Origin of the sequence: Lutispora thermophila DSM 19022 (assembly GCF_900142105.1) — a bacterium.
Classification (GTDB): domain Bacteria; phylum Bacillota; class Clostridia; order Lutisporales; family Lutisporaceae; genus Lutispora; species Lutispora thermophila.
In genome coordinates this window covers 115,343-173,013 of record NZ_FQZS01000007.1, presented here as the reverse complement: position 1 = coordinate 173,013, position 57,671 = coordinate 115,343, and the positions used below count along the sequence as shown (strand labels likewise).

General features: G+C 35.8%; 54 protein-coding genes, 7 tRNA genes and 1 riboswitch (2 of these 62 running past the window's edge). Of the genes, 49 read left to right on the top strand and 12 right to left on the bottom strand.

The genetic code is table 11. The features are described 5' to 3' along the window. Positions 1-182, top strand: the 3' portion of a protein-coding gene (locus BUB48_RS06465; protein ID WP_139249935.1) for a hypothetical protein. The gene continues 2,038 nt to the left of window position 1, outside the view; only the last 182 of its 2,220 coding nucleotides appear in the window; the start codon falls outside the window, past its left edge; the stop codon is at positions 180-182. Positions 183-227: 45 nt separating this feature from the next. Here BUB48_RS06465 and BUB48_RS06460 read toward each other — a convergent pair whose 3' ends face one another. From BUB48_RS06460 to BUB48_RS06450, 3 genes are all read right to left on the bottom strand, one after another. After that, positions 228-1,499 (bottom strand): sensor histidine kinase, encoded by a 1,272-nt coding sequence (locus BUB48_RS06460; protein WP_073025428.1) that lies wholly within the window; start codon positions 1,497-1,499, stop codon positions 228-230. A 267-nt stretch (positions 1,500-1,766) separates the two neighbouring features. Continuing rightward, positions 1,767-3,038, bottom strand: a complete 1,272-nt coding sequence (locus tag BUB48_RS06455) for a sensor histidine kinase (RefSeq protein ID WP_073025427.1) — start codon at positions 3,036-3,038, stop codon at positions 1,767-1,769. 24 nt (positions 3,039-3,062) lie between these two features. Continuing rightward, on the bottom strand, positions 3,063-3,788 hold the full coding sequence (locus BUB48_RS06450) for a LytR/AlgR family response regulator transcription factor (protein WP_073025426.1): 726 nt from the start codon (positions 3,786-3,788) through the stop codon (positions 3,063-3,065). 252 nt (positions 3,789-4,040) lie between these two features. On the opposite strand from BUB48_RS06450, the gene BUB48_RS06445 reads away from it, so the two are divergent. The 11 genes from BUB48_RS06445 (at position 4,041) to BUB48_RS06395 (ending at position 15,339) form a co-directional block, all read left to right on the top strand. Then, positions 4,041-4,889 carry a transporter substrate-binding domain-containing protein gene (locus BUB48_RS06445; RefSeq protein WP_073025425.1) on the top strand — a complete coding sequence of 283 codons (849 nt, stop codon included), beginning with the start codon at positions 4,041-4,043 and terminating at the stop codon, positions 4,887-4,889. Between the two features lie 71 nt (positions 4,890-4,960). After that, complete coding sequence (locus BUB48_RS06440) at positions 4,961-5,626, top strand: amino acid ABC transporter permease (RefSeq protein WP_073025424.1); 666 nt, start codon at positions 4,961-4,963, stop codon at positions 5,624-5,626. A gap of 24 nt (positions 5,627-5,650) precedes the next feature. Beyond that, positions 5,651-6,385: an amino acid ABC transporter ATP-binding protein gene (locus BUB48_RS06435; protein ID WP_073025423.1), complete on the top strand. Its 735-nt coding sequence runs from the start codon at positions 5,651-5,653 to the stop codon at positions 6,383-6,385. A 9-nt stretch (positions 6,386-6,394) separates the two neighbouring features. Continuing rightward, positions 6,395-7,018 (top strand): DUF1847 domain-containing protein, encoded by a 624-nt coding sequence (locus BUB48_RS06430; protein ID WP_073025422.1) that lies wholly within the window; start codon positions 6,395-6,397, stop codon positions 7,016-7,018. A 350-nt stretch (positions 7,019-7,368) separates the two neighbouring features. Continuing rightward, positions 7,369-9,384: a response regulator gene (locus BUB48_RS06425; protein ID WP_073025421.1), complete on the top strand. Its 2,016-nt coding sequence runs from the start codon at positions 7,369-7,371 to the stop codon at positions 9,382-9,384. Between the two features lie 198 nt (positions 9,385-9,582). Further along, positions 9,583-10,182, top strand: a complete 600-nt coding sequence (locus BUB48_RS06420; protein ID WP_073025420.1) for a TetR/AcrR family transcriptional regulator — start codon at positions 9,583-9,585, stop codon at positions 10,180-10,182. A gap of 157 nt (positions 10,183-10,339) precedes the next feature. Further along, positions 10,340-12,328 carry a methyl-accepting chemotaxis protein gene (locus tag BUB48_RS06415; RefSeq protein WP_073025419.1) on the top strand — a complete coding sequence of 663 codons (1,989 nt, stop codon included), beginning with the start codon at positions 10,340-10,342 and terminating at the stop codon, positions 12,326-12,328. Between the two features lie 190 nt (positions 12,329-12,518). Further along, positions 12,519-13,532: a DUF4434 domain-containing protein gene (locus tag BUB48_RS06410; protein ID WP_073025418.1), complete on the top strand. Its 1,014-nt coding sequence runs from the start codon at positions 12,519-12,521 to the stop codon at positions 13,530-13,532. A gap of 107 nt (positions 13,533-13,639) precedes the next feature. Beyond that, the gene (locus BUB48_RS06405; RefSeq protein WP_073025417.1) at positions 13,640-14,239 is read left to right on the top strand and encodes a nitroreductase family protein; all 600 of its coding nucleotides are present in this window, start codon (positions 13,640-13,642) and stop codon (positions 14,237-14,239) included. Between the two features lie 50 nt (positions 14,240-14,289). Further along, positions 14,290-14,607: a MazG-like family protein gene (locus tag BUB48_RS06400; protein WP_073025416.1), complete on the top strand. Its 318-nt coding sequence runs from the start codon at positions 14,290-14,292 to the stop codon at positions 14,605-14,607. A 54-nt stretch (positions 14,608-14,661) separates the two neighbouring features. Then, a riboswitch (THF riboswitch) is annotated at positions 14,662-14,755 on the top strand. A 62-nt stretch (positions 14,756-14,817) separates the two neighbouring features. Beyond that, positions 14,818-15,339 (top strand): folate family ECF transporter S component, encoded by a 522-nt coding sequence (locus tag BUB48_RS06395; RefSeq protein WP_073025415.1) that lies wholly within the window; start codon positions 14,818-14,820, stop codon positions 15,337-15,339. A 68-nt stretch (positions 15,340-15,407) separates the two neighbouring features. Here the strand turns inward: BUB48_RS06395 and BUB48_RS06390 are convergent, their stop codons facing one another. Further along, positions 15,408-16,511 carry an aminopeptidase gene (locus tag BUB48_RS06390; RefSeq protein WP_073025414.1) on the bottom strand — a complete coding sequence of 368 codons (1,104 nt, stop codon included), beginning with the start codon at positions 16,509-16,511 and terminating at the stop codon, positions 15,408-15,410. 147 nt (positions 16,512-16,658) lie between these two features. Between BUB48_RS06390 and cwlD the strand changes: the two genes are divergently transcribed. The 8 genes from cwlD to BUB48_RS18040 all read left to right on the top strand — a co-directional run bounded on the left by cwlD (position 16,659) and on the right by BUB48_RS18040 (position 26,312). Beyond that, complete coding sequence (gene cwlD, locus BUB48_RS06385) at positions 16,659-17,357, top strand: N-acetylmuramoyl-L-alanine amidase CwlD (protein WP_408631042.1); 699 nt, start codon at positions 16,659-16,661, stop codon at positions 17,355-17,357. Between the two features lie 245 nt (positions 17,358-17,602). Further along, positions 17,603-19,045, top strand: a complete 1,443-nt coding sequence (locus BUB48_RS06380; RefSeq protein ID WP_073025413.1) for a TrkH family potassium uptake protein — start codon at positions 17,603-17,605, stop codon at positions 19,043-19,045. A 196-nt stretch (positions 19,046-19,241) separates the two neighbouring features. Next, positions 19,242-20,576 (top strand): Trk system potassium transporter TrkA, encoded by a 1,335-nt coding sequence (gene trkA / locus BUB48_RS06375; protein ID WP_073025412.1) that lies wholly within the window; start codon positions 19,242-19,244, stop codon positions 20,574-20,576. Positions 20,577-20,597: 21 nt separating this feature from the next. Further along, a complete protein-coding gene (locus BUB48_RS06370; RefSeq protein ID WP_073025411.1) occupies positions 20,598-22,052 on the top strand; it encodes a TrkH family potassium uptake protein in 1,455 nt (484 codons plus the stop codon). Between the two features lie 129 nt (positions 22,053-22,181). Continuing rightward, positions 22,182-23,777 (top strand): spore germination protein, encoded by a 1,596-nt coding sequence (locus tag BUB48_RS06365; protein ID WP_073025410.1) that lies wholly within the window; start codon positions 22,182-22,184, stop codon positions 23,775-23,777. Between the two features lie 21 nt (positions 23,778-23,798). Further along, positions 23,799-24,902, top strand: a complete 1,104-nt coding sequence (locus tag BUB48_RS06360; protein ID WP_073025409.1) for a GerAB/ArcD/ProY family transporter — start codon at positions 23,799-23,801, stop codon at positions 24,900-24,902. After that, positions 24,886-26,148 (top strand): Ger(x)C family spore germination protein, encoded by a 1,263-nt coding sequence (locus tag BUB48_RS06355; RefSeq protein WP_084524401.1) that lies wholly within the window; start codon positions 24,886-24,888, stop codon positions 26,146-26,148. The genes BUB48_RS06360 and BUB48_RS06355 overlap by 17 nt, the downstream gene beginning before the upstream one ends. Next, positions 26,148-26,312: a hypothetical protein gene (locus BUB48_RS18040; RefSeq protein ID WP_175548375.1), complete on the top strand. Its 165-nt coding sequence runs from the start codon at positions 26,148-26,150 to the stop codon at positions 26,310-26,312. Before BUB48_RS06355 ends, BUB48_RS18040 begins: the two co-directional genes overlap by 1 nt. A 68-nt stretch (positions 26,313-26,380) precedes the next feature. Here the strand turns inward: BUB48_RS18040 and BUB48_RS06350 are convergent, their stop codons facing one another. Further along, on the bottom strand, positions 26,381-27,496 hold the full coding sequence (locus BUB48_RS06350; RefSeq protein ID WP_073025408.1) for a DUF362 domain-containing protein: 1,116 nt from the start codon (positions 27,494-27,496) through the stop codon (positions 26,381-26,383). Between the two features lie 219 nt (positions 27,497-27,715). On the opposite strand from BUB48_RS06350, the gene BUB48_RS06345 reads away from it, so the two are divergent. The 13 genes from BUB48_RS06345 (at position 27,716) to BUB48_RS06285 (ending at position 34,115) form a co-directional block, all read left to right on the top strand. Further along, the gene (locus tag BUB48_RS06345; RefSeq protein WP_073025407.1) at positions 27,716-28,888 is read left to right on the top strand and encodes a M20 metallopeptidase family protein; all 1,173 of its coding nucleotides are present in this window, start codon (positions 27,716-27,718) and stop codon (positions 28,886-28,888) included. A 154-nt stretch (positions 28,889-29,042) separates the two neighbouring features. Next, a complete protein-coding gene (locus BUB48_RS06340; RefSeq protein ID WP_073025406.1) occupies positions 29,043-29,993 on the top strand; it encodes a metal ABC transporter substrate-binding protein in 951 nt (316 codons plus the stop codon). A gap of 149 nt (positions 29,994-30,142) precedes the next feature. After that, the gene (locus tag BUB48_RS06335) at positions 30,143-30,640 is read left to right on the top strand and encodes a metallophosphoesterase family protein (protein ID WP_333782565.1); all 498 of its coding nucleotides are present in this window, start codon (positions 30,143-30,145) and stop codon (positions 30,638-30,640) included. Positions 30,641-30,700: 60 nt separating this feature from the next. Next, entirely contained in the window at positions 30,701-31,747 is a 1,047-nt protein-coding gene (locus BUB48_RS06330; RefSeq protein WP_073025405.1) for a GerMN domain-containing protein, read from the top strand. 80 nt (positions 31,748-31,827) lie between these two features. Then, positions 31,828-32,598, top strand: a complete 771-nt coding sequence (gene rph / locus BUB48_RS18500; protein WP_073025404.1) for a ribonuclease PH — start codon at positions 31,828-31,830, stop codon at positions 32,596-32,598. Then, positions 32,573-33,163, top strand: a complete 591-nt coding sequence (locus BUB48_RS18495; protein ID WP_073025403.1) for an XTP/dITP diphosphatase — start codon at positions 32,573-32,575, stop codon at positions 33,161-33,163. The genes rph and BUB48_RS18495 overlap by 26 nt, the downstream gene beginning before the upstream one ends. Positions 33,164-33,414: 251 nt before the next feature. Then, a tRNA-Gly gene (locus BUB48_RS06315) sits at positions 33,415-33,488 on the top strand. 5 nt (positions 33,489-33,493) lie between these two features. After that, positions 33,494-33,570 (top strand) — tRNA-Arg (locus BUB48_RS06310). 9 nt (positions 33,571-33,579) lie between these two features. Continuing rightward, positions 33,580-33,656, top strand: a tRNA-His gene (locus BUB48_RS06305). 12 nt (positions 33,657-33,668) lie between these two features. Next, a tRNA-Gln gene (locus BUB48_RS06300) sits at positions 33,669-33,744 on the top strand. A 61-nt stretch (positions 33,745-33,805) separates the two neighbouring features. After that, a tRNA-Leu gene (locus BUB48_RS06295) sits at positions 33,806-33,889 on the top strand. A 24-nt stretch (positions 33,890-33,913) separates the two neighbouring features. After that, a tRNA-Gly gene (locus tag BUB48_RS06290) sits at positions 33,914-33,988 on the top strand. 50 nt (positions 33,989-34,038) lie between these two features. Next, a tRNA-Arg gene (locus tag BUB48_RS06285) sits at positions 34,039-34,115 on the top strand. 213 nt (positions 34,116-34,328) lie between these two features. Here BUB48_RS06285 and BUB48_RS19085 read toward each other — a convergent pair. Further along, positions 34,329-34,466, bottom strand: coding sequence for a DDE-type integrase/transposase/recombinase (locus tag BUB48_RS19085; protein ID WP_408631041.1), 138 nt, complete (start codon positions 34,464-34,466; stop codon positions 34,329-34,331). Positions 34,467-34,870: 404 nt separating this feature from the next. Next, positions 34,871-35,044 (bottom strand): transposase, encoded by a 174-nt coding sequence (locus BUB48_RS17765; RefSeq protein ID WP_139249932.1) that lies wholly within the window; start codon positions 35,042-35,044, stop codon positions 34,871-34,873. A gap of 244 nt (positions 35,045-35,288) precedes the next feature. On the opposite strand from BUB48_RS17765, the gene argS reads away from it, so the two are divergent. From argS to mntA, 7 genes are all read left to right on the top strand, one after another. Continuing rightward, the gene (gene argS, locus BUB48_RS06280; RefSeq protein ID WP_073025402.1) at positions 35,289-36,989 is read left to right on the top strand and encodes an arginine--tRNA ligase; all 1,701 of its coding nucleotides are present in this window, start codon (positions 35,289-35,291) and stop codon (positions 36,987-36,989) included. A 925-nt stretch (positions 36,990-37,914) separates the two neighbouring features. After that, on the top strand, positions 37,915-38,712 hold the full coding sequence (locus BUB48_RS06270) for a peptidoglycan-binding protein (protein WP_073025400.1): 798 nt from the start codon (positions 37,915-37,917) through the stop codon (positions 38,710-38,712). A gap of 427 nt (positions 38,713-39,139) precedes the next feature. Then, the gene (locus BUB48_RS06265) at positions 39,140-40,357 is read left to right on the top strand and encodes a TerB family tellurite resistance protein (protein ID WP_073025399.1); all 1,218 of its coding nucleotides are present in this window, start codon (positions 39,140-39,142) and stop codon (positions 40,355-40,357) included. A 556-nt stretch (positions 40,358-40,913) separates the two neighbouring features. Beyond that, positions 40,914-41,651, top strand: a complete 738-nt coding sequence (locus BUB48_RS06260) for an SIR2 family NAD-dependent protein deacylase (protein WP_207648321.1) — start codon at positions 40,914-40,916, stop codon at positions 41,649-41,651. A 102-nt stretch (positions 41,652-41,753) separates the two neighbouring features. Continuing rightward, positions 41,754-42,272 carry a 3'-5' exonuclease gene (locus BUB48_RS06255; RefSeq protein ID WP_073025398.1) on the top strand — a complete coding sequence of 173 codons (519 nt, stop codon included), beginning with the start codon at positions 41,754-41,756 and terminating at the stop codon, positions 42,270-42,272. 94 nt (positions 42,273-42,366) lie between these two features. After that, positions 42,367-42,816 carry a type VII toxin-antitoxin system HepT family RNase toxin gene (gene hepT, locus BUB48_RS06250; RefSeq protein WP_073025397.1) on the top strand — a complete coding sequence of 150 codons (450 nt, stop codon included), beginning with the start codon at positions 42,367-42,369 and terminating at the stop codon, positions 42,814-42,816. Between the two features lie 3 nt (positions 42,817-42,819). After that, positions 42,820-43,272 carry a type VII toxin-antitoxin system MntA family adenylyltransferase antitoxin gene (gene mntA, locus BUB48_RS06245; RefSeq protein ID WP_073025396.1) on the top strand — a complete coding sequence of 151 codons (453 nt, stop codon included), beginning with the start codon at positions 42,820-42,822 and terminating at the stop codon, positions 43,270-43,272. A 10-nt stretch (positions 43,273-43,282) separates the two neighbouring features. On the opposite strand, the gene BUB48_RS06240 is transcribed toward mntA, so the two are convergent. Further along, positions 43,283-43,696, bottom strand: a complete 414-nt coding sequence (locus BUB48_RS06240; RefSeq protein ID WP_073025395.1) for a hemerythrin domain-containing protein — start codon at positions 43,694-43,696, stop codon at positions 43,283-43,285. A gap of 333 nt (positions 43,697-44,029) precedes the next feature. On the opposite strand from BUB48_RS06240, the gene BUB48_RS06235 reads away from it, so the two are divergent. From BUB48_RS06235 to BUB48_RS06225, 3 genes are all read left to right on the top strand, one after another. Then, positions 44,030-44,284 carry a hypothetical protein gene (locus BUB48_RS06235; protein WP_073025394.1) on the top strand — a complete coding sequence of 85 codons (255 nt, stop codon included), beginning with the start codon at positions 44,030-44,032 and terminating at the stop codon, positions 44,282-44,284. Between the two features lie 21 nt (positions 44,285-44,305). Next, a complete protein-coding gene (locus BUB48_RS06230) occupies positions 44,306-46,708 on the top strand; it encodes a stalk domain-containing protein (protein ID WP_073025393.1) in 2,403 nt (800 codons plus the stop codon). Positions 46,709-47,160: 452 nt separating this feature from the next. Continuing rightward, positions 47,161-47,628 (top strand): ASCH domain-containing protein, encoded by a 468-nt coding sequence (locus tag BUB48_RS06225; protein ID WP_073025392.1) that lies wholly within the window; start codon positions 47,161-47,163, stop codon positions 47,626-47,628. Positions 47,629-47,684: 56 nt separating this feature from the next. Here BUB48_RS06225 and BUB48_RS06220 read toward each other — a convergent pair whose 3' ends face one another. Continuing rightward, complete coding sequence (locus BUB48_RS06220; protein WP_073025391.1) at positions 47,685-48,971, bottom strand: glycoside hydrolase family 18 protein; 1,287 nt, start codon at positions 48,969-48,971, stop codon at positions 47,685-47,687. Between the two features lie 242 nt (positions 48,972-49,213). On the opposite strand from BUB48_RS06220, the gene BUB48_RS06215 reads away from it, so the two are divergent. Continuing rightward, entirely contained in the window at positions 49,214-50,401 is a 1,188-nt protein-coding gene (locus BUB48_RS06215; protein ID WP_073025390.1) for an NAD(P)/FAD-dependent oxidoreductase, read from the top strand. 138 nt (positions 50,402-50,539) lie between these two features. Here the strand turns inward: BUB48_RS06215 and BUB48_RS06210 are convergent, their stop codons facing one another. From BUB48_RS06210 to BUB48_RS06200, 3 genes are all read right to left on the bottom strand, one after another. Next, positions 50,540-52,024 (bottom strand): TraB/GumN family protein, encoded by a 1,485-nt coding sequence (locus BUB48_RS06210; RefSeq protein WP_073025389.1) that lies wholly within the window; start codon positions 52,022-52,024, stop codon positions 50,540-50,542. 250 nt (positions 52,025-52,274) lie between these two features. Beyond that, positions 52,275-52,676, bottom strand: coding sequence for a GerW family sporulation protein (locus BUB48_RS06205; protein ID WP_073025388.1), 402 nt, complete (start codon positions 52,674-52,676; stop codon positions 52,275-52,277). 35 nt (positions 52,677-52,711) lie between these two features. Further along, positions 52,712-53,191 (bottom strand): hypothetical protein, encoded by a 480-nt coding sequence (locus BUB48_RS06200; RefSeq protein WP_073025387.1) that lies wholly within the window; start codon positions 53,189-53,191, stop codon positions 52,712-52,714. Positions 53,192-53,446: 255 nt separating this feature from the next. Between BUB48_RS06200 and BUB48_RS06190 the strand changes: the two genes are divergently transcribed. The 5 genes from BUB48_RS06190 to BUB48_RS06170 form a co-directional block, all read left to right on the top strand. Then, on the top strand, positions 53,447-54,475 hold the full coding sequence (locus BUB48_RS06190; protein WP_073025385.1) for an SPFH domain-containing protein: 1,029 nt from the start codon (positions 53,447-53,449) through the stop codon (positions 54,473-54,475). 25 nt (positions 54,476-54,500) lie between these two features. Then, positions 54,501-54,695, top strand: a complete 195-nt coding sequence (locus BUB48_RS06185) for a hypothetical protein (protein WP_073025384.1) — start codon at positions 54,501-54,503, stop codon at positions 54,693-54,695. Positions 54,696-54,761: 66 nt separating this feature from the next. Then, positions 54,762-55,913: an AI-2E family transporter gene (locus BUB48_RS06180; RefSeq protein ID WP_073025383.1), complete on the top strand. Its 1,152-nt coding sequence runs from the start codon at positions 54,762-54,764 to the stop codon at positions 55,911-55,913. Positions 55,914-55,958: 45 nt separating this feature from the next. Further along, the gene (locus tag BUB48_RS06175; protein ID WP_073025382.1) at positions 55,959-56,351 is read left to right on the top strand and encodes a hypothetical protein; all 393 of its coding nucleotides are present in this window, start codon (positions 55,959-55,961) and stop codon (positions 56,349-56,351) included. A 210-nt stretch (positions 56,352-56,561) separates the two neighbouring features. After that, positions 56,562-57,671, top strand: the start of a protein-coding gene (locus BUB48_RS06170) for a bifunctional diguanylate cyclase/phosphodiesterase (RefSeq protein WP_073025381.1). It continues 1,551 nt past the right edge of the window; the window shows 1,110 of its 2,661 coding nt (coding positions 1-1,110); the start codon lies at positions 56,562-56,564; its stop codon lies beyond the right edge, outside the window.

Sequence of the window (57,671 nt, the reverse complement as noted above, 5' to 3'; positions counted from 1 at the left end):
ATTCCCTTAATGGCGGAACTAATGTCAGATACGAAGATGATGACTGGGACGAAGATGGTCCGGAATGCTACCAGGTTCAATATATTGATGAGAATGGGAACAAGTTAGGCAATGCTATACGATATGAAAAGGTGAAAGACTTCTACGCCACATATCTAAAGGAAGTGGACAGTGTGAAATAGTGTGGTAAAAAATCCCCCATACATATGTGTTTGGGGGACTTTATATTATGCGGTGGCCTGAAATATAAAGCAGCCATCCTTGACGGAAAACTGGAACACACCTCCATGCTTTTCCACAATATGAGCCATGCTTTTGGTGCCGTAACCATGACCCTGTTCTGTTGATACAGGAAGACCTTCATGGAATATAGGCTCTGTCTCATAGCTGTTGCGTATATCTATGCAGAGCTTATTATTTTTGTAAAATAAACGAAGATTGATAAAACGTTTGCTTTTATCGGCTATGTTTTGGCAGGCATGTATGGCGTTTTCCAAAGCATTTGACAATAGGGAGCATATTTCTGTATCACTCAATTTCAGCAATTCAGTAAGATTTGCATTTACCGTCAGCATGATTTGTGATTGTTTCGCCTTGGCAGCGAAAGAGGATATGATCAGATTTACAGTTTCGTTTTCGCAATAGCGTATGGGAGTGATGGCGTCTATATCAGACTGAACAGTCTTCAGATATTCATTGATCTCATTTATGAGACCTTTGGATGCCAGCCCCTGCAATAGAGCAAGATTGTGTCGCATATCGTGTCTATAGGCAGCAGCATTCTCCTGAATCTGACGTAAGGATTCAAGTTCTATCTGTGCCTGTCTAAACTGAGTAACCAGCATGTCCCGTTCTCTTTCCACTTTTGTCTGTTTCTGTATTTCACCATAGTAAGAAATTACAAAAATAAAATAAAAGGCAGATATAATAAAAGGCATAAACTGAACTGCCACCCGAGTTCCGCTGTATAGAAAATCCGTATAAACAGTAGTGGAATAGTCCACTAAATAGTAAAAAGCAGGAACAGCACCAAATATGAGACAGGATTTAGTGGAGCGTTCCATAAGATGCTGTACGGATTTTGCCACATATTTTCGAAGGATATGGTACATGAAAATTACAGATATGATATAGCCCAAATGGTTCAGGGACACGTTGCCGGTGACAGCACTTGCTAAACTGCCAATCCAACGGGGCGGTTGACAGCACAAAAAAGCAGCGAACATAGTAGTTATGGAAATGAGCAATGAACGCTTTAGATATATGGCGATAAAAGCGGCTATGGGAACATGAGCGATAAGAGGGTATATCTTCCATGTAATGTCCATGCCAAAACTGAACAAGCATGTTACCTGAATAATAAATACAAGGATTATATAGCTCCACATTACCAGACGGTTTTTTCGCGTAAAAGGCATTCCTACGAAGCTGGCTGCAACCGACATGGCGAACAACATAGCGGCAAAATAACGGGAGAACTCAATTATAGTTTCTATCATTTGAATATTCCTCCTGATGATTTATGAAAAATAACATATTTGCATTTAGAAATTTTCGATGTTTTATAATGGTCCATTAGCTGTACTATGATGTACAGCTTGTCAATATTGTTGTCACAGACTACAGTCCGTAACATAAGCATTCCAATGTTTCTTTCACCTTATTTTAGCATAATAATTTAGCATTCTGCACCACATTTCATTATAAAAGTATTTTTCATGCAAAATATGAAATCCCACAAACATATATGTTTGTGGGATTTTGAATTATGCGGTGGCTTGAAATATGAACCACCCATCCTTCACCATAAACTGGAATACTCCGCCATGCTTTTCCACAATATGAGCCATACTTTTGGTGCCGTAGCCATGCCCTTTTTCTTTTGATACAGGAAGGCCCTGGTGAAATGTGGGTTCTGTTTCACAACTATTGCGTATGTCAATGCAAAGCTTGTTATTTTTTGAGTACATACGTAGATTGATATAACGTTTATTGATGTTGGATATTTTTCGGCAGCTATGTATGGCATTTTCCAAAGCGTTTGACAGCAGTGAGCAAAGTTCGGTATCACTGAAAGTCAGCAAATCAGGCAGCTTCACATCTATGGTAAATGTGATTTTCTCCTGTTCTGATTTGGTGGCGAAGGAGGATATAATCAGATTTACGGTTTCGTTTTCACAATAGCGTACAGGTGTGATAGCATCTATGTCAGATTGAACAGTTTTCAGATAATGACTGATTTCATTTATAAGTCCCTTGGATGTTAAACCTTGTATAAGGGCAAAATGGTGGCGCATATCATGTCTATAGGCGGCTGCATTTTCTTGAATTTTCCGCAATGATTCAAGCTCTGTTTGTGCCTGTCTAAGTTGTATGTCTAGCATACCTCTTTCTCTTTGATAGTTTGCCTGTTTTTCAGTCTCTATGTAATATAAAATGACAAATATGAAATAGAAGACAGATATTGTTGAAGGCATGAATTGTACCGCCCATCTTGCTCCGCTGTATAGCACATCGGTATAAATAGTGGTCACATAATCAAAAATATAATAAAAAAGTGGGACACCGCCTAATAACAGGCAGGATTTTGGAGATTTAAGCATAAGTTGCCGTATTGATGATACCACGTACCTTTTGAAGAGATAAAAGGACACGAAGACAGCAACTATATAGAAAATATGATCTGCAATTTTGCTCCTTAAGGCTGCTCCCGCAAGGAAGCCGATCCAGCGAGGTACTTGGCAGCATAGATAAGCGGTAAGTATGCTGATGACGGATATGTGCCATGGAAACTTATAATATAAGGATAAAATCATTATCATGGGGACATGAACTATAATGGGATACAGTTTTGATGTTAAATCCAAGCCAAGAGTCCACCAGCTAATTAACTGAATAAAAAGAAAAAATAAGCATATGGAGGCAATTATGAACCTATTTTTTCGTGTGGATTCTATACCTGCTAAGAGAACTGATACCATTACGCCAAAGACCAGAGAAAATCCAAATCTTACTAGTCCAATTACAGTTTCAATCATTTATAAACATCTCCATTCATTCGCCTATTCTTCCTCCATCTGATAAGCCAAATACTGTTGCTTAATTTCTCGACATTTTACATGAGCAACAGGAACTGTTTCTCCATTCTGTAAGGTTATCCGATGGTTTTCAATGATATCTACGTACTGCATATTAACAATGTAGGAACGGTGGGTTTTGATAAAATGGCCAAATTTCATGAGATTGTCCCAGACAGAGGAGAAGTTTTCTGTACATTCCACTATCCTGCCGGAAATCATGTGATACAAGACATTTCTGCCCATAGCTTCTACAAAGACCAGATTGGAGAGCAGTATTCTTTGAATTCCCTCATTACTCTTTGCTATAATGGAATCATTATTCTTTTCTACTTCTATACGTTCTAAAATATCATCAAAGGTGATAAACAATTTTTCCTTCGATATAGGTTTTAGCACATAGTTAATAGCTTTTACTGAATAGCTTTCCAAAGCAAACTCAGGCGATGAGGTAAAGAACAGAATCGGAGCAGTTTTGTCATAGGTACGTATTTCCTTTGCAACATCGATACCTGTAAAACCAGGCATAATAATATCAAGGCAATATATATCAAAATGTTTCCCTTTTTCCAGTGTGGAAACTAAATCAAACCCGTTTTGAAAAATAGCATATTCGCAATCCAAGTTTTTTGATGTTCTGTATTGATTTATGAGCTGCACTATATTGGACAGCTCGTCTATATTGTCATCGCAGAATGCAATTTGTAACATAAGCATTCACCCCTATTTCTTTTTTTCTATTTTAACATAATAATTGGATGTTCAGTACTATATAATGTCAAAAAAACATGTTTTGTGTAGAAATATGGTTTTATGGGTCATGGGACTTATAGAGTTTGTCTATAATACATATTGGACAAATTTAAAATAACTATTTCAACATTTTTTTTGTTGTATATATAATATTACTTAGTGCCCAGAACACTGGAAAAATATAAAAGATAATGAAATGGAGGCATTATTATGAAAAAGGTTATTGCAATATTTCTCTGTGCTGTAATCATTTCATCAGTATTAACTGGATGCGGTAAAACAGGAGAAAAAGGCACAATATCACAAAGCTCAAATGAGGACAAGACTATTATAGTTGCCACTTCTGGAGATTATCTTGGATTTACAGTGTATGATGAATCAACAAAGACTTGGTCAGGTTTTGAGATAGATATGTGGAATGAAATTGCTAAACGCATAGGCTACAATGTAAAATTCGTACAGGAGGATGTGGCTACCGCCTTTGGAGATTTGGAAACAGGACGTGTGGATACGGTAGCAAAACAGATAAGTATAACACCTGCCCGTAAGGAGAAATATGATTTCACTGACCCATATTTCTTCAGTCCCTACTGTTTGATGGTTAGAGGAGATAACAACGAAATAACATGTTGGGATGATATGGAAGGAAAGACTATAGGTCTTGCTGATGGAAGTGCAATGAATGAGTTTGTGGCTGCGCTAGATCCTGATAACAAGGTAAAGAAAACTACATATGAATCCTTTGCCTCAATTCCACAAGAGATTGTACTTGGCCGTGTAGATGCAATGCCTTATGCATATCTGCTTATACCTTACCTGCTGGAAAAGAATCCTGACTGGGATTTGAAGGCTGTTGATACTGAACATCCTATTTATACTGAGGTAAACGGTTACCCCTTTGCACGTACAGAACGTGGTGCTGAGCTGCTAAAGCTGGTAAACGGAGCCTTAAATGAAATGATTAAAGATGGAACTCATAAAAAACTTAGTGAAAAGTGGTTCGACTATGATGTTATGGAAACCGATGCGGCAAAGGAATACTTTAGTAAGAATAAATAAGCGTTTTTAGCAAGTGCCCTCTTTGGAGAGGCACTTTGCTCTAATATAACTTATTATTAAGGGGATATGCCATGAATTTTGATATTGAATACTTCTTTTCCATGTTTCCTATTATTCTAAGCGGATTTCCTACAACTGTGGAGGTGGCAGGAGTATCTTTGGTGTTTTCGGTTATTATAGGCTTTATAATTGCTGCCTTCCGCTATTATAATATACCGGTGCTTAAGCAACTTTCCATTGTGTTCGTATCATTTTTTAGGAGCACTCCATTCATTGCACAGTTGTTTGTTTTTTATTATGGCATTGCTCAGGTATCAAGAATAGTAAGGAATATGTCAAGCTTTTGGGCCACAATAATAGTACTTTCTTTGAGCTTTGCAGCTTATATGAGTGAGGATATAAGAGGAGCCATAATGTCTGTTGATAAAGGTCAGTTTGAAGCAGGATTATCTATAGGACTTAGCACTTGGCAGACTATATATCGTATTATTATTCCACAAGCTGTAAGAGTAGCTATACCGGGCATGATGAACAGCTTTGCAAATTTGTTCAAATCGACTTCTCTATGCTTTATTGTGGGCCTGAAGGATATGATAGCTTATTGCAAGAATGAGACTAATGTATCTTTCCGTTATCTGGAGGGATATATGGCAGTGTTGATTATATATTGGATAATACTTTCTTTAATTTCCTATTTACAGTCCAGATTGGAGAAGTATATGAACAAAGCCTATTGAAGGATAGAATAAAGAGGTAGTGTTATGTTGAAGATAGAAGGTTTAAAGAAAAGCTTTGATTCTCTACAGGTATTGAAGGGAATTGATTTAACTGTTGAAAAAGGACAGGTAGTATCTATAATTGGTCCTTCCGGAGCAGGAAAATCCACGCTGCTGAGATGCATCAACTATCTTGAAAAACCTACAGAAGGTACAATTACTATAGGAGATGTAATCCTTAAGAGTGGCCATAACAGATATAAAAAGGTTTCTGCATTAAGAAGAAAGACTGCAATGGTATTTCAAAATTATAATCTGTTTAAGAATAAAACAGCTCTTCAGAATATTATGGAGCCGATGATTATGTGCCAGGGCATGAACCTTAAAGAGGCAGAGGATAAAGCTATGGAGATTTTGACATCAATAGGACTTAAAGATAAAAGGGATGTATACCCAGCACATATGTCAGGAGGGCAGCAACAGCGTGTAGGGATAGGACGTGCTATGGCAGTAAATCCTGAAGTTATGCTGTTTGATGAGCCTACGTCATCTCTTGATCCAGAGCTGGTAAATGAAGTGTTGGAGGTTATAAGAGCCTTGGCTTCTAAGCATACAATGACGCTTTTGATTGTAACCCATGAGATGAGGTTTGCCAAAGAGGTGTCAGACCGTATAGTTTTTATGGAAGATGGACTTATTGTTCAAGAAGGAACCCCAGAAGAAATATTTAATAGCATGAACCCAAGAATACAGCGGTTTGTTGGATCTGTTTCAGTATAGGAGGATATTATGTATAGATGTGCAGAATGTACTTTGCATGGATGTAAAATTCATGACTTGACGAAGACTATGAAGGATTGTCCAAGTAAAAATGAAGATATTCAAAGAAAGGCAATGGAGCTCTATAAAGATGAAGAGAATCACAAGATTGCCTATAATGCGGCACTTGTTGAGGCAGAAGGTTATGGCCGTCTAACCCGTATGGAAGAGATATTGCTGTTCATGGACAAGGCTGGTTACAAAAAAATTGGACTTATATTTTGCCTTGGCCTTTTCAACGAAGCCAAGGTAGTTGACAAGATATTGACACATAACGGCTTTGAGGTGATTTCGGCGATATGTAAGAATGGAGATGTTCCAAAGAGCTATATGGGAGTAAAGGATGAAGATACAGTATCAGGTTGTGCAAAAGAAACCATGTGCAATCCTATAGGACAGGCACTTCTTATGAATGAGCAGAAAACTGATTTTAATATATTGCTAGGGCTTTGTGTAGGACACGATAGCCTGGTGCTCAAATACCTAGAAAGGCCTACAACCATCCTTGCAGTTAAAGATCGAGTAACTGGACACAACCCTCTTGCACCTATATATACAGCTGATGGATACTACAAGAAGAAGCTTTTTAAATAGCAATATTGTGGAAGAGATATTGGAATAATTTAGTTCAATATCTCTTTTGCTTATATAGGTTTTTAATGACTATAGAGTATTATGGAGCCTGATATGAGGACGGGCAAGAATATGTAGCTAATTGATTTTTGATATGCAGTTATTCCAACTGATATGTTGAATTACTGCATTATGAGTCTTATAATGTAAATGGGAATATGCGGTATCAGCCTGTCACAATGACAGGCTGATACCGCATATTGGCAGGATTTGTTTTGAAGAACTGTTAACAAAAGATAGATATAGACAGACTACATAAAGATAAGTTGTTTGACAAGTAGGATAGTAATATACGAAAGGGAGGGAGATATATGAATCATGATGATAAAGATAGTTCTGTTTGGAAACTAAAGAATTTTTCAAGTAAAGAAAAGATAAATAAGCATGATAAAATGCCATCCATATCCCTAGATGTTTTTGATGATGCAATTGTAGGCTTGACGAAGAATTTTGAAATATATTTATGGAGCAAAGGGGCACAAGAAAAATTCGGATATACTGAAGAGGAAATAATTGGAGAAAACATAAGTATACTTATACCTGAGAATAGGAAGAATGAAATGCTAGCTCAAATAGATGTGGTGAAAAAAGGTGCTGTTGTTAAAGACTTTGAAACTGTAAGAGTTTCTAAAGAAGGCAGGAGCATCCAAGTTGCCATATCCGTATCTCCTGTATATGATTCGGACGAAAAATTCATTGGTGCCATAGTAATTTATAAGGATATATCAAAGAAAATAGAATTGTGCAAAAAACTTGCTGAATATGAGAAAATAGCAAGAATTGCTCTCGAAAGCGGGCAATTTGGGATATGGGAATTCAACATTATAACGAATGAAATTAAGCATCATAATGATTGGATAAAGATTCTTGGATATGAAGAATGTGACATAGATAACTCATGTGAATCGTGGATGGAGTTGCTTCACCATGAGGATTTGCCTCATGTCACGAAAAAATGCCATATGATATATGAAAACAAAGACTTTATAGCAGAATATCGTATAAAATGCAAAAACGGCGAATACAAATGGATGAGGACAAAAGGAAGAGTTGTACAGTGGTCAGATGATGGTAAGCCCATTAGAATGATAGGGACGAATGAAGATATTACAGATAGGAAACTTATAGAGGAAAAGTGTAAAGAAAAATGCAAGCAATTAGAGCAATTAAAGAAGGAAGCAGATTACGCAAATCAAGCAAAATCAATATTTTTGGCAAACATGAGTCATGAGATAAGAACGCCTATAAATGGTATCATAGGTATGATGCAATTACTTGAACTGACATCACTTAACGAAGAGCAAAAAAGATACATCAATAGAATGAAAGAATCTGCTGATTTATTGGTAGCCATAATAAACGACATATTGGATATTTCAAAAATTGAAGCCGGTAAGATTCAACTGGACAATAAACCCTTTGATTTGTTTAAGACTACTAAAAATATTTATAATAACCTTTTATTGCAAGGAAGCTCAAAGGGACTGGAAGTAGGTTTCTACTTTGATCCGAGGATTAACACTAAGGTTATTGGTGATGAGCTGAGGTTGAAGCAGGTCCTCACAAATCTGACTAACAATGCTGTAAAATATACAGACAAGGGGTATATCATTTTGAGAGTAGAGTTAATATCCCATGATGATGCATATCAGAAAGTCAAATTCATAGTTAAAGATTCGGGGATTGGCATAAATGATGAGTTGAAAGACAAGATTTTTGAAAAGTTTTTCCAAGGAGATTTATCTACTGAAAAGAAGTATATAGGTGTTGGTTTAGGTTTGTCAATAGCAAAAAAGCTGGCTTTAGAAATGGGTGGAGACATAGATTATGAAAGCAAGGAAGGAGAAGGAAGTTCTTTTTACTTTGAATGCAATATGAAAACCTATGTTGATACGCCATCTAATGCATCAAATCATTCTCGTTGTACCTGTATGCATAATAAGGAAGATAATGCTGGCAATGTAAAAACCATATTGTATGTTGATGATAATATTGTTGATCAGGAAGTAATGCAAGGAGTATTGAGTCGGAAGGGATACAGATTAATCTCATCATATAGTGGAAAAGAAGCAATAGAAGTATTGAGAAGCAATAATATAGATCTGATTCTCATGGATATACAGATGCATGGAATGAATGGATATAAGGTTACGGACATGATTAGGCAAGAGTTTAAAAATAGGCATATTCCCATTATAGCTGTTACTGCCTATGCAATGCGGGAAGATAGAGATAAATGTATTGAAGCAGGAATGGATGATTATATATCCAAGCCCTTTGATATTAACCAGCTTTACAGTATATTGGAAAAATGGTTAGGAATGTGATAAAGGCTTTCAGGAAAGCCTTTTATTTTTTGACAAAGTATAACCACTGGACATTTGGGTAAGAATAGAAGGAATGGTGAAATAGCATAAAAAATGGTAATTAATTGTATAACAAAGGCTATTGTGTCAAATAAAGGGTAGTAGTATAATTAACCTAACGAACATTCGGTAGTCAATGTTCCTTTGGAGGGAAATAATATGTCAAATAAAACAAATGATATGATACGTTATACAGCTTTTAAAATGTTTGTAGAAGTTGGTTATGAAGCAACAAATATAAGAAGCATTTGTGAGGAAGTGAAAATTAAACCATCTTCTTTATATTTTTACTATAAATCCAAACAGGAGTTATTCTTTAGTATTTATGATGAAGTCTGGGAAGAAAAACTAAATATATCAAAAAACATTGATGAATTAGGATCTGATATACCTCCAAATATGAAGCTGTATTTTCTTTACAAGGGCTTTATGGATTATTATTGTCAGAACATTATAAAGATGAAATTTTTATTTAGATATCATTTGTTTCCTCCGGAAGATATTGCAGATATTATAAGGGAAAAGTACAGAGAATGGACAAGCAAAGAAGATGAATTGATACAGGACATGATTAAACAATGCGTGGAAGGAGGAGTTTTATCAGATGAGAGAAGCTTAAGTGATTATGTATATGAGTATAAAAAATTTGAAAGATCCCAATTATTTGAGTTAATAATCAGCAATACCAGAAAGAATGATATGGAAATTTACAATTGTTGGTTAAAATTTTGGAATTGTAGTATGTTGAGTTCTAATTAAGTTTTCCGTAGAAACTCCCATGAGCAACTTTATATTAAGAGTTTACACTGAAAAGATATTCTGTCCGGTGGAAGCAATAATTTAGGTGGATTAACAGTTGATTAAAGGCTGAGAGATGCAGAATTGAAGATAATATTATGTTATGGGGGGTACAGAAATGAAAAGCATTAAGACAAAATTGATATTGTATTTTTCTACTTTAATGATGTTATCTTTAACGGTATTAGGTGTTATCAATAGCAATAGAGCCAGTGAATCCCTAACCAATGAGGCAGAAAAAGCGCTTAAATCTCTTTCCTTTGAAGCTGCTAAGTTAGTTGAGACCAGAGTTGAAACGCAAATGAAAACTCTTAATATGATATCTATGAGAGAAGATATTAAAACAATGGATTGGACAGCACAGAAGGCTGTGATAGAAAATCAAGTGAAAGCGACTAATTTTATTGATATTGGAGTGGTTCAACCTGATGGAAAAGCCTATTATGCAGATGGCTCAACCATTGATTTAAGCGATAAAGATTATGTATCAAAAGCTTTAAAGGGAGAAGCAAATGTATCAGATTTGTTTATTAGCAATATTACGAATGATATTGTTTTTATGTATGCAACTCCAATAGAAAGAGATGGAAAAGTAGTTGGAGCATTAATAGGTAGCCGTTCATGGAAAGCATTATCAGATATTATACAAGATTTGGGCTACGGTGATAGCGGTTATGCTTATATGATTAACAATTCAGGGACAGTAGTAGCACATCCAGATAATCAAAAAGTTCTAGACCAACGCAATGCCATTGTTGAAGCTAAAAACGATCCTTCACAGGCTTCTGTAGCTCAATTATTCGAGAAGATACTAAAAGAGAAAGAGGGAATAAGTAGCTATAGTTATCAAGACAAGGATTTATATGCTGGATATGCACCTGTTAGGGGAACCAATTGGATTATGATAATTACTGCTGATAAAAGTGAAGTGCTGTATGAGGCAGTTCAACTTCAGAAGTTTACTATAGTGTTTGTTACCATAGTTATAATAATAGCCATAGTTCTTGTTTATATTATAGGAAGTTCAATAACAAAACCCATTATTTTTGCAGCCAAGCATTCGGAGAAAATTGCTGCTTTGGATATTACACAAGATGTTCCTCAATTTTATATAAATAAAAAGGATGAGATTGGTGCTTTGTCAAAGGCCATACAGACCATAACTTACAGCCTAAGGGATATAATAGGACAAATAAGTGATTCATCTCAACAAGTATCAACGGCTTCAGAAGAGTTGACAGCTACTTCTCAACAATCGGCAAAAGTAGCTGAAGAGATTTCTAAGACTATAGAGGAAATATCCAGGAGCGCTACAGACCAGGCAAAGAACACGGAAGAAGGAGCAAATAAAGCATTTTTGCTGGGAAAGAGCATTGAAAAGGATCAAGAACATATGAATGATCTCAATGAAGCTGTTAAAAGAGTAGAGGAAGTAGTTGAAAAAGGCTTGGAAGAAGTCGATAACTTATATAGGATAACTGAAGAAAGCAGTGAAGCTATAAGGGAAATCTATGATATCATATTGAAAACCAATGATAGCTCCAATAAAATCGGAGAGGCAAGCGGTGTAATATCAAGAATAGCAGAACAGACAAATTTACTGGCATTGAATGCAGCTATAGAAGCTGCAAGAGCAGGGGAAGCAGGTCGTGGTTTTTCAGTAGTTGCTGAAGAGATTAGAAAGTTGGCAGAACAATCATCGGCCTCAACGAAAATGATTGATGGAATGGTGAATGAACTTCAAAGCAATTCAAAATCTGCGGTACTGACAATGGAAAAGGTATCTGACATATCAAGGCAGCAGAGAAGCAGCGTAATAAACTCCAGAGAAAAATATATGTCTATATCACAAGCCATGAGTGAAGCTATGAGCGCTCTTGATAAACTAATTATTTCCGGTCAGGATATGCAGAACATGAAAAATGAAATTTTATGCACACTCGAGAGTTTGTCTTCTATTGCAGAAGAGAATTCTGCTTCAACTGAAGAAATGACTGCAACATTAGAGGAGCAAACTGCATCTATCGAAGAAATTGCCTATGCCAGTGAGAGCCTTTCAAACCTTGCCCAAAGTCTTCAATCTATAATTATGCGATTTAAGGTATGATATGGATATTATAAACATCAATAAAGCAAACATACTTTTGTTTTGCTAGTATACATAATGTGATATAATGGTTTAAAGATGAATTATCTGCTCTAAAGTTCGGTTTATATATGGACAGGCTGTCAAATCAGTTGTTGTGAGTTTTTGTTAGTTTTAGCAAGGTTCTTGTGGCCATGATGAGGTAAAACATATGAGAAGATGGAAGAAGGTTTATGTTATAATACTGTTATTAGTTAGTGCTATTGCATTTTCATATTCAGAGCAAGAAGTTTCAAAAACATTAGCCAAACCTAGTGGAGTATTTAGCGCTTCTTTCATTCAATACTGGCACTCCAAGGACTGGGACAAGGCTAGGTGGGTTAAAGAATTGCTTATGCTTAAAGAAGCCAGTGTAGAGGAATTGATAGTCCAGTATATAGCCGATACTAGAGACAGATATGCGGTTTACCCCACAAGTATAGAGAATTATGAACATAATCAGGTGGACATGCTTGATAATCTTCTTAGTGCAGCAGATTTTGTAGAGATGAAAGTGAGAATTGGTTTAGGCTTTAACAATGATTGGTGGATTAAAAATGCAATGGATCTGGAATGGTTGATGAATGAAGCGGAAATTAATAAGAGAATATTTAATGAAGTAATAGATAATTATGGTCATCATCCTTCCATTGAGGGTTGGTATATACCCTATGAGTTCTATCAGTTTACTGCCGTGACTAAGAACTATCAGAAGAATTTAAATAAATTTCTTAAGGAAATAGCTTGGGAAATTAAGTCAAAAAGTGATAAGGAAATAATGATATCTCCATTTTATAATTCAAACTATAGATGGATTATGCCTCTTGCCAATTGGAGAATGTTGGTGGAGAATGCTATGAGAAATACAAAGATAGATATTCTTGCACTTCAGGATGGTGTAGGAGTAAATAATGTAGATATAAAGCAACTTAGCAGTTTGTTTGCATACACAAAGAAAAGCACAGATAAGCTGGGAATAAAGCTTTATGGAAATGTTGAGACCTTCGAAACAACATCTGATGGAAATAAACCGGCGGCTAAAGAAAGAATATCCATTCAGATGCTTTTAGAAAAACCTTATGTTGAGAAATTTGTAGCATTTAGCCTAAACCACTATCAAAATTATGATGATAAGGAAGATATAAAGAGTTTTATCAACTATCTCAACCAATATTTATATCATTGAAAAGGCTTCATTGACTTATGAAACACATTGATTTTTTAAATATATGAAATTAGTAAATACTATCAATGTTATGAAAGGTATATTAAATAAAAAGGAGATGAAGTTTAATGGCAAGCGATTTTTATACAGCGGTGAAAGAAAGAAGATCCATATATGGAATAAGTAAAGAAACCACTATTTCCGATGAAAGACTGGAAGAAGTTATAAGAGAAGCGGTGCTGCATGTACCGTCTGCATTTAACTCCCAGAGTGGAAGAGTGATTCTACTGCTAGGTAGGAGTCATGATGCATTATGGGATATTACAATGGAAGCACTGCGAAAAGTTGTTCCGGCAGATAAATTTGCTCCAACTGAGGAGAAAATAAACTCTTTTAAGATGGGATACGGGACAATATTGTATTTCGAAGATATGAGCATAGTCCAATCGTTGCAGCAACAGTTCCCTAGATACAAAGACAACTTTCCTATATGGTCACAGCAATCATCGGGTATGATTCAATATGTTATTTGGACAGCTTTGGAGGCAGAAGGTTTGGGAGCGTCGCTGCAGCATTACAATGAGTTGATAGAAGAGGATGTAAGGAAGCATTGGAGCATTCCTGACAACTGGAAGCTTATTGCCCAGATGCCCTTTGGAAAGCCAACAGTTCCAGCAGGAGAAAAGGAGTTTATGCCTTTAGAAGATAGATTTAAGATATTCAAATAGTTAATTTCAGCTAGTTATGAACCCAGTATATTGATGACGGGGGTATTGTGATGAGGTCAACGGAGTATAAAAGCGTAAGCTTGCCAAGGCTTAACAATCTTAAGCCAAACATTGAATCTACAGCCCTTAAGCTTATGGAAGAAGCGGGGGAACTGGCCCAACTTATAGGCAAATATAGAGGGCTAAACGGAGAAGAATGCACAATGGAAGAAGCTGTGGTTATTGACAAGATAGCTGAAGAACTTCTTGATGTGGCGCAAGTTGCTGTTTCAATGATGTATGTGCTGGAAGAAAATTATAATATATCCATAGATGAAAAACTGAAACAGCATATTGATAAATTAATAAAAAAAGGTTATATAAAATAGTTGTAAATTATGTAAAAAAATATTATCATTATAAATATTGATAATTAAATAGCTGACAGAGTAGATGCCTGCGCGTTAAGTGTTAGTGGATGGGAAGTTGCCACTAAACGAAAGGGTTATCCTGCGATGCAGCATCGCATCCGCTGTCACATGGAGAAGCCAACTCTTCTTTAGTGTGACCTGTCAGGTTAAACAAGGAGGAGGTTTTTTTTGTTTAATGAATCCAGAAGAGTAAGTACATTTTCCATTGTGGTTGGAGGATTGCTAGCAGCCATGAGCATTATACTAGCCAGATTTTTCGGTTTGTACCTGTTTGGCAATTCGGTGAGGCTTAGTTTTGGTGATATTCCTATTCTGTTATCCGGTGTCATGCTTGGACCTGTTGTGGGAGGGCTGACAGGAGCTATAGCAGATATTGGAGGGGTTCTTATGACGGGAGGAGCTGCAGGACCATACTTTCCGGGATTTACAGTGAGTTCTTTTCTTACTGGTTTCATACCTGGATTGGTATTTCTTAGGTCCAAAGATGAGCACAAATTGATTAAAATAATAATTTCAGTTGTAATTGTCACAGTGCTAGTATCATTTGGATTGAATACTTTATGGCTTAGTATACTTCTTAAAAAGGGATTTTGGCTGCTTTTGCCTGCTAGAGCAACTACAGCTTTAATAATGGCACCTATTGAGGTTGCTATACTTTATCTATTGTTGTCAAGAATAAGGATTGGGTAATGAAAAAAGGGGGAGTGGCCCCCTTTTTTCATAATAACGATGTTTCTCAGGATGATTAGCAACTGGTGTTATATTATAAGCTTTCCGTCTTTGTATATCAGTTCTCCATCGGCGTATATTTCTCCACCGTTCTTCATATCGCATATCATATCCCAGTGGAGGCTGGATACATTTTTACCTCCGCATTCAGGCATGCCTGCCCCTACAGCTATATGAATTGTTCCTCCTATTTTTTCATCAAATAGTATGTTTTTAGTGAATTTCTTAATGCCATAATTAGTTCCTATTGCAAACTCACCTACATATCTGGAACCTTTGTCAATATCCAGCATCTGAAGAAGGTAATCTTCACCTTTGGCTGCTTTTGCATCAACAACTTTACCATCTTTGAATGTCAGGATAATGTCTTCCACTTCTCTTCCATTGTATATTGCAGGATATGTATATCTAATATGTCCGTTTATTGATTCTTCCACAGGAGAAGTAAATATTTCACCGTCGGGGAAGTTTACTTTGCCGTCGCAGTTTTCCCACGTTCTTCCTTTAGCACTAAGCTTTAAGTGAGTGTCCTTTGCAATTATTTCAAACTCTGATTTGGTATTGAGTATTTTCACCAATCGCTCCTGTTCTTCATGAACCTTCATCCAGTGAGCCACAGGATCTTCGGAATCAATATGTCCTGCACCATAAACAAAATCTTCATATTCGGACAATGACATTTCTGCATCCATAGCACTTCCGTTTGTAGGGAACTGTGTTCCGCACCATCTTAATGAGCCATTACCCATTCTCTCCATATAAATTTTGCTGTATTCTGCCATAGCCTGGGATCGCAATTTCATTCTGGTAGGGTCTATATTGCTAAAGGATTTTGTATTGTGTTCGCCACATATAGTGAGATAGGCATCTACAGTCTTAATCAGGTCCAGAGAATAAGGTGGTACATAGGATAACTGCTCATCACTTCCATATTTAAGGAAGATTTCATTTAGCTCTTCGGGATTGTTGAATACGATTGGATGTGCACCGGCCAAAATAGCTTCTTTATAGACTTCTTTAAGTAAAGGCTCACATGCAGTTTTGCAATTGATCATAAAAGTGTCACCTTTTTTCAACCTTAAGCTATAATTTACCAACAGCTTTGCAAGTTTGCTGACTCTTATATCTGCCAATTTAACCCCTCCTTATTATATATATAATAATAATTATATCATATTGTCACTTTTATGAATATTACATACTTAACATCTATATTTTATAATATAAGATTTTTTGGGGGTGCTACATTGAGGGTCATAGTTATTGGTAGAAAACAGTTGATGAAAATAACGGCTATGATTATGGGGTTAATTTTCTTATTGTTTTCTGCAATTTTCATTGATACAGACGCAATGATTATAAGCAGATTTCCAATGAAAAATAAAATAATCATCATTGATCCGGGTCATGGAGGTATAGATCCCGGAGCAATAGGTGTAACGGGTGTGTTGGAAGATGAGATAAACCTCCAAATAGCTCTTAAGCTTAGAAAATTAATAGAGCAATCCGGCGGAATTGCATTAATGATCAGAGAGGATGATAGCGGGTTGTATAGTGGAGGCAGCTCGAGGATAAGAGAAAAAAAGAATGAGGACTTGAGAGAAAGGCGCAAGATGGTTAACGAATCAAGTGCAGATATCTTTATAAGCATTCATCTTAATTTCTTTCCGCAATCCCAATATTATGGAGCCCAATGTTTCTATAATGAAGGGGATGAAGAGGGGAAAAAGCTTGCTGAGCTTATTCAGGCTGAGCTAATAGATGTCATAAGGAATAATAATACAAGAAAGGCAAAAAGCATTGATACTGTATATATACTGAAAAACAATAAAATGCCCAGTGTTCTAGTGGAGTGTGGATTCATATCAAACTATGAAGAAGAAAGGCTCCTCAAAGATGAGAAATATCAGGAAAAACTGGCCTGGGCCATATTTATGGGTATAATGAAATATTTGGAAGGGGAAAGTTTGAAAATTTAAGACATAGGACTATGATATAAGAAGAATAGAGTAGAAGAAAAGGCTTCCTTAAGTGCTATAAATCCTTCAATAGGAAGTCTTTCTTTTTAGTTGCAGAAAAGATGATGACAATGTATAATTGTAAAATGTTGTAGTATTAGAAAAGCTATAGTAGAATGAGTAGTACAAGCACTTTAAGGTAAGTTATATATATTCAGCACGTGTATGTGAAATGTATTAGGACAAGCTTTATAGGAGGACATGATATGAATTTGAAAATGGTATTAAAGGGTTTGGGCACTCTATTGTTATGTGAGGCCATAGCTTTATTGCCCTCAATACTTGTTTCAAGCATTTATAAAGATGGAGCCGTGATGGCATTTATCTATACATTATTCTTATTGATAATTGCTGGGTTACCTTTAGCAAAATTAAAACCAAAAGCAAACAGCATATATGCAAGAGATGGATTTGCTATTGTTGCTGCTGGATGGATAATCATATCATTGTTTGGTGCACTTCCATATTACTTCAGTGGCTCAATATTAAGTTTTGGAGATAGTCTATTTGAAGCAGTATCCGGTTTTACTACAACTGGAGCAACCATACTGGATAATGTTGAAGTATTACCTGCCAGTATATTGTTCTGGAGAAGCTTTACAAATTGGTTAGGAGGCATGGGAGTTCTTGTTCTTACTCTTGCAATATTGCCATCAGTTGGAGCAGGAACCTTACAGATTATGAAAGCAGAAGTGCCCGGGCCCAACCCGGGTAAAATTGTTCCAAGAATAAGCAATACAGTTAGAATACTGTATAAAATATACCTTTCCATAACAATAATAGAGATAGTATTGCTTCTTGCATCAGGTCTACCTCTATATGATTCCTTTATTCATGCTTTTGGTACCACAGGGACAGCGGGAGTTTCCAATAAAAATCTTAGTATTGCAGCTTATGATAATGTAGCAACAGAAATTATTATTACAATATTCATGCTAGCTTGTGGTGTTAATTTTACATTGTATTATCAAGTTATAAAAGGAAATGTAATGGCATTATTAAAAGATGAGGAGTTTAGATTCTATATAGGAGTAGTGATTGGTTCTATAATACTAATATCAGTTAATCTATATGGAAATGTATATCAATCCATAGGGGAGTCATTGAGGCATTCTTCATTCCAGGTGGCTTCCATGATAACTACCACCGGATATAGTTCATCAAATTTTGATACATGGCCATTATTTAGTAAAATGATATTATTATTACTGATGTTTATAGGAGGAAGTTCTGGGTCTACAGTTGGAGCTATAAAAAGCATCAGAATACTTCTTTTGCTAAAATCAACTAAGATAGAGATGAAATCTATAATACATCCTAAAGCAGTGTATTCTGTCAGATTGGGTAATAAAATAATTGATGAAAAGACTTTGAGTGGGGTAAAGAATTTCTTTTTTGCCTATATATTGATTTTTGTCGTTGCAGTAGTTGTAGTATCATTGGATGGATTCGATTTTTCTACAACTTTATCTGCAGCAGCAGCTTCCTTGGGAAATACAGGAGTAGGTTTTGGAGATGTTGGACCTTTGGGAAATTACTCTAATATGTCAGGGCTAAGCAAAGCTGTGCTTTCAATTTGCATGCTTATGGGCAGGCTTGAAATATATCCTATTTTGGTCTTGACTATGCCTAGTTTGTGGAAGAAATAGATAAATGAAGTATAGGAATATAGCTAAATATTGAAACAACAATAATTTTCACATAATAGCTATGCATTTTAGCATAATTAGTAAAATTTGCGTTTTATGCAATAATGTTTCTGTTTTCTCGTGTTGTAATAAAGTTATTAATAAGTTAAAATGTAATTTTAGGATTATGCCAGATGTATCATATGGAGGGAATTTAATGAAAATTATTATTATAGGGGCAGGGAAAGTAGGGTATAATCTCGCTTTGGAACTATCAAAAGGGAATCATGATGTAACAATAATTGATAACTATTCTGAAGCCTTAGCAAAAGCTGAAGAGAACCTGGATGTATTATGCATTAAAGGAAACGGTGTCAGTACCAATATTTTGTTAGAAGCAGGTATTAAGGATGCAGATCTTTTGATAGCAGTAACTGACAGCGATGAAGTAAATATGGTCTGCTGCTTGACGGGCAAGAAGCTGGGTGCAGTTAAAACTGTTGCAAGGATAAGAGATCCTGAATATGCTATGGAACTTGCCATGCTGAAAGAGGAAATTGGATTAGATATGGTTATCAATCCAGAGCATGCGGCTGCCGAAGAAATAGCTCTTAGTCTTTCTTTTCCTGCTGCAATTGATGTGGAAAATTTTGCAAAAGGTAGAGTTAAGATGATAGAGCTGAAAATAAACGATGAAATGCCTGTAGCAGGGGTAAGACTTAAAGATCTGCCTAATAAGAACCTTCAATCTGCGTTGATTGGAGCTGTGTTAAGAGATGATAAAGTCATAATACCTAAAGGTGATTTTCAGATAAAGAATGACGATATCGTATATGTGTTAGGAAACACCTCTGGTTTGATTAACTTTCTTAAATTATGTGATGTTGCTCAAGTAAAAATAAGAAATGTAATGGTAGTAGGAGCTGGAAGAATAGCCTATTATCTATCACAGATGCTCAATGACATGGGCATAAGGTCAAAATTGATTGAAATAGACAGAGAAAAATGTGAAGATTTTGTCTCTTATCTTCCAGATGCTCTCATCATAAATGGTGATGGTACCGATGAAGAAGTGCTGAAATCAGAGAATATTGGGGAAATGGATGCCTTTGTAGCGCTGACTGGCATGGATGAGGAAAACCTTATTGCTGCGTTGGTAGCCAAACAGAACGGGGCAAAAAAGGTTATAGCTAAAATAAGCAGAACGAACTATATGGGAGTCATTCATAAATTAGGTATAGATAATGTAATATGTCCAAAGTTAATTACTACAAGGCACATATTGAAATTTATAAGAGGTAATTCTGTAGAAACATTATATAGGATAGTAGAAGGACAGGCAGAAATTTTAGAACTAATTGCTACCAGGGGAAGCAGAATTATTAATACACCTCTTAAAAAATTAAGATTAAACAAGGATGCTATAGTAGCTACTATTGTCAGAAAGAATCATGTTGTAATACCACATGGTAATGATGTAATTCAAGAAGATGATAGAGTTATAATAATAACAAAGGATAAAAATATAAGTGAATTGGATGATTTGCTGTAAGCTCCGCAGGAGGTAATAAGTTTGAATATAAAAATGGTGTTAAGAAGCCTAGGGATGATCTTGATTTGCGAGGCTATTGCCATGATGCCATCTCTTATGGTCTCATTCATTTATAAAGATGGAACCGGGGTTGCATTTTTCTATACTATATTTATTTTATTGGTTGTTGGAATATTATGTGTAATAGCTGTAAAGCCAGAAAACAAAACCATATATACAAGAGATGGATTTGCTATAGTAGCTTTTGGATGGATAATGATATCTCTGTTTGGAGCATTGCCCTTTTATCTTAGCGGATCTATACCTTCCTTTATAGACTGTATTTTTGAAACAGTTTCAGGATTTACCACTACTGGTTCAAGCATTCTAAAGGAAGTTGAGACTTTACCCAAGGCTATCTTATTTTGGAGAAGTTTTACCCATTGGATAGGCGGAATGGGAGTTCTGGTATTAACTATGGCTTTGTTTCCTATAACAGGTACGGGAGCCTTTCAAGTTATGGTGGCAGAAAGTCCAGGACCTATACCGGGGAAACTAGTTCCCAAGGTGGCCAATACTGCTAAAATATTATATGCCATATATGTTTTATTCACTTTTGCTGAAATAGTATTGCTGGTTATGGCCGGTCTACCTCTTTTTGATGCTTGCATACATACCTTTGGAAGTGTGGGAACAGGTGGTTTCTCAAGCAGGAATACAAGTATCAGTTCATTCAATAATGTGCTTGTTGAAATTATTATAACCATGTTTACATTTATGTGTGGTGTTAACTTTTCATTGTACTATCAAGCTATAAAGGGAAACTTTAAAGCTTTTTTAAAAGATGAGGAGTTCAGATTCTATTTGGCAATTGTCTTAGGCGCCATTTTGCTTATTAGCATAGATTTATGCGGAAATGTGTTTGAAACCATAGGAGAATCCATAAGGCATTCTTCATTTCAGGTTGTGACCATAATAACTACAACAGGCTATAGTTCTACTGATTTTAACAATTGGCCCATATTTTCAAAGGTGATATTATTCTTTTTAATGTTCATAGGGGGATGCGCAGGATCAACAGGAGGAGGCATGAAAGTCATAAGGATACTGTTACTTATGAAATCTACGAAGACAGAACTTTTGAGGATAATTCATCCTAGAGGTGTATATCCTGTAAGGATAGGTAATAAAGTAGTTGAAGAAAAATATGTTGGGGAAATAAAAAACTATTTTTTTATGTATATGTTGATATTTGTAATAGCAGTGTTGGTAGTTTCTTTAGATGGTTTCGACATGTTGACCACATTGTCTTCTGTGGCAGCTACATTGGGCAACATTGGACCTGGTTTTTCTGTAGTAGGACCTTTGGGAAATTATTCGGAAATGTCTGTTTTAAGCAAATTGGTGCTATCCTGTGCAATGCTTATTGGAAGGTTAGAGATATATCCAATATTGCTTCTAAGTATACCTGCTTTTTGGAAAAAAGTTAATATATAGAATTTGCTTACTGGCCTCTGGATTAAAATTCAGAGGCTTTTTGCATAGTTATTAGGAAGTTTATAGATACTAATTATTGCAATTATAGCTATTCTCTGTATACATAAATTTCGAGGATGGTGACCAAAGATGCAAAAAAAGTCCTGGTGGGACATCTTTATATATAAAGAAAAAACTCAAAATCAACAGTTTGAGCTTTTGGAGTCTAAGGAAGATGACAGCAATGTAAGTAGTTGGGGAAAACACAGAGCTGGCAAAGAAGCCTATATTTATGTGGATATAAAAAGAAATTTAAGGAGAATTAAAGAGGATTTCAATATTCCTAAAAATGCAGATATAACAATAAGAAAACTAAAAATATGCGGGCATATAGATGCATTTTTGGTTTTTATTGATGGATTGATAGATAAGAAGATGATGAATAAAGTAGTACTGAAAAACCTTATGCTGGAAACCACGGGATTGGATTATGAAGAAGAAAATTTCATAGATGCTTTGGTTGATAAAGTACTAAATGTTGGCACCATAGGAAAATCTAACTTGTTTGATAAAATTGAAAATCAGATCACAAATGGATTTTGTGCCCTTTTCATAGATGGATATAACAAGTGTCTCTTATTAGAAATCAAAGACTATCCAAAAAGAAACATAGAAAAGGCCGAAAACGAAAAGACTATAAGGGGTTCTAAAGAAAGCTTTGTTGAGGATTTACCCACTAATATCTCCATATTGAGAAGACTATGCAAAAATAAGAATCTCATAGTGGAGTACATGAACATAGGAGCAGATAACAATATAGGATGTGCTCTAGTCTATATAGATGGAATAATTAATCCGGAGATACCAAAAGAATTGAAGAAAAGAATAAACAAAGTAAAATCTGAGAGCATCTTGAGTAGTGGGATGCTGGAACAGTGGATAGAAGATAGCAAGTGGCAGCTTTTTCCTCAGGTGCTGAATACGGAAAGACCGGACAGAGCTGTGTCATTTTTGATAGAAGGTAAAGCACTAATAATAGTAGAAGGTTCACCCTCTGCAAATGTAGTGCCAATAACGTTTTTTAATCTTTACCATACTTCTGAAGATACGGATTTGAGATGGCAATATGGTACCTTCATAAGTATTGTAAGATTGATAGGGACGATTATGGCAGTATTCTTGCCGGGATTTTACATGGCATTGGTATTGTACAGCCAGGAGATGATTTCTTCTGAATTGCTGGCATCAATAGCAAGCGCACGAGAGGGAGTACCATTTCCGACAATAATAGAGCTTATGGTTATGGAAGTGGCTTTTGAGCTCATAAGAGAAGCTTCATCGAGGGTACCTGGAGCTATAGGAGAGACATTGGGTATAGTTGGAGCTTTGATACTGGGTCAGGCAGCGGTTCAGGCAGGTCTGGTAAGCCCCATACTTATAATAATAGTTGCTGCTTCAGGTATTGCAAGCTATGTAATACCTGACTATTCTTTGTCGTTGGCTGTGAGAGTTTCCAGGTTCTTTTTTATAATAATGGGATATATGGCGGGGTTCTATGGAATATCAATAGGAATGTTCGTATATTTTGCCATCATGTGCAGCATAAAATCTTTTGGAGTGCCTTTTATGGCACCTGTTGCTCCTAAGCTAAGAACCAGTCACGATATAATTGCAGTTAGACCTATAGATGGAATGAAATATAGACCTGATAAGATGAATACTCTAAAAAAGCAAAAAAGCAAATGATCTATTGGAGGATAGGAGCTTATGGATGAAGGCAAAATAGGCAATGTGGAGATGATTTGCTTGCTGGTAAATGCCATTGCATGCAAGGCTTTCTTTACAAGCGTAGCAGCGGTTGTGGAGAAAGTGGGAACTGCAGGATGGTATATGGTTCTCATATCAGATATTGTGGCGATTGGTGTTTTCAGCCAGATGTATGCATTGTCAAAAGCATACCCTGGGAAAAACCTTCTTGAAATATATGATGATATAGTTGGAAAGAAGGTTGGAAAAGTACTCTCCTTCATTTCCTGCATAATGCTGTTTGTTACAGTCAGTATCACACTCAGGGAGTTCACAGATGCAACTAATGTATATCTTCTCCATGAGTCACCTCCGGGTTTTATTGTAGGTATGTTTATCATAGCCATGGTAACTGTATGTTTTTTGGGCATTGAAGGATTGGGAAGAGTGGCCAAATTTCTATCTTTTATATTGCTATTTAATTTTTTGATTGTAATGGTGTTATCATACAGAACATTCCAGGGCTATAAGCTTTTTCCTATATTGGGTTATGGCTTGGGTAATACTGTAAGACATGGAATAATGAGAAGCTCTGCCTTTGGAGAATTTATACTCCTTGGTGTTTTTGCAAAAGCTTTGAACAATACTAAAGATTTAGGCAAAATAGGGTATAAAAGTCTGATTATCGGAGGATTAATTATTTCAATTGTATTATTTTCGGTAATCATATCATTCCCTTATTATGTTACCACTGAGCTTGCAGATCCTCTATATATAATGGTATCCCTCATTCAATACGGAAGATTTTTTCAACGCATAGAAGTCGTATTCATATTTACATGGAACTTGAGCACATTGATAGGTCTTACTGCCATATTTTATGGATCAATCATTTGTTATTGTCATGTGTTTAATATTAAAGACAAGAAGCCTATAATAATTTCCTTTGGAATTTCAACATACATATCAACTTTAATAGTTCCTTCTATCTCAATAATTCTTGATTATATAGTCCCAATTTTCAGGGGATATGGATGGATAGGCTTTTATACTCCCATATTCATATCCTGGGCTATATGGCTTCTATTCAGAAGGGGGAAACAGACCAATGTTGAGAAGAGTTAGGCTGATATTGTTACTGTTTTTCATAGTTTTCCTATCGATATCATGCTACGATGCCCATGAAGTTGATGATTATGCATACGTGACTACTATAGGAGTGGATAATGGAACTGCAGATAAATGGCGTTTCAGTTTTCAGATAACCAACATGAGAAGCAGTGGATCCAAGGAAACATTTGATGGAAAAGAAACCTCTGAGTATTTAACCATTACCATAGATGCGCCGGATTTTTTTCATGCGGCCAATATACTGGATACATCCATAGCTAGAACTATTAATTTCAGGCATACCAAGTACATTGTCTTATCAAGGGACATTGCAGAAAAGGGAGAATTCAATGAGACTCTGGGTCCTATAATAAGATTTAGGGAAATAAGGAGGACTACAGGAGTAGTGGTTTCCACAGGCACTGCCCAATCATTTATAGAGGAGTTTAATCCCAGGATAGGAATATCCATGGCCAGAATGCAGGAAGGACTTATGGAGCAGTCAAAGCAGACAGGGTTCTTTCCTGAGATACAGCTGAAGGATTTCTACAGCGGAACAAAATCAAGCTACAGACAGTCTGTGGCTATTCTGGCTGCTGTAAATGATTTTAGCATCTTACAACAAAATGCAGAGGATGATGAGAACAAAATAGAATTAGGAGAAAGAAAGGCAGGGGAGTTGCCCAGAAAGGGAGGTAATACGGTTGAATTCTTCGGCGCTGCCGTATTTGATGGTGATAAGATGGTGGCTGAATTTAATGGATATGAAACCAGGATTATGCTTGCATTGAGAGGAGAATTCAAACAAGGGGTTTTTACCTTTCATGATCCATTGAAACCTGAACTCTATGTATCCATAAATCTGAAACAGCAAAAAAAACCAAAAGTAAAAGTTGAGTTTGATGGGGATAAACCTGTAATACATGTTAAGTTGTTGATGGAAGGAGAAATATTATCAGTTCAGAGCAGAATAGATTATGAAGAAGCAAATAAGATAGGTTATCTGGAAGGCGCCGCAGAAGATATCATAAAGCAACAGGCAGAAGCATTGATAGATAAGGCTAAGGAGCTTAATGTGGATTTCTTGAATTTTGGCAGCTATTTTGTAAAGAGCTTTCTTACTATACAGGAATGGGAAAAATATAATTGGATAGAGCGAATGAAAGATGTAAAAGCAACGGTGGATGTGGAGGTAAAAATCAGGAGGACAGGAACCATGATAAAAAGTTCTCCAATTAAAGGTACGGAGGAAGAGGAATAATGAAGAATTATTTATTGCTTATTTTTATACCTCCTATCATATATATTGGAAGTTATGGCTGTTATTGCTGGAAAAAGGGAAATAAACCAGAGGGATTAGGAGCTTTTATTGCTGCAGCCATTCCCTTTATATTGACCATTATGATGTTTATCACCAGCTCATAGGCAGCATTTCTTATGAATAAGTTTAATATTTGAATCATGCAAAAAGATAGAGCAAGGTTTTCCTTGCTCTATAGTTCTATCAACTCATAATCTCTGTTGCCCATGCCCAGCTCTTCACCATAGGACAATTGCATTTCTCCTTTTGTATCCGGATGTATTGCCTTAAACTTATCTTCACCGCTCTTTAGGCCGCAACCACATTCGCCTATTTCGCTGAAAGCATTTCCCAATTGCTTGTTTACAAGGTCATAACTGGCCTGATCTATAGCTATTGGGTCAAAGGAGGACAGTATACCGATATCCGGAACGATAGGAGCATCACTCCAAGGTACGCAGTCACATAGGGGAGTAACATTCATCACAAAGTTTATGAAGGCGATTTTGCCTTTCTTTGTTGACCAGGCACCATAAGCATATTCAGTCATTCTCTCGATAAATGCATCCATTGCAGTGCCCCATTGAGGCTTTATAACATTATAGATGCACATGGAAACACATTCACCGCATCCTATGCATTTTTCATCTTGGATAAATGCGGAGCCATCCACCATTATGATGGCATCTGCGGGACAGTTTTTGAGACACATCTGACATGCTTTGCACATGTCTCCTACCTTTGGCTTTGCTGTTGAGTGCTGTTGCTGCTTGCCTGCTGCCGGAGCACAACCCATAGCCATATTTTTTATGGCTCCTCCGAAGCCTGCGGTTTCATGTCCTTTGAAGTGAGACATTACCAGCATAGAGTCTGCATAATATACGTTTGACGCTATTTTTACATCTTTGAAATGTTTCTTTTCAATATGTACATCCACTGAATCCTTGCTGTATATTCCATCGGATATGACCAAAGGTGCATTTACAACAGCATAGGCAAAGCCGTTTTCTATGGCGGTCACAAGATGATCCACTCCGTTGGATCTGCTGCCTTTATATAAAGTATTGGAATCCGTTAAAAATGGTTTGCCTCCATATTGCTTTATTTTATCAACGACTTGTCTCACATAAATAGGATTAATGAATCCATTATTACCTTTCTCTCCAAAATGTATCTTTATGGCTGTGAGCTTATCCTGTTCTATTATATCTTTGAATCCTGCTTTATCAAACAGCTTTGAAACTTTTTGGGATATACTCTCTGAACGCCTTCCTGCCCTCATGTTATAAAAATAGACTTTTGATTTCAAACTCATCCCTCCAACATATTTTGGTAGTTTTTATCTATAGTATGGTAACATTCTGAGGGAAAAAATACCTGTAAAGTAGGGGTATTTCCTCGTACCTAATTATACTATTTCTTGAGGCAATATGAAATATACAGTTTAACTGTATTGAAGATCATGTTTCCCATTGCTATAATTTATCTCAAATAATCAATACATCAAAAACAGAAAGGAGAGTATATGATGGACTTTCTTAAAAAAGCTATGGAGCATAAGAAAAAGTTGATAGATATTAGAAGAGATTTTCATAAAGAACCGGAGTTAGGTCTTGAAGAGTACAAGACTTCCCAAAAGATTAAAGGATATCTTGAAAGTATGGGAATTGAATATAGGAGTGTGGCAAAGACCGGTATAAAGGCAGTGATAAGAGGTAAAGGAAGCAAAACCATAGCTTTGAGGGCTGATATGGATGCTCTGCCTATTGAGGAGAAGGCTCAGCATGAGTATAAGTCTCAGATTCCAGGAAAAATGCATGCCTGCGGTCATGACGCCCATATGGCTGTACTGCTGGGAGCGGCTATGATATTAAAGGACATGGAAAATGAGCTGAATGGGAATGTGGTATTGCTCTTTGAACCTGCAGAGGAAACGGTTGGGGGTGCAAAGCTAATGATAGAAGAAGGAGTTTTGGAAGATCCCCATGTGGACGCAGTAATAGGTCTTCATGTTGGAGAAAATCTCCAATGCGGCACCATTGGGTTGAAATCAGGAGCGGTTAATGCGGCTTCAAATCCCTTCAGCGTGAAGATTAGAGGGAAAGGTGCTCACGGAGCTCATCCAGATATGGGAATAGATCCTATAACAATAACCTGTAATATCATAAATGCACTGCAAACGATGATAAGCAGGGAGACATCTCCTACAGAGCCTGCAGTCTTGACTATAGGTGCTATACACGCTGGTACTGCTGAAAATGTTATTCCGGACGAAGTAGAATTTAAAGGCACCATCAGGACATTGAGCATGGAACATAGACAATTCATGAAATCCAGATTCAGGGAAATAGTGGAAGGAGTATCTGCATCCATGAGAGGAAGTGCAGAAATTAACATTATTGATGGATATCCCTGCACATATAACGATGATATGATGTTGAAGCTTGCATGGGAAACTGCTCCAGAGCTGATTCATAGCGATAAAATCATAGAATTGAAGGAACCCAGCATGGGTGTGGAAAGCTTCGCATATTTCTCCATGGAAAGACCTTCATTATATTATGTGTTGGGTTGCGGTAACAAGGAAAAAGGCATAATTTATCCAGGACATAACAGCAGGTTCGATATTGACGAAGACTGTCTCCCGTTAGGTTCTGCATTACAGGCATTGTTGGCATATAATTTTTTAAATAAGAAGTAGCATTAAGGCGTTAATAGCCTTTAGATATGGAATTGTTAGATACATTGCGCCAGCAGCATGTTTCTATGCTTTGATAAGTTGAAGCTATATATTTACAATCACATGGGAATACTATACAATATAAATGCAAATAATTTGCAAATGGAGGTATAGTATGAGAAAAAATGCAACAGTATTAGCACTTATAATTGCAATAGTTCTTGCGATAACAGGCTGCAATAGGGGTGTGACCAATAATGAAATGAACCATGAAGAGAAGGAAAAATTAAAAATATTTACCAGCTTTTATCCCATGTATTTTATAGCGAAAGAAATTGCACAGGATAAAGCTGAAATCATCAATATGATACCTGCAGGTGTAGAACCTCATGATTGGGAACCTACTTTAAAGACTATGGCACAACTTCAGGAAAGCGATATCTTCATATACAATGGTGCCGGTATGGAGCGTTGGGTTGACAGGGTTATAGAAAATATGGATACTGAAAGATCAAAAATCGTTGAAGCAAGCAAAGGCATAGAACTCATAAGTGGAGAAGAAGACCATGAAGATGAAGATCACGAAGATGAACATGATCACGGAAATTATGATCCCCATGTCTGGGTAAGTCCTATGAATTTGAAAAAACAAGCATTGAATGTGCTGAACGCTTTAATAGAAAAGGATGGCTCCAACGAAGATTATTATAGAGCTAACTATAATAATCTGATATCCCGTCTTGATGCTTTGGACAATGATATAAGAGAAGCTTCAAAAAGCTTTAAAACTAACATCATAGTTACATCACACGAGGCTTTTGGTTACTTTGCCAAAGAATACAATTTGAAGCAGATCCCCATAAGAGGCATCTCTCCACAGCAGGAACCAAGCCCTGCCAAGATCGCTGAGATTGTTAAGCTCTGCAGGGAAAATAATATAAAATATATCTTTGTTGAGAAATTTGTAAATCCTAAATACTCTGAAACCATTGCCAATGAAATAGACGGAGAAGTTTTGACCCTTAATGCAGTCCATGGCTTAACACAAGAAGAGATGGATAAAGGCATGGACTATATAACTATAATGTATGAAAATCTGGAAAATCTAAAAAAGGCGTTACAATAGAACATGTTATAATTTGTGTTTCTTAACATCAAAGAGGAATCTGAATTAGGATATGGTGCAGTGAAGATATCGCATAAGTTCATTTAAATCCGGAACATCACTTTGTAGAGAAGAGGCATGATCAATTCAGCACCAGAAATGGAGGAAAAATGATAAAAATAGGAGTAATATCGGATACACATATACCAATGAGAGCAAGGGTGTTACCTGATTTTGTATTTGAATCTTTCAAAGGAGTGGATTTGATACTTCATGCTGGGGACTTGCTGTCTGAGGATATAATAACAGACTTGGAAATCATAGCTCCTGTATATGCAGTAGCTGGAAATAATGATAGCTTTCGTATTTATGAAAAATATGGAGAAAGAAGAATTGTTGAAGTTGGAAATAAGAGAATAGGCTTAACCCATGGATATGGACGTGATAAGACACATTTAAACGCTTATAGGGAGTTTATGAATGATAAAGTTGACTGTGTAGTATTTGGCCATAGCCATATACCCTTCAATGAGATAATAGATGGAGTTCTGCTTTTTAATCCTGGATCTCCGACAGATAGAAGATTTCAGCCAAGGTTTTCTTTGGGTCTCCTATATGTCTATGCATCCATAAAGGGTGAGATACTCTACTTTGACCCAATGAAATAAATGAATATACCTTGTAGCCCTCTAATATATATAATATAGAACTTTTGGGGGGTGAAAAGGTTGAGAAAAAAGCTATTGGTCGTAGCAGTTATCCTATTATGTATAACTCTTACCGGATGCACCAATCCGCTGGCTTCTCTACGGGATTTTTTCAACAAGAAAACAACAGTGGAAGTAGAGCCGGAGAAGGTTGAGGAGAAGGAAACAGAGGATCTTAGTGAGGTGTCAGTAAAACAGCCAGAAGACACAAGAGCAACCGTATTATATTATAAAGATCATGATAATTTATTGGTGCCAGTGATGAGATACATACCTAAAGGAGATTTAGGATTGGCTAAGGCTGCAATAAAGGGTATCATATATAGTCCTGAGCTGATTGAGGATTTGAAACCTACAGGATTGCTTCCTACTTTACCTCAGGGCACTAAGATAAACGGTGCGGTAATAAAGGATGATGGGTTAGCTGTTATAGACTTATCACAGGAATTCTTGAATTTCAATACTGCAGAAGGGGAAGCTTTAGGAGTTAAGGCGTTGGTATATACTTTAACTGAGTTTCCTAATATAAAGTCAGTACAAATACGAATTGATGGAAAAACAATAGATGAAATGCCTTATGGTACAAAAATTGGAGAACCTTTAAAAAGGACTGAAATTAATCTAGTAAAACCAGAAAAATTAAGTGATAAATTATCTAAGGTTATGGTATACTATCAAAAGAAGGGAAAAGGAAATTATACGTATTTTGCACCTTTGACAAAACTGGTATCAGGATATACAAACAGCGCCAAGGCAGCTTTGGATGTGCTTCTTGAAGGCCCGGCCCAGGGCACAGGACTTGAAAATCCTTTCCCTGCAGGCACACGGTTATTGGATGTGGAAGTCAATGATGGCGTAGCATATGTGAATTTCTCGGAGGAAATACTCAATGTAGATTCTGCTGCAGAAGAAAGAACAATAATTAAGTCTGTGACATTAACTCTAAAAGAGTTTCCAGCTATAAAAAAGGTTAGACTGTTTGTAAACGGACAGACTCTTGAGAATAGAGAGGGTATTGGTTCAAAGGAGTATTTAGATGTACCAGTATTTGTGAATTTTTATGAATAGTAGCTGATATCCACTTGGGTTAACTCAAGTGGGTTTTATTTAAATACATAATGCTATGGCAGTATGAAAGGATGAATAAAATGGACAGAATTGATGGAAGACAAGTGAACCAACTAAGACCTGTGAAGATTACCCGGAATTATATAAAACATGCTGAAGGTTCAGTATTGATAGAAATGGGAGATACAAAAGTAATTTGCACAGCCAGTGTGGAAGAAAGAGTGCCACCTTTCCTTAAGGGACAAGGAAGAGGTTGGGTTACAGGAGAATATGGAATGCTTCCTCGCTCTACAGAAGTTAGGAAAGTAAGGGATTCAAGCAAAGGTAAAGTAGATGGAAGAACCATGGAGATACAAAGGCTTATTGGAAGAGCATTAAGATCTGTAGTAGATTTGGAAGCACTCGGTGAAATAACGATATTTATTGATTGTGATGTAATACAGGCGGATGGAGGTACCAGGACGGCTTCAATAACAGGAGCTTACGTAGCTTTAGTGGATGCATTAACTAAGCTTTTAGAACAGGGCAAAATCTCAAGAATCCCGTTAAATAGCTTTGTAGCAGCTGTGAGCGTTGGAATAAAGGATAACACTGTAATATTAGACTTGAATTATGCCGAAGATTCCACGTGTCAGGTAGACATGAACATTGTCATGACAGAAAAAGGACAGCTGGTAGAAATACAGGGAACAGGTGAGGAAAAACCTTTTACAAAACAAGAGATGGAGCAAATGCTTGCATATGGAGAAAAGGGCATAATGGAACTTATAAAGATACAAAAGGAAAGCCTAGGTGAATTGGCTAATTTGATAGGAGTTGAAGGTAATGGAAGTGGTTGCAGCAACCAATAATCAGCATAAGCTGGATGAAATAAGGGATATACTAAAGGATATGGGGTACAAGGTTCTCTCTTTGAAGGATGTAGGAATTAAAATTGATATAGAAGAGAATGGAACCACATTTAGGGAGAATGCATTGATAAAGGCTAGAGAGATATGGAGGCTGACGGGTAAAGCAAGTATAGCAGATGATTCAGGCTTAGAGGTTTTTGTATTAAATGGAGAACCAGGAGTGTATTCAGCAAGATATGCAGGAGTTCCAGGCGATGAAAAGGATAGAGCTAACAATAAAAAGCTGCTGGAAAATATGAAGGATATTCCGGAAAACAAACGGCAAGCCAGATTTGTCAGTTCCATCGCCTTTATTTTTCCTGACGGTAAAGAAATAGTTACAGAAGGATATGTTTATGGAACCATCGGATTTAAGGAAAAAGGAGAAAACGGGTTTGGATATGATCCTCTTTTTATAGTTGATGGGTTGGACAAGACTATGGCTGAATTAACTTCGGAAGAGAAAAACAAAATAAGTCACAGAGCGAATGCATTGAAAGAGTTAAAAAAGATGTTGAATCAATAATTTTAAAGTATGAATAAATATAAAGAACAATGCAGAAATTAATAGATAGAATAATCCAATGCTTTTAAATTGAACTTTTTTGGGTATTGACTGAATGGCAATATTCTTATATACTAAAAAAGGTCTCTGAGTTAGCTTTAACAACTGTATATGTTTCAGCTATAACCCTTTAAAAAAGATAAAAAATTGTTATTGACAGATGATAAAATAAGTGATATAATTTATAAATGTCGGTAGCAATTAAATAACAAGCGGGTGTAGTTCAATGGTAGAACGTCAGCCTTCCAAGCTGAACGCGAGGGTTCGATTCCCTTCACCCGCTCCAATTATGCGCCTGTAGCTCAGTTGGATAGAGCAACGGACTTCTAATCCGTGTGCCAGGGGTTCGACTCCCTTCAGGCGCACCATTAATTATGGTGGGTATAGCTCAGTTGGTTAGAGCGCCAGATTGTGGCTCTGGAGGCCGTCGGTTCGACTCCGACTATCCACCCCATAACTGACATCCTGGGGTGTAGCCAAGGGGTAAGGCACCAGACTTTGACTCTGGCATTCCGTTGGTTCGAATCCAGCCACCCCAGCCAATTTTTTCTTGACTGGTTGGCTGTAATATATGGCTAACAAGTAAAACAATAGAATAGACATGCGGGATTGGCGGAATTGGCAGACGCGCTAGACTTAGGATCTAGTGTCAACGACGTGGGGGTTCAAGTCCCTTATCCCGCACCAATAAGTTAGTTGTCAATGGAGTATGCGGGTGTAACTCAGTGGTAGAGTGTCACCTTGCCAAGGTGAAAGTCGCGAGTTCGAATCTCGTCACCCGCTCCATTTATTTTTTATTTTTGATAAATTGAAACAACATGGAATCACATAAAAATGCGCCCATAGCTCAGTTGGATAGAGTCGCTGACTTCGAATCAGTTGGCCGGGGGTTCGAGTCCCTCTGGGCGCGCCATAAATATCAATGGTTGTAGAGTTTTTAATTCTGCAGCTTTTTTTATAACCCATAGACCAGCTAATTAAAATCAAGCATATTTTAGAAAGTATAATTCTATCTTAATTTATACTTTCTGTTAAAAGCATTTCAAGAAAGGCTTCTTTGATTGTTATAAATGTTTCAAAGGGAAGCCTTTCTTATTTTATTCCTAATAATAAGATGTGTTTTATGCTATAAATTGAATGCCGTTTCACTATATTCATAGCTTGTATATTGAGTACCTTGATCAGAATGATGGATTATTCCTTTAGTAGGGTTATATCTTCCGATAGCCTGGTTTAAAGCATTTATTACAAGGTCTTTATTCATTGTGCTATCCTATAGCCCAGCCATTTATGTTATATCTGATACCCAAGCGTGGTTCAGGCTGTAGGATTAAAGTTTCTATTTAAAGTGTTATCAGCAACTGGATAATTATGCTTTGAGTTAGTAGTGGTTTTGAATTTTTTCTTGGCCCTCGGAACTGTACTATTCTCTTTCATCAAACGGGTTACGTGGTTCTTACTGTAAGCCATGCATTATTGTTGCTCTTTGAAACTTCAAGCATTTGGCACATCTTCTCCAACCGAAACATGGAGCAGTATTTGTAGATGAAGTAATAGGCTATGCTTCTGGTGTCTTGCGAAGATGGTCGTGGTTTTGTATAATGCCATTTTCCTCCTCAAGGTTAGCAATGCGTTTTTTAGTTGTCTTATTTCCTCATCTTGGGGATTTTAGTTACCATCGCCAGGGAAGGCATCGTCACTATATATTCCGTATTCTTTTATGTACTTTTGAACTGTAATCTCATGAATATCAAACTCTTTTTCTACACTTGAAGCACTGTATCCTTGTTCTATAACTAGAAGGACAGCTTCAATATTAAAGTTTTTATCAAAGCGTTTCATCGATGGACAGGTCCATATATTATGGTTTTATTATATCAACCATTCTCTGTGTCTCTCAAATCGGTGTAATTTCATATCTATTAGGATATAGAACAGAGAATGTTAAGCTGGGACTAAAGAAAAATAAAGATTCACAGTGGATTTACACATATATAAATATGTGATAGAATATGGAGTAAATATCATACATTATTGGTTTTAAGTCCCATAAAAGAAGTGAATAAAGCTCAGTAGGAGGATATATATGGTTGATTTTAAAAAAATGATATCAAATATATTAGCACAAGAAATAGGGGTTATAGGAGAGGAAGAAATATACAATATAATTGAGATTCCGAAGCACACGGAAATGGGCGATTTTGCATTTCCATGTTTCAAGTTATCTAGACTATTAAGAAAATCACCGAATATGATAGCAGAAGAACTTAAAGAAAAAATAAAATGTAATGAATTATTTGAAGCAGTTAGTGCTGTTTCAGGCTATTTGAATTTTACTATAAATAAACAATTTTATGCTAAAACTGTAATAAATGAAGTGCTTGAAAAAAAAGAATTATTTGGGGCTACAGATATTGGAAAAGGAAGAACTGTGATTATTGAATACTCATCTGTAAATATTGCGAGAGCATTTCATATGGGTCATATACGAAGTACTATGATAGGTAATTCCCTCTATAAAATATATAAATTCCTTAACTATAATGTTATTGGTATTAATCATTTAGGTGACTATGGAACCCAGTTTGGAAAGTTAATTACAGCATATAAATTATGGGGAAATAAAAAAGATATTGAAGAGCGGGGGGTTGATGAATTGCTTCGCCTATATGTAAAGTATCACGATGAAGCAGAAAAAAACCCTTTGCTTGATGATGAAGCGAGAAGTTGGTTTACAAAACTAGAGAATGGAAATGAAGAAGCATATGAAATATGGAAATGGTTTAGGGAAATTAGTTTGATAGAATTTGAAAGAGTTTATAGACTCTTAGGAGTTAGTTTTGATTCATATGCTGGAGAAAGTTTCTATTCGGATAAAATGCCCGCAGTACTTAAGGAATTAAGGGAAAAAAACATATTGACGAAATCAGATGGGGCTGAAATAGTTGACTTAAGTGAATATGGAATGCCTCCAGCTATAGTTACCAAGAGAGATGGGTCTACCTTATATGTAACAAGAGATATAGCTGCGGCTAAATATAGAAAAGATACATATTCATTTTATAAGAATATTTATGTAGTAGGATCACCCCAAAAACTCCACTTCCAACAATTGTTTAAGATATTAGAAATAATGGGGTATGATTGGGCAAATGATTTAGTTCATGTAGATTTTGGAACTGTTAGTTTAGAAGAGGGGTCATTGTCTACAAGGAAAGGTCGAGTTGTTTTTCTTGAAGATGTATTGTTAAAGGCTATAGAAATGGCAAAGAACATAATTGAAGAAAAAAATCCAACATTAGAAAATAAAGAATTGGTGGCAAAGCAAGTAGGGGTAGGTGCGGTGGTGTTCCAGGAACTCTTTAATAACAGGATTAAGGATTATACTTTTTCCTGGAGTAAATCACTTGCATTCGATGGTGAAACAGGTCCATATGTACAATATGCACATGCGCGTTGCTGTAGTATTATAGAAAAAGCTGGAGATATTGATATATATGATGTTGACTATTCTCTTTTGACTGACTCGTCATCTATGGAGATTATTAAAAAGTTATATCAATTTGCTGATATAGTTATTGATGCGCACGATAAATATGAACCTTCTCTTATTACACGATATGTAACACAATTGGCACATTGTTTCAATAAATTTTATCATGATAACCCAATCCTTACAAATGATTTATCATTAACCAAGGCGAGATTAGCGTTAGTATATGCTGTTAAGTATACACTTAAGAATGGGTTAAACCTAATTGGCATTGAAGCTCCTGAAAGAATGTAATTTATATATAGATGTCAAAAGCATAAAAAATAAGTGTTATTCTTAGACGATGAAATTAATAATGAAGCAACCATAAAGAATTATATACGAAAATAAGAAAAACATGACATGATAGATAAATTAAGTGTTAAGGAATATGAAGACCTCTGCAAACTACCTGTTTTACGGATAGTTATGATTTTGTCCATAGACGTTCATATGTTGATACTTGAAGCTTGATCATATTCTTTTTGCTCCTATTTTACTCCTAATACATCATAAAATGATAGAATCGTTAGCATGTATCAGACCCATTGTAGCTTTAAAAGGCTTGAAAATGGATATTTTAAAACTTAATAGACAAGCTGTAATTGCATTTTATTACTTCAAGTCAGTTGGCTGGGTGGTAGAAGTCCCTCTGGGCGCACCAAAAAAAATAAAAGCACTACAATAGCAATGTAGTGTTTTTTGATATCAAAAGTAAGCAAAAGAAGCCGAATAAAAACATGACCTTCAAGAGAGTTTTTTCACCTAGCAGTGATAGGGAGCAGGATGATAGTTAGTGGAATATCATTGAGTACTTTTGTGATGTATGGAGCTTAGAAGAGGTTCTTTTTATAATTGACACTAATATAGCAATAGCATTATGAGGGTGGGGTGTGGTTCTTTAAGTATTGTCTTCCTTATTGTGCTATACTATGTATCAGAATGTAATTATTGAACTTGAAGCGAAGATAGTAATTAAGGAAAGAAAAGATAAGTAGTGAGCCTAATGAATAAGTTTCGTGTTCATGTTGCTCCAAGCAATTTTATGAGTGCATTGTGGATATGAGACAACGCAACATTGATAGCTGAAGCATGCGATAAAGGCTTTTAAAACATGTTGATGTGGAATTTAAAAGACTACTTACAAACAATAAATGAAGGACATAAGGAGGATCTTAGAATGTTAGATTATCCTATCCTCAAAATGTGCAGCAAAGGTGACTTTGTAAAGGAACTTCAAAAATTACTATTCATAAAAGCTGATGGTATCTTTGGAATACTAACATACTTGGCTGTCCGATCCTTTCAGAGCAATAATGGGCTAAAGATTGATGGAATAGTAGGACAAAAAACATGGGAAGCACTACTAGGACACACTATATATTTAACTCCAAGTAGGGGGTTATACTTGATAAAAACAAAACCTCAAAAGATAAAGATAGTTATTTTAGGTGATACATTACACAATGCAAAAGTTAATGGCGTTAATGGTACTTTTTTTGACACGCCTAATCCAAAGCTAGCCAGTTCATGCTGGGGTTTAGCTGTTGACGAAGGCAGGCCTCTGGGGAGCAATTCCCATCTAACAGATTGGAAAGGCAGAAAAAGGGGGACCATTGCATGGAACGGTAAAGAGTTGATATGTAAACGGATAAACAAATATACTGAGATACCAGACATGATATGGGGTGTAAGTGGCATAATGCTATTGCCTAGCTATGACAGGTATGCTGAAGAATATTTTTCAGATGTATATAGAAAAACAAACCATACAGTAATAGGTTTCGATGCAAATAATAATGTGTATTTGCTTGTGAAAACAAATGTGGATATGAAAAAACTTGTTAAGATATGCAATGAGCTAAGACTTGTTGGTGCAGTATCTCTCGATGGTGGTGGCAGCAGTCAACTTAATTTTAATGGGAGAGGTTACAAAAGTAACAGAAAGATAAATAGTGCAGTATTGGTTACAGGGTAGTGGAAAGGATACTATAGGATAATTGGTCTGGGGAACGAGTTTCTCTGGGTGCAATATATAAATGAAAGCACTACAATAACAATGTAGTGTTTTTTTTATAATGCTAAGAAAGTATAAATTTTTCTATAAAAGCATTTCAAGAAAAGCTTCCTTTATTGTTTTAGACACTTCTAAAGGAAGCCTTTCTTATTGCCTATATAGGTAAAAGGATTCTAATATACAAGTTGATCTCCACAGGCATGATATGGCAATGATTGTATGATTTCTAGATATTTAATATGCTATAATGAAATCAGCTTTTGGAAAATTTGACTTAATCTAAGAAGGTTAACATATAATTGTGTTGAAATAAGATATATATAATGAGTAATTATTGGCTTTTTAAGATCTGATTGGAATTGCTATATATATGAGGGGGTTAATGCTGATGGAAAACCCAAATGAGAGTTTTAAGGAGTCATTTACATCAGATAATATTACTAAAGACATAATAAAAAATGTCCCTCAGATATACGAAAAAATTGCTAAGGAAGCCCCTGATTTAATCAAAGAAGTTAAAGGCATAAAAGAAGAGCTATTAAGAGATATAGATAAAAAGGAAAAAAATAACGGAGACTGGTTTGCAAAGCTTGTTCAGAAGGTAATAGAGGCACATTCAGAAAATGCAAATTATGAATACTTTAAGAATAAGTACAGTTCTGAAGATAGAGATATAATTGCAAGAAAAATAATTGAATCTTATCTAAACATTTCAATTATAATCGGAATGACGTCTGGGGCAACTGGAGGAATATTAGGGCTTTTATCTCTTATTTCGGTTACATTTGGTGAAATAATTACTATTATATATTATCAGCTCAAAATGATATATGATTTATCTATTGTTTATGGTAAGCCACTTAACATGGAAGACCCTGAAGAAACTTACAAGATATTAGGAGTTGCTTTGGGATTAAAAACTAATCATGTTGGTAATGAAACCATAAAGCAAGGTGTAAACAGAACTGGCAAAATCATAGCAAATAGATTTGGTAGAAAAGAAGTATTAAAGCCGATACAAAGCAAATTAGGGATGGAATTAAAACAGAAATCTATAAAAGATATTGCATCAAGAGCAATACCTATTATAGGTGTTGCTACAGGAGTGGTTTTGCGTTCTTGCTTGGATTATACTAATACTCATAATGTAGCAATAAATACTTTGGCTATTTATCGATTGCCTGAATTAATTATTGAATACTTTGAATCAGTAAATAAGATCAGCAGAGATAATGGGAAGAGCAACAAAGTATTAGCAAAAGGTTGCTTAATAATGGCTTACTCTGATGAAGTAGTAGATATCAATAAAACGGTTCTGCTTGACTATATAAAGAAAAATTATCTGGTGGAAGATAAGTTTTGGAATGAAATAAAAAATGGAAGAACAATTAAGGAAAAAGATTTTTTCAATGATCTAGAACATATTACAGAAAGAGAAGAACTTGAATCAATCTATAATGCGCTGATGCTTACAGCACTTGCTGATAAAAAGGTAAGCAAAAATGAGAAACGTATTCTGCAGGAGTTTATAAACAAGATGGATGTATCACTAAAGGAATTAGATGAAGACTTAAGAAGACTAAGAAAGTGTTTGTATATTCTTTAATTATTGAGTTTAGTACTTAACTTAAAATAACTTAGATTAAGGATGGTGATAATTATATTATACAAGGCAAGAAAAAGTACCTATTTGACAGAGTGCCAATTTGGCATATTTCTTCGAGAAATAGATAAAGGGCATGGGGGACAAGAGCGCAGGGTAATTTTCTTGTTAAATGCTGCCACCAAGCTACATTCACGTTCTAAATGGGTCATTGAGTAAAAAGCATTTTTCCCATAGAAACACCAAGCATATGAGAAAATTCTCTGATTTGTCCATTAATGCTTTGACAACAACAAACTGACAAGTTATAAATTTCAATCAGATTAATATGAGAGTGAGTTTTAGAAGGAAGCAATGTTTTTGTAATTAAATATGAGAAGATAAAAGCCACTTGCCTATTTGTGTTATCACTTCATAACTTGTACCTATGAAGTTTCTAAAATATGCCTTTGTTTATTATATTTATTCCACATAATCAAACCGAATGCAGATATTTTGCAATAATTATATCATCATGTAAAAATTATGTCATATGAAAGTTTAGGTAGGTGAGAAAAGTTTGAGTCTTAATGATGAAAAGAAACTGACTTTGCTGGCATCCTGGATAAAAGAATCAAGACATACTGTTGTTTTGACAGGAGCGGGCATGTCTACCGAAAGCGGCATACCTGATTTTCGTTCTTCCAAGGGTTTATGGAGAAACATAGATCCCAGGACAGTTGCTTCAAAAGATGCGTTGGATAACAATTATGAATTATTCAGAGATTTTTATACCATGAGAATAGAAAACTTAAGAGATTGCAAACCGCATGAAGGACATAAGATACTGGCTGATTGGGAGAGAAGAGGTTTCATAAGTTGCATTGCTACTCAGAATGTCGATGGATTGCATCATATGGCAGGAAGTGAAAAGATATATGAGTTGCATGGCAATATCAGAACTATAAGGTGTGAAGACTGTGATGCTCCAGCAGAAATGACAGAGTTTTTAGAACGAAAGCCATGTCCAAATTGTGGTGGAAAGCTTAGACCAAATGTGGTGTTGTTCGGAGAATCACTGCCATATACGGAACTGTATAATGCAACACAAGAGATAAGCAAAGCTGAATTGGTTATAGTTATCGGTACCAGTCTGCAAGTGTATCCAGTAAGTCAATTGCCAGATCTTTGCAAAGGCAAGAAGGTTTATATAAATTTGGATGTAGATATTCATAGCCATCAATTTGATTTGGTGATAAAGGGTAGTGCCAGAGATGTTTTAACAAGGACAAATACACTACTACAGGAGGTTGGGTAGTTTACGGAAATCATGCTGCAAAGAACAAAAACATAAATGGTTTTAGAATAGAATCTATGGTAGAATTTGAATAACTACTATAGAAATGAGAGGTATATATATATGAAGATACCGAGAGATTTTGTTGCATTTGATCTTGAGACCACCGGCTTGGCTCCACCGTGCAAAATATTAGAAATAGGAGCTGTGAGAGTGATAAACAATAAAATCGTTGATGAGTTTCAGACTTTTGTTGATCCGTGCTGTACTATTCCAAAACACATAACGGAGATAAATGGTATTAATCAGCAAATGGTTCGTAATGCTCCAAAAATAGAAGATGCTTTGCCTTTATTCTTAAAGTTTATCGAAGACTTACCTATTGCTGCACATAATGTTTCCTTTGATATGAAATTCATAAACTATGAAGGTGTGAGACTAGGGTATCACGTAACCAACAAGGTAATAGATACTTTAGCATTATCCCGAAGACATTATCCTGGATTGGAGAATCATAAGCTTAATACGGTTGCACACCATTTAGGTATCATAAATAAGCTTGCTCATAGAGGACTTTATGATGCTTTGGTAGTAGCTGAGATACTGATAAAGATGTCTCAGGAGGATAAACAAGTTGGGTAGAATTATGAGTTATTCTTTCAATGAATAGTTTTGGTTGAGGGATATAACCATTATATGGTAATATGGGTATAGAAACACATATGGAGGATATCATATGACCAAAGATGTTTATGATGTTATTATTAAAAAGATGAAAGACTTGGAAGGAAATTTAGTTTTTCTTAAGAAAGCATCTTTTGATATTAGCAAAGACAACATTAAGAAAGATATGATAAGGTATTGGGGCATTGAGAGAGGAATACAGATATGTATTGAATGTGTTATTGATATAGCAAATATTATTATTTCAACTACTGAAAATGTTAAGCCTAATACCTATAAAGAGACTATAGTTTCTATGGCTGAAATAGGTGTTATACCAAAAAGTTTTTCTGATAAGCTAACCAAAATGATTGGTTTTAGAAATATACTTGTACATGATTATGTAAAGGTTGACGAAAATATGATCTTACGTATATTAAAGTATGAATTAGATGATTTTATTGACTATATGAATTATGTTAGAAAGTGGATAGAAGAAAACTATCACTACAAGGATGAATAGAATATGGAAAAGAATATAAATGAAATACAAGAGATTATGGCACCATATGTAGAAGAGTTGATTAACAAATATAAAATTAAACTTATATATATTTTTGGATCATATGCCAAAGGCAACAATAATGAATCCAGTGATTTAGATATAGCAGTATATCTTGAGAATGAAGCATATGGATTTGTAAGATTATCTATTCTGGACGAACTTGTAGGAATATTTAACAGAGAAGACATTGATTTAGTAATTCTGAATAATGCAGATGAAGTAGTAAAATTCCAGGTTATAAAGTATGGAAAAATTTTATATATGAAAGACCTATTAACGAAGGTTATGTTTGAAACTCGAGTAATGAGCGAATATATGGATATGGAGCATTTCAGAAATATCAGGAATGAATACTCTCATAAAAGGTTTCTTGAAGTAATGAAGAATATAGAAGGGAACCATAAGGTTCCCTAGTAAGACTGCATTAATATTCAAGCAAAGGATACAATTTTTTGTCTTCTTTGTTTATTCTATTTTGTATTAAGTTAAGTACTTTTCTACTTTCTGTTATAAAGTCTTCTTTACTCTGTAGAATTTTGCCAGGGACATTATACTTTTTAACAAAAGAAGTTAAAATATCAGCCACACTGCCCATTTCATTATAAAAATTATAAGCAGTATCTCTTATATCCTCTTTATCATTGTTCATGAGTTGTGGGTACAAAAACTTGTCTTCAGAAATCAAATGCATCTTTAATTTGCCTGCCAAAATGTTTATATTAAATGAAATATTATTTACGTTTTTATCTAAATTGCCATTGTCCATTAAGTTCTTAATATTGTTTATGATTGTTAAAACTTCTCCGTGTTGTCTCTTTAGCATATTCAAATTACTCATAAGCCCTTTCCTTTCTTTTTTTTAGAGTATAATTGCTTATTTAGTTTAATAATCTCGTCCTTTATTTATAGTATAATGGTAAGTATTGCATTTTTCTGTAACATATGTTACGGAATTTAATTTATTTCGGTTAAGAAGCTAAACTACCTGCATGAATTGGTTCCAAGCTTTTAAAGTTGTTTAATGGGAATGAAACATGCTCATTGAAGTACTAGAAGATACAATGAATTGAAGCCATCTATAACATTGACATAAAGAGGGTGCGATAGTAAAATTATATGGATATTCTACATTTTACAACATAATTCTACATATAGACAGGAGATGGATCATTTGAAGCTGAAGCAGTATAAGTTATTATTAACATTTACAGTGGCTCTGGTTTTTTGCAGCATTTCTCTATCATTGTATGCTGATGGTATTGACAGTATAGGCACATGGAAAGAGATAAGTCCTATTCCATATAAACCTAAGTTGGCAGATGAAAGTATGAGCATAGGGCTTACAGCTTTGGCAGGAGAAAACAAGGTGTTTATAACAGTCAATTGGGATGATGCTTATGTGTATGATATCAATAAAAATCAATGAAAACAGCTAAGAAATAGAACCATGGAATATGGACAAGCCGCAATAACTTTATCTGATGGCAGGGTGCTCATTGTCGGAGGGGAAAAAAGAACACCCATGGAAGATGCTGATTATAAAAGAGAGTATATAAAAACTGAAATATATAACCCTCAGAATGATAGTTTTATGGCTGTGGCAGAAATGCCAGAAGGTTTAAGTGGAGTAACGGCAGTATTATTGAAAGATAATACAGTGTTAGTGCTAGGAAAAGCCTATAATAATAAAAATATGGCGTATGTGTATGATGTGAACAAGAACATTTGGATCAAAAAGGCAAAGGTAGGATATGCAGGTACTAAAACCCTTGTAAACAGCCAAGGCAATGTATTCTCATTCTCTCCGAGCGTGCTTGAAAATTCTCTTACTCCAGGGGAGTATTATAATTCCATTAAGGATGAATTCTCCACATCATGGGTAATGCCTAATCCAAGAACTTCAGGAGCATGTACTGTTATGGCAGATGGAAAATTCATGATAATCGGAGGCTCCAATGGAGGATACAGTCAAAATGCAAATTGGGATGCGGATATATTCGATCCAGAAAAGAATATTTGGAGGACCACTTCATTTATGAACAGCGGAAGGGATAATGCAAGGGCTTTTACTCTTCCGGATGGACGGGTTATAGTAGTTGCAGGCATTAGTGGAAAAGAATATTTCAGAACTACAGAGATATATAACCCTATTAGTGATGTGTGGACAAAGGGACCTTCACTTAAATATACTTACAGTCCTCCTGCTGCTTTGCAGTTGAAGAATGGTAACATATTGATAATGGGAGGTTATGATGGAAAATCATCAAACCGATGCGAGATGCTGGTATTAAGCCCATCTATAAAAGAAAAATCTAATAACTCATATGATAGTATTGATAATGCTGTTCTTACAACTTTAGGAATCCCTTATATTAAAGTAAAAGGGGAAAGAGTGATATTAGATGAAAGCAATTCAAAGTTGGTACCTGTTTATAAAGACGGGCAGACTCTAGTACCTTTAAATTTTTTCAAAAGTGGTTTTGGTGCAGAAGTAAGTGAAAATACGGCAGATGGTACAATTTACATCAGACATGAAGGTAAAACTCTCTCGTTGAAGATAGGGAGCAAAGAATTAATATCAAATGGGAAAAAATCTGCAATATCTGCTTCAGCTGAGAAAATAAATGGTACGGTATATGTGCCTTTGAGACCTATAACAGAAGCTCTGGGAAAAAAGATAACATGGCTTAAAGGCCTGATTGCTATTGCTGGCAAAACCGTATATCTTGACGTGGTTTCTGCCTTTGATGAATTAACACAGCTAAATAGTTCATATTTAATGGGTATCACAGAAAATGCAAAGCTTGTGAAGGAAAAACCTGCCTTCAGCCAGGACGGATGGGATTATAAATGGTATTATATCAAGCATGAAAATGCTTCAACATATTTTACTGAAAGGGACAGCGGTGAAGACTACACCCATCTGTACCTTATAAGGGAAAATAAGAAAGAGGGAAGACTTGAACAGGTTTACGAAGGAACGACGGGCGAAATTTTGAAGCTAGAAGGCAATCAAGTATATATTTATGATAATGGTTACTTATGCAAAATTCGGTTGGGAGATAAATACAAGGAGTATGTAAAAAGCTCCGATAATCTAGCAGATTCAGAGAATATATCATTGAACTGTACCTCTATCTACTGGGAGGATGATGACTTTATCAGCCTTGACAATGGAATGGTGGATGGGGAATGGATATATTTCACCTGGGACCCCTATGACTATATTAATACCCTTCGTACAGATCCATTAGGATATCCCATGAGAGTGAAATATGACGGATCTGGACTGCAAATATTGAGTGGCTATAGGATGTCACCAAACTGGCGTGGCATTTATGGCTTTGAGAAATCAGGTGACTATCTATACTACTTGACTAACCGAAAGGTTATAGAAGGAAGTGAGGAACAATTTACTCTTCATAGGGTAAAGGTGGATGGAAGCGACGAAAAGCACATAGCTGAAGTAATGTATTTTGATATTTACAAGGATAAGATATATTACCGACAGCTTGGCGAAAGCGGAGAATATGATACTGTAAAGTTTTACAGCATCAATCTTGACGGCACAGATAACAAGCTTCTCAGCGATAAGGGAGCCTGGGAGGTAATATACTTTGGAGACAATCTATATTATAGGATATATAATGATAGAGACGGTGTGTATACCATGAAAACCGACGGAAGCAATGTGAGGAAGATTGGTGATGCACAGGGAGATTTGCTCTATGCTGATGACAAGTATGTATATTATGACTATAATTATTTCGATTTTGATAATGGTGGATTCAAAAATATGGGCAAGTACAAAATCAATATTATGACAGGAAAGAAGGAAAAGGCAGAATAAGTGTCTTATTAAAATTAGATGCTGTTGTAAAAAAGCTTTGCAGCAGCTTTCCAATATTTACAATTGTGTGGTAAACGAGGGATAATGATAATTGGTGTGTGTCATTAAAAGCATTAAGCCAGGCATGAATGAAGCGGAGTACGAATAGAAAAAACGGTAATATTGACAAAATATGGCTGTGTACCTCTTTATAATACACGAAATGAATTGGTAGCAATATATTGATTCAGTATTTACAAAACTACTTTTTCTTTCTTTTGTCCACGTAAATAATAAGAGAGCGGACATAGCCTATAAAAGCTGTGATGACAATGACGGAGAATATAACTGGATATTGTCTGATAAACTCTTGAATGGCATTCATAATATATCACCTAAAAATCATTATATACATTAATATTATTAGATTAATTATCAGCTATATGCAAAATAAAAACAAGGAGTGAGAATTCATGAAACATGAGTCTGTAAAAAGAATGTGGGAAGAATATCTTTCTTCTGAAGGGGAAAAGCCATCAGCTACTGATAGAAAGTATAGTGCTTGGCACTTTTGTGATAATAGAGAAGATGCAGATGAATTGGCTCAGTTGGTTGTTCAGGGTATCAAGAGAGCTACTGCATCGTTATATCTTTCCTACGAAGCGGATAACCAAGAGTTGCCTAAGGTTGGAGATTATAGCATCATAACAGATTGGGATGGAATTGCCCAATGTATTGTGAGGACAGAAAAAGTGGATATTCTTCCTTTTAAGGATGTGACAGCTGAATTCGCAGCCTTGGAGGGAGAAGGAGACAAATCTCTGGAATATTGGAGAGATTGTCATTGGAGATATTTTTCAAGAGAAATCAGACCGCTTGGGAAAGAGCCCAGTGAAGATATGCTGGTAGTATGCGAAGAGTTTGAAGTGGTATATAAATAGCATTATGAACGTATATAACCCCTGTAGAATTAATAAATCTACAGGGGTTATATTGACTATCTCTTAACTACATCGAAGTTTTCCTCAATGAGTAGCCAGTTTTGGGGGAAAGGAAGACCCAGTTTCCAGTAGCTTACTCCTCGTAATCCCAGTTCCTTTACTAAATCGAATTTTGCCTGGATGGATCGGGCATCTTCAAACCAGACTCTATGCTGCCTTCCTTGGGTGTCTGTATAGTTGAAATATGGAGCCTGAGCTGTGTAATCATATCTAATGGGCACGTTGTTTTCTGCTGCTATTCGAATGGCCTGTTGAGGGCTTACTGCCCTTGCATACTGCCCACCAGGAACATAAGGCAGTGTCCAGTCATATCCGTATAAATTCTGACCCATCATTATCTTGTTGGCAGGCATTTCAGTCAAAGCATATTCCACAACCTGTCTTACCGGCCCTATTGGAGATACAGGCATGGGTGGTCCACCGCTGTATCCCCATTCATAGGTCATCAAAACAACAAAGTCGGCAATTTCTCCATGAGCCTTATAATCATGGGCTTCATACCATTCACCTACCTGGGTGGCGCTTGTTTTTGGGGCAAGGGCTGTAGACATGAGCAATCCTTCTGCAGATAGCCTTGCTTTAGCTTTTCTCAAAAAGTTGTTATAGGCTTCTCTTAAATCAGTAGGCAAAAATTCCATGTCAAAATGTATGTCTCCATAGTTGTGCTGTCTTGCTGTGGCGATTATATTATCAAGAAGACGATTCTGTACCTCTTCATTGGTCAGGATAATTCTTCCCAGCTCTGAGCTGAACTGTCCTTCTTCCAGATTTGTGACAACCATCATTAAAGCTGCACCGTTGGCTTCAGCAATAGCAGGGAAGTTGTTCAGCGGCGGAGGTTGCAATGTTCCATCTCTGTTTACTCTGTAACTGAAGGGTGCTAGGTATGTCAAAAATGGTGCTGCTTTTCGAGCCGAATTTTCCAACGCAGGAGTAACAGTAGTTCCTGTCGGCTCGACATATGCGTTTATTTCTGCCTTTTTTTTGGTACGTGGTGGGATATATAGTCTTAATCCTACTCGTAAAGGCTGATTTACTGGTATTCCGTTTATGCGAGCGAGTTCCTGATAGCTTATACCGAATTTTCGTCCTATGCTGTACAAGCTGTCTCCGGGCTGAACCCAGTAAAAACTCCCAACTATGGGGATAACAAGAGTCTGTCCTACCACCAATTGATTGGGATTGGGGACTTCATTGGCCCCTGCAACGGCAGAAACAGTGGTGTTATACAGTTGTGCTATTTGAAATATCGACTGGCCTGGTTGGACAACATGGATCTGCAAAATATCACCTACTTAAAATAAAATTTGCTTATATCATTATATGTTGTAGAAATAGATGTGTACTGATCAGTTTCATTAAATAAGATTAATAAAATATCCAAATAATAATCATTAGATTTGAAAATTTTTGTATCTTACATTAATGGATAATAATTATCAAAAAAATAAAGGTATTGACAAAAACTCGTCGAAATATAACTAATATATCAATAAAAAGAAAATTATAACGGGGTAGTGATAATATGGAGAAGAAAATATTAATTATAGGAGCGGGTATTGCAGGACTTTATGCATCAAAATCAGCTAGGGAAGCCGATAAGGATTGTAAAATAACATTATTAGAGATGGATAATCTAAATACTTATACAAGGACAAGAATACCACACTATATATCAGGCGAAACCAGCTATGAGGAGATGACTCCCTATGGTGATGATTGGTATGATAAAAACAGAATAAACCTTATAAAACAAGCAAAGGTTACAAGGATCGATATCAACAAAAAAGAAGTATTTACGGATAAGAGCAGCTATCATTATGACAAACTTATAATAACCACAGGTTCCAGTCCTTTTAAACCACCTATTAAGGGTGTGGATATGAAAAATATCATGACATTACGTACTATCCATGATGCAGATAATGTTATCAATCTTGCTAAGAATACAAAAGCATGTACCATAATAGGCGGAGGATTGTTAGGTCTGGAAATTGCTTATTCCATAAGACAGCTTGGATGTGAAGTTAATGTAGTGGAAATTAATGATAGGCTCCTTCCAAGACAATCGGATGACATTGCCTCATCACTGCTGCTGGATGCTCTGAAGGAGAAGGGCATTAATGTGTATCTCAATGGAGAAACAGAAGAGTTCTGTGGAGATGGTACAGTGGCACAGGTTAAACTGAAGGATGGAAGAACCATAGATACAGGTTTTGTGCTCCTTTCCATGGGGGTAAGGGCGAATATAGCACCTTTCCAAAATACGGGACTTGATATTGGCAGAGCTATAAAAGTCGATGAATACATGAGGACCAATATAGAAGGAATATATGCAGCAGGAGATGCAGCGGAATTTAAAAACAACAACTTTTGTATATGGCCTATAGCTATAGCACAGGGTAAAGTGGCAGGAAGCAATGCAGCGGGGAAACCCATGATATATGAGGATATAAGACCGCACACACAGCTTAAGATACATGGTATCACATTGTTCACCATAGGCAACATATTCAGTGAAGATTGTGATGTTTTCCAACGATTTGAAAAAGATCATGGAAGATACATTAAGTTCTTCTTGAAGAATGGAATAATAGAAGGAGCTATAGTATTTGGCGAAGCTTCACTGCCCAATAAAGTTAGAAAAGCAGTGGAAAGCAAGAAGAAATTTGAAGGAATATCCAATATTGATGAATTATTAGAGTCATTATAATTTATGTGACTTAATTGTTGATTTTATGCCAGAAAAGTTGCCAACATAGTTAAAGCATTTTCTATGTGTGAATAACAAATCAAAAGGAATAGAAAAGGTAGATATCTTATACAGATACTACCTTTTCTAATTTTTATGCTAATTAAGAATCTGTTCTATGTCATAACCATCATTCTCCAGTATTTTAATAACGCCTTTGTCACCCACTAAATGGCCTGCTCCTACTACTACAAAATATGTCTTTCCATTTTCATCTGCAAGAAATTTCTTTATTGTATCAGCCATATGTTTGTCTCTGTCATGCCAGAATTTGTTGACAAACTCATCTGAGAGCTTGTCAGCATCGGATTGCTTTGAAATTTCCAAAATAGCTTCCAAAGCAGCAGCATCGCCTTTTTTCCAGGCAGTCAGCATGTTTTTCATGCTTTCCAAAGTAGTATTATTGTCTTCTTTAGCTGTTTCCATTTCTGTCAAACTAGATATCAGAAGCCTTTCCTGAAGTTCTGGAGAGAAATTATCAAACATATCTACCTGAAACTTTATTCCTTCTATTTCTATGATATCCTTGATTCCCATTGCTTTATTTACAAAATACATGTCAATGCCGAGGGCTGCGTCAAAAGAGTTTTGGGCAAGAGTAAGATTAGGCAGCAACAATGTAACATACCATGGTTTGAACAAGTTGTATGCTTCAGGTCCTATACCAAGAGTACCGGCATAGCTATCCATAAATTCGGTATATTTTTTGTAGGTTTCTTCTGATATGTTTTTATCTATTGAATTGCCATCTTGATAAAATGCTTTTTGCAGCATATACATAATATCTTCATTGCTTGGTACAATATTAGCCTCCACAGCAAGATAATCAGATTTATAATAGGCTTCCATAATATTTCTTCCAAATGGATAGATGCTTATATCGGCAATATGTATTGAACCTAGCACATACAGGTGGTTTTTTCCATTAGATATCTTCCACATAAGGCCTTTTGAAGCCTTATTCCCTTCTCGTATTGCAAATTCGTAATATTTATTTGCAAGTATGATAAGTTCCTGACGTGTGCAATTATCAGCCAGAGCCAGCTTGCTTTCATTGGTGCCTTTTAGCAGATTTTTTGCAACGGCATATCTAGCTGCAGATAAATAAGGCTCTTCCAGGGAGTCAACATCTTTGTATTTTAAATCAATATCAACTTCATAATTAAATTCAGGCTCACAGGATTTTATAACATTATGTAAAAGCAATATAGCTTCTCCTCTTGTAATGGGCTTTTCAGGTTCAAGTTTGTCATCAGAATATTTTTGCATAAGTCCCAATTCATAGGCTTTGAGTATTGCTTCATCATTGCCGGTTGTTTTTTCTGTCAATTTTTCATATAGTGCTATACCGATTTTTGCTAAATCTTTTCTGGTAGCATTTTGATGAAAGTTGCTAAACATACTCTCATCTGCTAATTTATACAATTTTGCCATTTGAACATGTTCAGCAGCCCAATTACTTGGGGCATCAGATTTGTCGATTTCATTTTTAATTGCCCAAACATTTATTGTTGGCAGTTGCAATAATTGAAATAGGAGTAAAAAAACAATCAGACTGGCAGCTAGTTTTTTGAGTTTTTTCATTTTGACACCTTCCTTGATTATAGTTAATATACGTTAACTTAGCAGATTTTCCTAATGCCTTAATATGGTATATTATAATTCTATTATTGACTATTTAAAAAGTAAATACAATAGAGATATAACAAAATATTGAACATAGAATAATCATGAATTTTCTAAGTATAGGATATTGAAATAACTGACAGGCACAAGACCATGACAGTGGAGCTAACTGAAAGATCTTGCGCCGTTATATTTTACTTCATCTTTATTATTGCTGGCCCTGCTGTCCTTGCTGCTGGTTATTCTTACCTCCGAGCATCTGAGGCAGTTTGTTAATAAGCTGATTCATGGCTCCTTGGGTAGCACTGATGGGCATTACAGACACATTATTCTGGTCTATTACCAATACCGCATCAGTAGAAATTCGCGCACCTACTCCGAGTGCATCCAAGCCTGTATTGGTGGTTCCTTGAACTGAGGAGGTATTGCCTTGGGATGTTTTGCCTGAAGAATTACCGCCACCATATCCTATAGAAACGGATATAACCGGAATTATTGTTTTATTTTCAAGCTCTATGGGTTTTCCAAGAGTACCTTCTTCTTGAGTAAAGCTTTCTATATTGGAGAACAATGTGCTAACATTCTGATCCATTGTATTATTCAAATCCATTTAAAATCCTCCCTTGTAATACTAATTTTCTATAGTTATACTAGCCTCAATATAGAAGAGCCAAGGTTGAGTTTTGCAGTGGCGTCAATATTGACAAAATCTGAAACTGATGAAAAACATGGCTTCTGTCTTAGTGATTCTAATGTGAAGAATCTTGAAATGGTACTTATTGCACCAAATAATAAACCTGTGAAGTAAGGATCTTTGAATCCATATTCAGCAATGATGTGAATATCTGTTGGGTTAAGCTTTTTAAGCCAGTTCATGTTTTTTAAATCAGTCTTTCTGTTTATTATTCGCTTTTTAATAATTCTTTTATTAAACAGATAAATGTTTAAATGAAATCCATCACTTTCAGACCATGCAACTGACTTTAGTACAGGATAGAGCCAAAGTAGCTGTATAGTAAAGTTTGAAGAAATAGAATCAAAACGAATAATAACCTTTGAAGGTACAGCAAGCAAAAGAACTATAAAAAACAAGGCTGCAATTATTAATGCATATATCAAGATCATGGAAATTACCTCCATGCTTCATTATAAAAGCGCCCTTTTATATTTTAACCGGAGTAATTTCTTTTATGGTGGCAAATATCTTCAAAAGTTCATTTCTGATGAAAAAACTGAAATAGAAAGAGAAAACATGACGATTAAGGAACCCGCATTTTTTGAAATTTATATGGCTAATGTTGATATTTTTTATATATTATAATAATATAAAAGTGATATCAAAATGATATCATATAAAAATGTGGAAAGGGGTTTTTAAGTATGGCAAATAATACTAATAATGATAGAAAAGAGCTTCATTATGAAGAGATAGAAGCAAAATCAGTAAACGGATTACCTGTCTTAATTATGAACATCATGCTGATGATTGCTTCTGTAGTTGGTTTTATCATAGGTATTAACCTTATAGATGATAAAACCGTCACTGTAGCAGGTATTGCCCTAATAGTGGTTTCGCTGCTGTATTTTATAATAGTTGGGCCGATATTATTCATAGGTTTGAAAGTATTAAAGCCCAACGAAGCCCTTGTGTTAACTCTTTTTGGCAAGTATTATGGAACTTTGAAAGGAGAAGGTTTCTTCTTTGTAAATCCATTTACTGTGGCTGTCAATCCGGCACTTCCTGTGACTTCTACAGGGAAAATTGCTGCGGAAACACTGGCACCTTCAGATAAAGGCACAGCTCAAGTTGCGTTGTTTGCCAGAAACAAGAAGATATCATTGAAAACTATGACATTGAACAATGATAAGCAAAAGATCAATGATCAGCTAGGGAATCCTATTATCATTGGGATTGTTGTCATTTGGAGAGTTGTTAATACGGCAAAGGCTGTGTTCAATGTAGATAATTATACCGAATATCTTTCCATCCAATGCGATTCTGCATTGCGAAATATTGTGAGACTTTATCCCTATGATGCAGAAGATAATGAGAAATCATTGAGGGGGAGCAGTCAGGAGGTTGCAGATAGACTGAAAGAAGAAATTCAGTCTAAGGTTGATATTGCCGGTTTGGAAATCATTGAGGCAAGGATAACCCACCTAGCCTATGCTCCGGAGATCGCTGCAGCCATGCTTCAGAGACAGCAGGCTTCAGCCATAATAGATGCCAGACAAATGATTGTTGAGGGTGCTGTAGGCATGGTGGAAATGGCCCTTGCCAAGCTCAGTGAGAATGATATTGTACAGCTTGATGAGGAAAGAAAGGCTGCTATGGTGAGCAATCTATTGGTTGTACTCTGTGGCAATAAGGATGCTCAGCCCATAGTGAACAGCGGGTCCTTATACTAGAACATGTGGGGGAGGGCAATGATTTATGGATAGCAAAGATGAAAAAAAGGAAAAGAATAAAAAGCAAGTGTTGTTGAGATTATCGCCCTCTCTCTGGAAGGAGTTAATGGTTTGGGCGGAGGATGACTTTCGATCTCTCAACGGACAGATTGAATACTTGCTTACAGAATGTGTAAAACATAGAAAGAAATTAAAAAAAGATGATATTGACAAATTGTAATTTTAAGCATAAGATTGTGTTGCAAACTAGTATTTCCAATAATTGAAAAAGAATTGAGTGATTTGTGTGGATTTATCAGGAAAAAACGTAAAAAAAATACTGTTTATAATTTTCGTTTCAATAATATTTTATTCTGCATTGCAAAATCTATATTCCGTAATAGACTTTGCAAAAAGGATAACTGGCCTATTATCGCCATTTATAATAGGGGCAATAATCGCCTTTATTTTGAATGTACCAATGAAGGCTCTGGAAAATATATTCTTTCCTTCATCCAGGAAGCCTATAGTTCAGAAAATTCGTAGGCCTGCATGTCTTCTTTTGTCTGTTATATTAATATTATCCATCATATTTCTTGTGGCTTTCTTGGTGATTCCTGAAATAATAGGTACATTTGCCATTATAAAGAACAATGCTCCATTGTTTTTTGCAAGAATTCAGCAATGGATAGAAAAATGGTCGGTACAGCTTCCTGAGTTGAAGCAATGGATAACATCCCTACAGCTAAATTGGGAGAAGATAGCAACTTCAGTTGCTAATTTTCTTAAAAGTGGAACTTCCACTGTAATAGGATCGGCTTTTACAGCAGTATCATCTATTTTTAGCGGTACATTTACTATGGCAATAAGCCTTATATTTGCATTCTACATACTAACAGCCAAAGAGAAGCTTACATATCAGGCTAAAAAGTTGATATATGCATATTTGCCAGAGAATAAGGCGGATAGAGTTGCCTATGTATCCAGGTTATCATATAAGACATTTCATAGCTTTGTAACTATACAATTTACTGAGGCAATAATACTTGGATCTCTATGTTTTATTGGTATGTTAATATTAAGATTTCCACATGCCATGACAGTTTCAGTACTTATAGGATTTACTGCTTTGATTCCGCTGGTAGGCGCATTTATAGGTGCGGCTGCAGGTGCCTTTATAATCCTTATGGTAGCTCCAATTAAAGCCTTGTGGTTCATTGTGTTTATAATTGTTTTGCAACAGATCGAAGGGAACTTGATCTATCCCCGTGTTGTAGGAAACTCCATAGGATTGCCGGCCATATGGGTATTTGTAGCAGTCATATTGGGAGGAAGCATTTTTGGAGTATTTGGAATGCTGCTGTTTGTTCCATTATGCTCAGTAATATATAATCTTACAAGAGAGATGGTAACTTCAAGGCTGAGAAATAAGAATATTGAGGAAGAAAAACTCAGATAGGATGTAGTATATGCAGCTATAATATGGTATTGAGGTGTATCAGATATGGATTGGTTTAGGAGAATGATGGCGGGGCGCTATGGTGTGGATCAACTATCAAATGCAATGATTTTGCTTTCCATTGTACTTTTGATAATAAGTTCATTGATTGGATCGAGTATAATAAACATGTTAGCCATGATTATGCTTATATTGTCTTATGGAAGAGTATTTTCCAAGAACATCAACAAACGAAGAGAAGAAAATATGAGATTTTTGAGGTGGTGGAGTCCCATAAGCATAAAGTTGATGCAGTATATCAATCGCATCAAAGGATATAGGACATACCGCTACTTCAAATGTTCTGGATGCGGACAAACACTGAGAGTGCCAAGAGGAAAAGGACGAGTTCACATAACATGTCCTAAATGCAAGAATGAGTTTACAAAAAACACATAGAAATTTATGCAATTATGATGTATAATTAGTGACGTAGCTATTACCATATTAAAAAGTTGTCAAATTCCCTAACAGAGTGAATAATATTTACAACTTTCGTAAAACGTTGTAAATATTATTCACTTTTTTGACGATATTTGGTATAATTTTATATAATATTCTGAATATAGTACAATTGGATAATTACTCTTATTTTGGGAGAGTGATTTTATGAGAGGTGTTATAAGAAAAAAGGCGATAATTATGAGCAGTATAGCCATCATGATTTTTTCTGTTATCATAGGTGGCTTTATTTATTACTTTGCTTCTGGTGCAATTATTGCCAATATTTCCGAATCCCTTACCCAGATTGCTGTAATGGGTGCTAAGGCTGTGGAAAGCAATTTAGAAGGAAGTCTGGCAGTTATTGAGACAATAGCCGCAGAAGAAACTATAAAAGACCCCAATATTTCATTGGAGAAAAAAATAGAGATTTTAAAAAGAGAGGTAGATAGAAAAGGTTTTACGAGGATGAGCATTGCAGACTTATCAGGGAATTCCATTACTTCAGAAGGTATAGAGGTATATGTAGGAGACAGGGAATATTTTAAGCTTGCAAAAGAAGGAAAGGCGAATATTTCCAAACCTGTGGTCAGCAGGGTGGATGAAACTTTGGTAATAACCTTTGCTGTGCCTATAATGTTCAATGACCAAGTAACAGGGGTTCTATATGCTACAGAGGACATAGAATTTTTATCTGAAATAACTGATGAAATAAAACTTGGGCAGTATGGAAGATCTTTCATAGTCGATGACATGGGAGTAACAATAGCTCATGAGCTAAGAGAACGTGTTAGGAACAGAATGAACATATTGTTGGATTGGAAGAAGCTAGGATACAACAAGACCGTTTATGATTTTTTCTCTTCTATGCAAAAGAATGAAACAGGAGCTGGAAAATTCATAGTTAATGGATCACTGATATATGCAGGTTATGCAAAAATACCGGGAACCAATTGGTATTTTGGAATTTCTGCTCCCAGATCCCAGATTTTCAGAAGCATTAATCAGATATACTATTTCCTAGGATTTTTATTGCTTGCTTCAATTATAATTTTTTTAGCAGCCCAATTCCAAATCAGAGTTCTGAGAAAAAGATTAAAGGTAGAAAGAGATATGGCTGCAGCTGCCATAGATACTGCAAATATAGTAATAATAGGTTTTAATAAATATGGTGTAATACAGGAATTTAACAACAATGCGGAAACAAAACTGGGTTATAAAAAGAATCAGGTATTGGGGAAAATGAAGCTTTTAGATATGGTTGATATTGATTCCATT

Bases quoted from the DNA above. Each gene is read 5' to 3' on its own strand.
- BUB48_RS19085 (WP_408631041.1), bottom strand. From the start codon at position 34,466: ATGAATAAAGACCTTGTAATAAATGCTTTAAACCAGGCTATCGGAAGA.
- cwlD (WP_408631042.1), top strand. From the start codon at position 16,659: ATGAAAATAACGGCTATGATTATGGGGTTAATTTTCTTATTGTTTTCT.
- BUB48_RS06445 (WP_073025425.1), top strand. From the start codon at position 4,041: ATGAAAAAGGTTATTGCAATATTTCTCTGTGCTGTAATCATTTCATCA.
- BUB48_RS06405 (WP_073025417.1), top strand. From the start codon at position 13,640: ATGGCAAGCGATTTTTATACAGCGGTGAAAGAAAGAAGATCCATATAT.
- rph (WP_073025404.1), top strand. From the start codon at position 31,828: ATGGACAGAATTGATGGAAGACAAGTGAACCAACTAAGACCTGTGAAG.
- BUB48_RS06255 (WP_073025398.1), top strand. From the start codon at position 41,754: ATGAAGATACCGAGAGATTTTGTTGCATTTGATCTTGAGACCACCGGC.
- BUB48_RS18495 (WP_073025403.1), top strand. From the start codon at position 32,573: ATGGAAGTGGTTGCAGCAACCAATAATCAGCATAAGCTGGATGAAATA.
- BUB48_RS06410 (WP_073025418.1), top strand. From the start codon at position 12,519: ATGAGAAGATGGAAGAAGGTTTATGTTATAATACTGTTATTAGTTAGT.
- BUB48_RS06400 (WP_073025416.1), top strand. From the start codon at position 14,290: ATGAGGTCAACGGAGTATAAAAGCGTAAGCTTGCCAAGGCTTAACAAT.
- BUB48_RS06200 (WP_073025387.1), bottom strand. From the start codon at position 53,191: ATGATCTTGATATATGCATTAATAATTGCAGCCTTGTTTTTTATAGTT.
- BUB48_RS06360 (WP_073025409.1), top strand. From the start codon at position 23,799: ATGGATGAAGGCAAAATAGGCAATGTGGAGATGATTTGCTTGCTGGTA.
- trkA (WP_073025412.1), top strand. From the start codon at position 19,242: ATGAAAATTATTATTATAGGGGCAGGGAAAGTAGGGTATAATCTCGCT.
- BUB48_RS06225 (WP_073025392.1), top strand. From the start codon at position 47,161: ATGAAACATGAGTCTGTAAAAAGAATGTGGGAAGAATATCTTTCTTCT.
- BUB48_RS06190 (WP_073025385.1), top strand. From the start codon at position 53,447: ATGGCAAATAATACTAATAATGATAGAAAAGAGCTTCATTATGAAGAG.
- BUB48_RS06240 (WP_073025395.1), bottom strand. From the start codon at position 43,696: ATGAGTAATTTGAATATGCTAAAGAGACAACACGGAGAAGTTTTAACA.
- BUB48_RS06455 (WP_073025427.1), bottom strand. From the start codon at position 3,038: ATGATTGAAACTGTAATTGGACTAGTAAGATTTGGATTTTCTCTGGTC.
- BUB48_RS06205 (WP_073025388.1), bottom strand. From the start codon at position 52,676: ATGGATTTGAATAATACAATGGATCAGAATGTTAGCACATTGTTCTCC.
- BUB48_RS06345 (WP_073025407.1), top strand. From the start codon at position 27,716: ATGGACTTTCTTAAAAAAGCTATGGAGCATAAGAAAAAGTTGATAGAT.
- BUB48_RS06365 (WP_073025410.1), top strand. From the start codon at position 22,182: ATGCAAAAAAAGTCCTGGTGGGACATCTTTATATATAAAGAAAAAACT.
- BUB48_RS06340 (WP_073025406.1), top strand. From the start codon at position 29,043: ATGAGAAAAAATGCAACAGTATTAGCACTTATAATTGCAATAGTTCTT.
- BUB48_RS06430 (WP_073025422.1), top strand. From the start codon at position 6,395: ATGTATAGATGTGCAGAATGTACTTTGCATGGATGTAAAATTCATGAC.
- hepT (WP_073025397.1), top strand. From the start codon at position 42,367: ATGACCAAAGATGTTTATGATGTTATTATTAAAAAGATGAAAGACTTG.
- BUB48_RS06265 (WP_073025399.1), top strand. From the start codon at position 39,140: ATGGAAAACCCAAATGAGAGTTTTAAGGAGTCATTTACATCAGATAAT.
- BUB48_RS06460 (WP_073025428.1), bottom strand. From the start codon at position 1,499: ATGATAGAAACTATAATTGAGTTCTCCCGTTATTTTGCCGCTATGTTG.
- BUB48_RS06415 (WP_073025419.1), top strand. From the start codon at position 10,340: ATGAAAAGCATTAAGACAAAATTGATATTGTATTTTTCTACTTTAATG.
- BUB48_RS06380 (WP_073025413.1), top strand. From the start codon at position 17,603: ATGAATTTGAAAATGGTATTAAAGGGTTTGGGCACTCTATTGTTATGT.
- BUB48_RS06215 (WP_073025390.1), top strand. From the start codon at position 49,214: ATGGAGAAGAAAATATTAATTATAGGAGCGGGTATTGCAGGACTTTAT.
- BUB48_RS06210 (WP_073025389.1), bottom strand. From the start codon at position 52,024: ATGAAAAAACTCAAAAAACTAGCTGCCAGTCTGATTGTTTTTTTACTC.
- BUB48_RS17765 (WP_139249932.1), bottom strand. From the start codon at position 35,044: ATGAAACGCTTTGATAAAAACTTTAATATTGAAGCTGTCCTTCTAGTT.
- BUB48_RS06440 (WP_073025424.1), top strand. From the start codon at position 4,961: ATGAATTTTGATATTGAATACTTCTTTTCCATGTTTCCTATTATTCTA.
- argS (WP_073025402.1), top strand. From the start codon at position 35,289: ATGGTTGATTTTAAAAAAATGATATCAAATATATTAGCACAAGAAATA.
- BUB48_RS06425 (WP_073025421.1), top strand. From the start codon at position 7,369: ATGAATCATGATGATAAAGATAGTTCTGTTTGGAAACTAAAGAATTTT.
- BUB48_RS06435 (WP_073025423.1), top strand. From the start codon at position 5,651: ATGTTGAAGATAGAAGGTTTAAAGAAAAGCTTTGATTCTCTACAGGTA.
- BUB48_RS06270 (WP_073025400.1), top strand. From the start codon at position 37,915: ATGTTAGATTATCCTATCCTCAAAATGTGCAGCAAAGGTGACTTTGTA.
- BUB48_RS06185 (WP_073025384.1), top strand. From the start codon at position 54,501: ATGGATAGCAAAGATGAAAAAAAGGAAAAGAATAAAAAGCAAGTGTTG.
- BUB48_RS06175 (WP_073025382.1), top strand. From the start codon at position 55,959: ATGGATTGGTTTAGGAGAATGATGGCGGGGCGCTATGGTGTGGATCAA.
- BUB48_RS06450 (WP_073025426.1), bottom strand. From the start codon at position 3,788: ATGTTACAAATTGCATTCTGCGATGACAATATAGACGAGCTGTCCAAT.
- BUB48_RS06335 (WP_333782565.1), top strand. From the start codon at position 30,143: ATGATAAAAATAGGAGTAATATCGGATACACATATACCAATGAGAGCA.
- BUB48_RS06230 (WP_073025393.1), top strand. From the start codon at position 44,306: ATGGAATATGGACAAGCCGCAATAACTTTATCTGATGGCAGGGTGCTC.
- BUB48_RS06355 (WP_084524401.1), top strand. From the start codon at position 24,886: ATGTTGAGAAGAGTTAGGCTGATATTGTTACTGTTTTTCATAGTTTTC.
- BUB48_RS06420 (WP_073025420.1), top strand. From the start codon at position 9,583: ATGTCAAATAAAACAAATGATATGATACGTTATACAGCTTTTAAAATG.
- mntA (WP_073025396.1), top strand. From the start codon at position 42,820: ATGGAAAAGAATATAAATGAAATACAAGAGATTATGGCACCATATGTA.
- BUB48_RS18040 (WP_175548375.1), top strand. From the start codon at position 26,148: ATGAAGAATTATTTATTGCTTATTTTTATACCTCCTATCATATATATT.